General features: G+C 59.7%; 54 protein-coding genes and 3 pseudogenes (1 of these 57 only partly in view). 29 read left to right on the top strand and 28 right to left on the bottom strand.

Features of this window, described 5'->3' with window-relative positions; genetic code table 11:
* Together GR702_RS18450 and GR702_RS18445 are read right to left on the bottom strand one after the other, a co-directional pair.
* Positions 1 to 395 carry the start of a cytochrome P450 gene (locus GR702_RS18450; protein ID WP_237449798.1) on the bottom strand. The gene continues 799 nt to the left of window position 1, outside the view, so only the first 395 of its 1,194 coding nucleotides appear in the window; its start codon is at positions 393 to 395; its stop codon lies beyond the left edge, outside the window.
* Complete coding sequence (locus GR702_RS18445; RefSeq protein WP_160987179.1) at positions 392 to 1,075, bottom strand: TetR/AcrR family transcriptional regulator; 684 nt, start codon at positions 1,073 to 1,075, stop codon at positions 392 to 394. Before GR702_RS18445 ends, GR702_RS18450 begins: the two co-directional genes overlap by 4 nt.
* A 107-nt stretch (positions 1,076 to 1,182) precedes the next feature.
* On the opposite strand from GR702_RS18445, the gene GR702_RS18440 reads away from it, so the two are divergent.
* The 8 genes from GR702_RS18440 (at position 1,183) to GR702_RS18405 (ending at position 7,846) form a co-directional block, all read left to right on the top strand.
* Positions 1,183 to 1,941, top strand: coding sequence for an SDR family NAD(P)-dependent oxidoreductase (locus GR702_RS18440; RefSeq protein ID WP_160987178.1), 759 nt, complete (start codon positions 1,183 to 1,185; stop codon positions 1,939 to 1,941).
* Between the two features lie 140 nt (positions 1,942 to 2,081).
* A complete protein-coding gene (locus GR702_RS18435) occupies positions 2,082 to 2,855 on the top strand; it encodes an SDR family NAD(P)-dependent oxidoreductase (RefSeq protein ID WP_160987177.1) in 774 nt (257 codons plus the stop codon).
* A 29-nt stretch (positions 2,856 to 2,884) separates the two neighbouring features.
* The gene (locus GR702_RS18430) at positions 2,885 to 3,646 is read left to right on the top strand and encodes an SDR family NAD(P)-dependent oxidoreductase (protein ID WP_160987176.1); all 762 of its coding nucleotides are present in this window, start codon (positions 2,885 to 2,887) and stop codon (positions 3,644 to 3,646) included.
* On the top strand, positions 3,643 to 4,818 hold the full coding sequence (locus GR702_RS18425) for an acyl-CoA dehydrogenase family protein (protein WP_160987175.1): 1,176 nt from the start codon (positions 3,643 to 3,645) through the stop codon (positions 4,816 to 4,818). Before GR702_RS18430 ends, GR702_RS18425 begins: the two co-directional genes overlap by 4 nt.
* Positions 4,815 to 5,888 carry a phosphotransferase gene (locus GR702_RS18420; protein ID WP_160987174.1) on the top strand — a complete coding sequence of 358 codons (1,074 nt, stop codon included), beginning with the start codon at positions 4,815 to 4,817 and terminating at the stop codon, positions 5,886 to 5,888. Before GR702_RS18425 ends, GR702_RS18420 begins: the two co-directional genes overlap by 4 nt.
* Positions 5,889 to 5,890: 2 nt before the next feature.
* The gene (locus GR702_RS18415; RefSeq protein WP_160987173.1) at positions 5,891 to 7,045 is read left to right on the top strand and encodes an acetyl-CoA C-acetyltransferase; all 1,155 of its coding nucleotides are present in this window, start codon (positions 5,891 to 5,893) and stop codon (positions 7,043 to 7,045) included.
* Positions 7,046 to 7,067: 22 nt separating this feature from the next.
* Complete coding sequence (locus tag GR702_RS18410) at positions 7,068 to 7,382, top strand: 2Fe-2S iron-sulfur cluster-binding protein (protein ID WP_160987172.1); 315 nt, start codon at positions 7,068 to 7,070, stop codon at positions 7,380 to 7,382.
* 38 nt (positions 7,383 to 7,420) lie between these two features.
* Positions 7,421 to 7,846 carry a GFA family protein gene (locus GR702_RS18405; protein ID WP_202408368.1) on the top strand — a complete coding sequence of 142 codons (426 nt, stop codon included), beginning with the start codon at positions 7,421 to 7,423 and terminating at the stop codon, positions 7,844 to 7,846.
* Positions 7,847 to 7,908: 62 nt separating this feature from the next.
* Here GR702_RS18405 and GR702_RS18400 read toward each other — a convergent pair whose 3' ends face one another.
* Positions 7,909 to 9,018: an NAD(P)-dependent alcohol dehydrogenase gene (locus tag GR702_RS18400; protein WP_160987170.1), complete on the bottom strand. Its 1,110-nt coding sequence runs from the start codon at positions 9,016 to 9,018 to the stop codon at positions 7,909 to 7,911.
* A 135-nt stretch (positions 9,019 to 9,153) separates the two neighbouring features.
* On the opposite strand from GR702_RS18400, the gene GR702_RS18395 reads away from it, so the two are divergent.
* Both GR702_RS18395 and GR702_RS18390 read left to right on the top strand, forming a co-directional pair.
* Positions 9,154 to 9,801: a TetR family transcriptional regulator gene (locus GR702_RS18395; protein ID WP_160987169.1), complete on the top strand. Its 648-nt coding sequence runs from the start codon at positions 9,154 to 9,156 to the stop codon at positions 9,799 to 9,801.
* 22 nt (positions 9,802 to 9,823) lie between these two features.
* Positions 9,824 to 12,385 (top strand): LuxR C-terminal-related transcriptional regulator, encoded by a 2,562-nt coding sequence (locus GR702_RS18390; RefSeq protein WP_160987168.1) that lies wholly within the window; start codon positions 9,824 to 9,826, stop codon positions 12,383 to 12,385.
* 4 nt (positions 12,386 to 12,389) lie between these two features.
* On the opposite strand, the gene GR702_RS18385 is transcribed toward GR702_RS18390, so the two are convergent.
* The 5 genes from GR702_RS18385 to GR702_RS18365 are packed head-to-tail and all read right to left on the bottom strand — an operon-like array spanning position 12,390 to position 19,740.
* Positions 12,390 to 13,811 (bottom strand): aldehyde dehydrogenase family protein, encoded by a 1,422-nt coding sequence (locus GR702_RS18385; RefSeq protein ID WP_160987167.1) that lies wholly within the window; start codon positions 13,809 to 13,811, stop codon positions 12,390 to 12,392.
* 20 nt (positions 13,812 to 13,831) lie between these two features.
* Positions 13,832 to 14,605 (bottom strand): enoyl-CoA hydratase-related protein, encoded by a 774-nt coding sequence (locus GR702_RS18380; protein ID WP_160987166.1) that lies wholly within the window; start codon positions 14,603 to 14,605, stop codon positions 13,832 to 13,834.
* Positions 14,602 to 16,089: an acetyl-CoA acetyltransferase gene (locus GR702_RS18375; RefSeq protein WP_160987165.1), complete on the bottom strand. Its 1,488-nt coding sequence runs from the start codon at positions 16,087 to 16,089 to the stop codon at positions 14,602 to 14,604. The genes GR702_RS18380 and GR702_RS18375 overlap by 4 nt, the downstream gene beginning before the upstream one ends.
* Positions 16,086 to 17,303, bottom strand: a complete 1,218-nt coding sequence (locus tag GR702_RS18370) for a CoA transferase (RefSeq protein ID WP_160987164.1) — start codon at positions 17,301 to 17,303, stop codon at positions 16,086 to 16,088. Before GR702_RS18370 ends, GR702_RS18375 begins: the two co-directional genes overlap by 4 nt.
* 16 nt (positions 17,304 to 17,319) lie before the next feature.
* Complete coding sequence (locus tag GR702_RS18365) at positions 17,320 to 19,740, bottom strand: TonB-dependent receptor (RefSeq protein WP_237449800.1); 2,421 nt, start codon at positions 19,738 to 19,740, stop codon at positions 17,320 to 17,322.
* 216 nt (positions 19,741 to 19,956) lie between these two features.
* On the opposite strand from GR702_RS18365, the gene GR702_RS18360 reads away from it, so the two are divergent.
* From GR702_RS18360 to GR702_RS18335, 6 genes are all read left to right on the top strand, one after another.
* Positions 19,957 to 21,804, top strand: coding sequence for an AMP-binding protein (locus tag GR702_RS18360; protein ID WP_160987162.1), 1,848 nt, complete (start codon positions 19,957 to 19,959; stop codon positions 21,802 to 21,804).
* A complete protein-coding gene (locus tag GR702_RS18355) occupies positions 21,804 to 23,063 on the top strand; it encodes a cytochrome P450 (RefSeq protein WP_160987161.1) in 1,260 nt (419 codons plus the stop codon). The genes GR702_RS18360 and GR702_RS18355 overlap by 1 nt, the downstream gene beginning before the upstream one ends.
* Positions 23,063 to 23,692, top strand: coding sequence for a glutathione S-transferase family protein (locus GR702_RS18350; RefSeq protein WP_160987160.1), 630 nt, complete (start codon positions 23,063 to 23,065; stop codon positions 23,690 to 23,692). Before GR702_RS18355 ends, GR702_RS18350 begins: the two co-directional genes overlap by 1 nt.
* A gap of 49 nt (positions 23,693 to 23,741) precedes the next feature.
* Positions 23,742 to 24,164 carry a PaaI family thioesterase gene (locus tag GR702_RS18345; RefSeq protein ID WP_160987159.1) on the top strand — a complete coding sequence of 141 codons (423 nt, stop codon included), beginning with the start codon at positions 23,742 to 23,744 and terminating at the stop codon, positions 24,162 to 24,164.
* Between the two features lie 68 nt (positions 24,165 to 24,232).
* Positions 24,233 to 24,568, top strand: a complete 336-nt coding sequence (locus tag GR702_RS18340; protein ID WP_160987158.1) for a PaaI family thioesterase — start codon at positions 24,233 to 24,235, stop codon at positions 24,566 to 24,568.
* Between the two features lie 46 nt (positions 24,569 to 24,614).
* Positions 24,615 to 25,838: an NAD(P)/FAD-dependent oxidoreductase gene (locus tag GR702_RS18335; protein ID WP_160987157.1), complete on the top strand. Its 1,224-nt coding sequence runs from the start codon at positions 24,615 to 24,617 to the stop codon at positions 25,836 to 25,838.
* A gap of 257 nt (positions 25,839 to 26,095) precedes the next feature.
* Here GR702_RS18335 and mobF read toward each other — a convergent pair whose 3' ends face one another.
* Positions 26,096 to 29,527: a MobF family relaxase gene (mobF, locus tag GR702_RS18330; protein ID WP_160987156.1), complete on the bottom strand. Its 3,432-nt coding sequence runs from the start codon at positions 29,525 to 29,527 to the stop codon at positions 26,096 to 26,098.
* Between the two features lie 2 nt (positions 29,528 to 29,529).
* Positions 29,530 to 31,968: a type IV secretion system DNA-binding domain-containing protein gene (locus GR702_RS18325; protein ID WP_160987155.1), complete on the bottom strand. Its 2,439-nt coding sequence runs from the start codon at positions 31,966 to 31,968 to the stop codon at positions 29,530 to 29,532.
* Between the two features lie 121 nt (positions 31,969 to 32,089).
* On the opposite strand from GR702_RS18325, the gene GR702_RS18320 reads away from it, so the two are divergent.
* On the top strand, positions 32,090 to 32,323 hold the full coding sequence (locus tag GR702_RS18320) for a hypothetical protein (RefSeq protein ID WP_160987154.1): 234 nt from the start codon (positions 32,090 to 32,092) through the stop codon (positions 32,321 to 32,323).
* Positions 32,324 to 32,800: 477 nt separating this feature from the next.
* Positions 32,801 to 33,025 carry a hypothetical protein gene (locus tag GR702_RS18315; RefSeq protein WP_160987153.1) on the top strand — a complete coding sequence of 75 codons (225 nt, stop codon included), beginning with the start codon at positions 32,801 to 32,803 and terminating at the stop codon, positions 33,023 to 33,025.
* 219 nt (positions 33,026 to 33,244) lie between these two features.
* Here the strand turns inward: GR702_RS18315 and GR702_RS18310 are convergent, their stop codons facing one another.
* From GR702_RS18310 to GR702_RS18290, 5 genes are all read right to left on the bottom strand, one after another.
* Positions 33,245 to 33,550, bottom strand: coding sequence for a hypothetical protein (locus GR702_RS18310; RefSeq protein ID WP_160987152.1), 306 nt, complete (start codon positions 33,548 to 33,550; stop codon positions 33,245 to 33,247).
* 342 nt (positions 33,551 to 33,892) lie between these two features.
* A complete protein-coding gene (locus GR702_RS18305; RefSeq protein WP_160987151.1) occupies positions 33,893 to 34,474 on the bottom strand; it encodes a hypothetical protein in 582 nt (193 codons plus the stop codon).
* Positions 34,475 to 35,005: 531 nt separating this feature from the next.
* Positions 35,006 to 36,154: a DUF2493 domain-containing protein gene (locus tag GR702_RS18300; protein WP_160987150.1), complete on the bottom strand. Its 1,149-nt coding sequence runs from the start codon at positions 36,152 to 36,154 to the stop codon at positions 35,006 to 35,008.
* 74 nt (positions 36,155 to 36,228) lie between these two features.
* The gene (locus GR702_RS18295) at positions 36,229 to 36,678 is read right to left on the bottom strand and encodes a DUF736 domain-containing protein (RefSeq protein WP_160987149.1); all 450 of its coding nucleotides are present in this window, start codon (positions 36,676 to 36,678) and stop codon (positions 36,229 to 36,231) included.
* Positions 36,679 to 37,479: 801 nt separating this feature from the next.
* Entirely contained in the window at positions 37,480 to 37,773 is a 294-nt protein-coding gene (locus GR702_RS18290; RefSeq protein WP_160987148.1) for a hypothetical protein, read from the bottom strand.
* 62 nt (positions 37,774 to 37,835) lie between these two features.
* Here GR702_RS18290 and GR702_RS18285 point away from each other — a divergent pair, with 62 nt between their 5' ends.
* Both GR702_RS18285 and GR702_RS18280 read left to right on the top strand, forming a co-directional pair.
* Positions 37,836 to 38,783 (top strand): hypothetical protein, encoded by a 948-nt coding sequence (locus GR702_RS18285; protein ID WP_160987147.1) that lies wholly within the window; start codon positions 37,836 to 37,838, stop codon positions 38,781 to 38,783.
* Positions 38,784 to 38,869: 86 nt separating this feature from the next.
* Complete coding sequence (locus tag GR702_RS18280; protein ID WP_202408367.1) at positions 38,870 to 39,181, top strand: integration host factor subunit alpha; 312 nt, start codon at positions 38,870 to 38,872, stop codon at positions 39,179 to 39,181.
* Here the strand turns inward: GR702_RS18280 and GR702_RS18275 are convergent.
* Entirely contained in the window at positions 39,154 to 39,354 is a 201-nt protein-coding gene (locus GR702_RS18275) for a hypothetical protein (RefSeq protein ID WP_160987146.1), read from the bottom strand. The two genes, GR702_RS18280 and GR702_RS18275, sit on opposite strands and share 28 nt — an antisense overlap.
* A 379-nt stretch (positions 39,355 to 39,733) precedes the next feature.
* Between GR702_RS18275 and GR702_RS18270 the strand changes: the two genes are divergently transcribed.
* On the top strand, positions 39,734 to 40,198 hold the full coding sequence (locus GR702_RS18270; RefSeq protein WP_160987145.1) for a hypothetical protein: 465 nt from the start codon (positions 39,734 to 39,736) through the stop codon (positions 40,196 to 40,198).
* A 4-nt stretch (positions 40,199 to 40,202) separates the two neighbouring features.
* On the opposite strand, the gene GR702_RS18265 is transcribed toward GR702_RS18270, so the two are convergent.
* From GR702_RS18265 to GR702_RS18235, 7 genes and pseudogenes are all read right to left on the bottom strand, one after another.
* Complete coding sequence (locus GR702_RS18265; RefSeq protein WP_062069132.1) at positions 40,203 to 40,397, bottom strand: hypothetical protein; 195 nt, start codon at positions 40,395 to 40,397, stop codon at positions 40,203 to 40,205.
* Between the two features lie 238 nt (positions 40,398 to 40,635).
* Positions 40,636 to 41,004, bottom strand: coding sequence for a hypothetical protein (locus tag GR702_RS18260; protein WP_160987144.1), 369 nt, complete (start codon positions 41,002 to 41,004; stop codon positions 40,636 to 40,638).
* A gap of 476 nt (positions 41,005 to 41,480) precedes the next feature.
* Positions 41,481 to 41,753 (bottom strand): type II toxin-antitoxin system Phd/YefM family antitoxin, encoded by a 273-nt coding sequence (locus GR702_RS18255; RefSeq protein ID WP_202408366.1) that lies wholly within the window; start codon positions 41,751 to 41,753, stop codon positions 41,481 to 41,483.
* A gap of 45 nt (positions 41,754 to 41,798) precedes the next feature.
* Positions 41,799 to 42,107 carry an addiction module antidote protein gene (locus GR702_RS18250; RefSeq protein WP_103095394.1) on the bottom strand — a complete coding sequence of 103 codons (309 nt, stop codon included), beginning with the start codon at positions 42,105 to 42,107 and terminating at the stop codon, positions 41,799 to 41,801.
* Positions 42,108 to 42,111: 4 nt separating this feature from the next.
* Positions 42,112 to 42,408 (bottom strand): type II toxin-antitoxin system RelE/ParE family toxin, encoded by a 297-nt coding sequence (locus tag GR702_RS18245; RefSeq protein ID WP_103095437.1) that lies wholly within the window; start codon positions 42,406 to 42,408, stop codon positions 42,112 to 42,114.
* 68 nt (positions 42,409 to 42,476) lie between these two features.
* Positions 42,477 to 42,845: a DUF3768 domain-containing protein gene (locus tag GR702_RS18240; RefSeq protein ID WP_103095393.1), complete on the bottom strand. Its 369-nt coding sequence runs from the start codon at positions 42,843 to 42,845 to the stop codon at positions 42,477 to 42,479.
* Between the two features lie 17 nt (positions 42,846 to 42,862).
* Positions 42,863 to 43,213: pseudogene (locus tag GR702_RS18235) on the bottom strand (hypothetical protein); the annotation flags it as partial.
* Between the two features lie 112 nt (positions 43,214 to 43,325).
* On the opposite strand from GR702_RS18235, the gene GR702_RS18230 reads away from it, so the two are divergent.
* From GR702_RS18230 to GR702_RS18215, 4 genes are all read left to right on the top strand, one after another.
* Positions 43,326 to 44,738: a tyrosine-type recombinase/integrase gene (locus tag GR702_RS18230; RefSeq protein ID WP_062069127.1), complete on the top strand. Its 1,413-nt coding sequence runs from the start codon at positions 43,326 to 43,328 to the stop codon at positions 44,736 to 44,738.
* A gap of 107 nt (positions 44,739 to 44,845) precedes the next feature.
* Positions 44,846 to 46,510 carry a hypothetical protein gene (locus GR702_RS18225; protein ID WP_160987143.1) on the top strand — a complete coding sequence of 555 codons (1,665 nt, stop codon included), beginning with the start codon at positions 44,846 to 44,848 and terminating at the stop codon, positions 46,508 to 46,510.
* A gap of 2 nt (positions 46,511 to 46,512) precedes the next feature.
* Complete coding sequence (locus tag GR702_RS18220) at positions 46,513 to 48,621, top strand: site-specific integrase (protein WP_155282051.1); 2,109 nt, start codon at positions 46,513 to 46,515, stop codon at positions 48,619 to 48,621.
* Entirely contained in the window at positions 48,618 to 48,986 is a 369-nt protein-coding gene (locus GR702_RS18215; RefSeq protein WP_052076616.1) for a TetR/AcrR family transcriptional regulator, read from the top strand. Before GR702_RS18220 ends, GR702_RS18215 begins: the two co-directional genes overlap by 4 nt.
* Before the next feature lie 422 nt (positions 48,987 to 49,408).
* On the opposite strand, the gene arsB is transcribed toward GR702_RS18215, so the two are convergent.
* From arsB to GR702_RS18200, 4 genes and pseudogenes are all read right to left on the bottom strand, one after another.
* Positions 49,409 to 50,488 carry an ACR3 family arsenite efflux transporter gene (gene arsB / locus GR702_RS18210; protein WP_037509304.1) on the bottom strand — a complete coding sequence of 360 codons (1,080 nt, stop codon included), beginning with the start codon at positions 50,486 to 50,488 and terminating at the stop codon, positions 49,409 to 49,411.
* 13 nt (positions 50,489 to 50,501) lie between these two features.
* Positions 50,502 to 50,933 carry an arsenate reductase (glutaredoxin) gene (gene arsC, locus GR702_RS22145; protein ID WP_037509366.1) on the bottom strand — a complete coding sequence of 144 codons (432 nt, stop codon included), beginning with the start codon at positions 50,931 to 50,933 and terminating at the stop codon, positions 50,502 to 50,504.
* A 21-nt stretch (positions 50,934 to 50,954) separates the two neighbouring features.
* Positions 50,955 to 51,452: pseudogene (locus tag GR702_RS22140) on the bottom strand (arsenate reductase ArsC); the annotation flags it as partial.
* A gap of 9 nt (positions 51,453 to 51,461) precedes the next feature.
* The gene (locus GR702_RS18200) at positions 51,462 to 51,812 is read right to left on the bottom strand and encodes an ArsR/SmtB family transcription factor (RefSeq protein ID WP_037509303.1); all 351 of its coding nucleotides are present in this window, start codon (positions 51,810 to 51,812) and stop codon (positions 51,462 to 51,464) included.
* Positions 51,813 to 52,022: 210 nt separating this feature from the next.
* On the opposite strand from GR702_RS18200, the gene GR702_RS18195 reads away from it, so the two are divergent.
* The 4 genes from GR702_RS18195 to arsH all read left to right on the top strand — a co-directional run bounded on the left by GR702_RS18195 (position 52,023) and on the right by arsH (position 55,039).
* Positions 52,023 to 53,078, top strand: a complete 1,056-nt coding sequence (locus tag GR702_RS18195; RefSeq protein ID WP_037509361.1) for an ArsO family NAD(P)H-dependent flavin-containing monooxygenase — start codon at positions 52,023 to 52,025, stop codon at positions 53,076 to 53,078.
* A 75-nt stretch (positions 53,079 to 53,153) separates the two neighbouring features.
* Positions 53,154 to 53,483, top strand: a complete 330-nt coding sequence (locus GR702_RS18190; protein ID WP_037509301.1) for an ArsR/SmtB family transcription factor — start codon at positions 53,154 to 53,156, stop codon at positions 53,481 to 53,483.
* A gap of 105 nt (positions 53,484 to 53,588) precedes the next feature.
* Positions 53,589 to 54,125, top strand: a complete 537-nt coding sequence (locus GR702_RS18185) for a GNAT family N-acetyltransferase (RefSeq protein WP_037509299.1) — start codon at positions 53,589 to 53,591, stop codon at positions 54,123 to 54,125.
* Between the two features lie 167 nt (positions 54,126 to 54,292).
* Positions 54,293 to 55,039 carry an arsenical resistance protein ArsH gene (gene arsH / locus GR702_RS18180; RefSeq protein WP_062069117.1) on the top strand — a complete coding sequence of 249 codons (747 nt, stop codon included), beginning with the start codon at positions 54,293 to 54,295 and terminating at the stop codon, positions 55,037 to 55,039.
* Between the two features lie 408 nt (positions 55,040 to 55,447).
* Here arsH and GR702_RS18175 read toward each other — a convergent pair.
* A pseudogene (locus GR702_RS18175) lies at positions 55,448 to 55,774 on the bottom strand (hypothetical protein); the annotation flags it as partial.
* Positions 55,775 to 55,911 lie beyond the last annotated feature (137 nt).

The following is a 55,911-nucleotide window of genomic DNA, read 5'->3' as shown; positions in this document are numbered from 1 at the left end:
TTGGGCGTGGCGTCGATGAGGTCGCGCACGATCTCGCGAATGCGCCCTTCTCGCCGTTCGAGGAGAGAGCGTCGGAATGCGCCGACACCGGGCGCGCGCAAGCGTGCATGGAGGGGCTGGTCGGCGTTGTGCACGCTTGGCGCTCCATGACCTTCTGCCCTCTTGTCGCGGATCTGAGTGCCTTTACCGTTGATGAAGCGAAGGTGATCTCTGCCGATCGCGGAGACATGATCGTACCGTGTCAGCGCGTAGAAACCGATGCCGTCGGGACCTTCGTTGAAGTGGACCGGATCGTCGTTTCGCAACCGGCGAAAAAGAGCGTGATCGGCTTTGGAGGTGTAGTGATCGAGGTCGAGGAGATCGACGCTGCGTATATCGGTGAGGGCATTGGTCATTGTTCTACCCCTCCGGCCGCTATGTCGGGTTCGACCGTCGCTCCGCCGAATATGCTGCGGAACCAGATCACGCCGCAGGTCCGTCCCAGTTCGTCCAGCCGTTCGGCCGTGGGGCGCTGCTTTGGCAGGCCTATATGAACGTAGGCCAGCTGCTCGATCATTGAGCCCAGCGATTCCGCCATCAGCGCCACATCCATTGCAGGGTCGATCACACCCTTGGCCTGGAGCTTTTCCATCCAGCGGCGGTTGCGCTCGATGAACGGTACACGCATTTCCAGCCAGGTATCGAGGAACCGACTTGGCCCGGGCTTCGCGGCGGCCTCGCGGGCGACGCGAAGCATGTCGCGGTGTTCGGCATACGTGTGAAAGAAGCTCGAGTTGTAGTCGATCATCTCGCCGAGCATTCCGCCTTCGGCCGAGGGCTGCTGACGGCGGACCGGATGCCGCAGGCCCATGTGCAGCTCGTCGAGAACGGCATGCAGCAGATCGTCCTTGTCCGTGAAGTGCCGGTAGAAGTTGCCGTGGCTGACGCCAGCGAGCCGGACAACGTCGGCGATCCTCGCGGCATCATACCCGTATGCAGAGAACGCTTTGCGCCCTGCATCGATAAGTTTCGTTCTCGTCAAAGCGCCACGGCGCGTGGGCGCCAGCGGTTTTGTGGGGCGATCGGTATCGCTCATCGGTCCAGGTCCCCTCGTCGAATCATGCTGCGTGCGGTTGCACTTGCTTGCGAACGTGATATCAGTGTCATGTTTCGAGTCAAACAAGAAAATGGAGAGAGAAGCCTATGAAAGGCAAGGTTGCGATCGTGACGGGCGGTACCGGCGGCATCGGCGGCGCGGTGGCTCAAATCCTTCTTGACCAAGGCGTCAGCGTTGTTCTGACGGGTCGGAATCAGGAGAGGCTGGAAGCGGCGGCAGCTCGTCTTGGCGGAGGCGAATCGCTTCTGTGCATGCAGGCAGACGTGGGAAGCGAGGAAGACACCAGGGCGGTGGTCTCCGCCGCTGTCGAGACTTTCGGACGTCTCGATGTACTGGTCGCTAACGCTGGCGCGGAAGGCGCGGTCAAGTCCCTGGTGGAGCTGACCTCGGACGAGTTCACGAACGTGCAGCTGACGAACATCACCGGCACCTTCAATTGCATCAAGCATGCGGCACTGGCCATGACGGATGGCGGAGCGATCGTGGCTACCGGATCGGTGGCCAGCACGATTGGTGTCGCTGGCCTTGCAGCCTACACGGCTAGCAAGCACGCGATCGCGGGGCTGGTCAAAGTGGCGGCCATCGAACTGGCTGCGGCTGGCATACGGGTCAACGCGGTGGCGCCCGCGCCGATCGATAACGAAATGATGCGTTCGATAGAACGGCAGGCCATTCCCGGAGCGGACATCGAAGCTGCGAAAGCGTATTTCGCTCGGTTGAATCCGATGCAGCGCTACGGCCGGAACGAGGAAGTCGCGCGCGCAATCGCATTTCTCGCCAGCGACGACGCGAGCTTCATCACTGGGACCGTTCTCGCGGTCGATGGCGGCCTCGTCATCCAGTGATGGATTGTCGTTGATCGCGCAGGTCGTAGCCGGCCCCCGCCAAAGGGATGGGGTGCGGTCGTTGACTGGCCGATACGCCAAGGCACGAGTTTCAGAACACACATGGAGGCTTGGATGCAATTGCGAATGGTCGCCCGGTGATGCCGGGATTTTCTTTCGATCTCACCGGCCGCACGGCTCTTGTTACGGGGGCATCATCCGGCATCGGACGCCGGTTTGCGCGTCTGCTGGCATCGTCGGGCGCCAGGGTGGTGGCGACGGCGCGGCGGGCCTCGCTGCTTGACGAACTCTGCGCCGAGATTCGCAGCGATGGCGGCGAGGCTCTTGGCGTCGTCATGGATGTTGCCGACGAGGCATCGACTGTCGCAGCGTTCGATGCTGCCGAAGCGGCGTTCGGCCTGGTCGATACGGTCGTGGTCAATGCCGGAATAAGCCCCGCCGGGAGCGCTCTCGGGCTTGCGGTAGAGGATTTCGACGCCACGATGGCGATCAATCTGCGCGGTGCGTTTCTGAGCGCCCGCGAGGGCGCGCGGCGGATGGTAGCCGGGGCGCCTGCCGAGGCAGGGCGCGGCAGGGTCGTGCTCATCGGTTCGATCACCGGCAACCACACTTTCCCCGGCATCGTCTCATACGGGGCATCGAAGGCCGCCGTCGCGCAGATGGGGCGCCTGCTAGCGAAGGACTGGGCGGGTAAGGGCATCAACGTCAACACGATCGCGCCCGGCTACATGGCCACCGAAATGACGAGCGGGCTCTGGGACATCGAGAAGGGACAAAAGCTCCTCAAGGGATTTGCGCGCCAGCGCCTCATGGGGATCGACGCTCTGGACCCGATCCTCCTGTACCTTTGCTCGGATGCGAGCGCGCCTGTGACCGGCGGCCTTTTCACAATCGACGACGGGCAGACGCTCTGATCGTTCCATTACATCAAGGATTTTGAAACATGGATTTAGCAGGCGTAGCCGCGATCGTCACCGGCGGTGCTTCGGGTCTTGGGGGGGCAACAGCGGCGCGGTTGGCGCGTGCCGGCGCGAAAGTTACCATCTTCGACCTGAACGAGGAACTGGGCAAGGCGCACGCCGAGGCGATCGGCGGAGCCTTCTCGCGCGTCAACGTGGCGGATGAAGAACAGGTGCGCGCAGCTGTGCAGGGCGCCGAAGAAAACCACGGCACGGCAAGGGTCTTGGTCAACTGTGCAGGCATTGGCACGCCGGCCAAAGTGATTGATCGCGCGGGCAAAGCGTTACCGCTCGCGGATTTTACCCGCACCGTATCAGTCAACCTGATCGGCTCCTTCAACGTCCTTTCGAAGTTTGCCGAACGACTTCATCTGGCCGAGCCTGTCGGCGAAGAGCGCGGCGTCATCATCAATACTGCGAGCGTCGCGGCGTTCGACGGCCAGATTGCGCAGGCGGCGTATGCCGCATCAAAAGGCGGCATCGTCGGCATGACCCTGCCGGTCGCGCGCGAACTTGCGCGCTATGGTATCCGCGTGATGACCATCGCTCCGGGTATATTCTGGACGCCGTTGCTCGCCGCCCTGCCGCAAGAGGCGCTGGATTCTCTGGGTAAGCAGGTGCCATTCCCCAGCCGTCTGGGACAGCCCGACGAGTATGCGCACCTGGTCGAAAGCATCGTCACCAACCCCATGCTCAATGGCGAGACGATCCGCCTCGACGGAGCTATCCGAATGGCGCCGAAATGAGCGGTTCTGGAACTGCCAGAGGGCTCGAGATCGCAGCGAAAGTCGAGGCTTTCGTCCGCGATGTGATCATTCCATACGAAAAAGATGCGCGGCGAGACCATCACGGCGCACCGACCGATGCCATGATGCACGAGATGCGCGCCAAGGCAAAAGCCGCGGGGGTGCTGACCCCGCACATTTTGACGGATGGAACACATCTTTCGCAGCGCGAGACCGCGCTCGTGCTGATCAAATCTGGGCTTTCGCCTCTGGGCCCGCTCGCTGTTAACACGATGGCGCCTGACGAGGGCAACATGTACCTGATCGGTCATGTCGGCACTCCAGAGCAAAAGGAGCGTTTCCTGAGGCCGATGATCGCAGGCGAGGCGCGATCGGCATTCTTCATGACCGAGCCATGGGAAGAAGGCGGTGCGGGGTCCGACCCGTCAATGATGAAGACGACGTGCAAGCTCGACGGCAACCATTGGGTCGTCAACGGACGCAAGCGCTTCATTACCGGTGCTCAGGGAGCGAGCGTCGGCATAGTCATGGCAAACTCTTCCGATGGCGCATGCATGTTCCTGGTTGATCTGCCGGACCCTGCGATCCGCATCGATCGGGTGCCGAACACGATCGACACTTCGATGCCGGGCGGCCACGCCGAAATTGCCATCGACACACTTCGCATCCCCGCGAGTCAAATGCTGGGCCATGCGGGCGAAGGCTTCAAGTACGCTCAGATACGCCTTTCTCCCGCGAGATTATCGCACTGCATGCGGTGGCTGGGATCGTGCATTCGGGCGCACGAGATAGCGACCGATTACGCATGCCGGCGCGAGGCATTCGGCAAGGTGTTGATCGACCATGAGGGCGTGGGGTTCATGCTTGCGGAAAACGTCATCGATCTCAGGCAGGCCGAACTCATGATCGACTGGTGCGCGGGCATCCTTGATGGAGGGTCGCTGGGTACGGTCGAAAGCTCAATGGCGAAAGTGGCGGTTTCGGAAGCCTTGATGCGCGTCGCGGACCGCTGCGTCCAGGTGATGGGCGGCAGTGGGGTCAGCGATGACACCATCGTCGAGCAGGTATTTCGCGAGGTCCGCGCTTTCAGGATCTACGACGGCCCGACCGAAGTGCATAAGTGGTCGCTGGCAAAGAAGATCAAGCGCAACTGGCGCGAGATGCAGTCGTGAGCGCGAGCGGGCAGGAGGCGAACCTGGGCACCACCCCGGTGCGCGCAGGCTATGCGTTCGACGAGTCCGCGCTTGAAGCGTGGCTGCGCGTAAACGTTCCAGGATTTGCCGGGCCGCTTCGCGTCGAGCAGTTCAAGGGAGGGCAGTCCAACCCCACCTACAAGCTGGTCGCCGCGTCCGGCACTTACGTCCTGCGGCGCAAGCCGCCAGGGCAACTGCTGAAGGGGGCTCATGCGATCGAGCGGGAAGCGCGAGTGTTGCAGGCGCTTGGCACCACCGGCTTTCCCGTCGCGCGCATTCATGCTGTCTGTACCGACGACGCGGTCATCGGTACGTGGTTTTACGTCATGGAGATGGTCGAAGGGCGTATTTTCTGGGACGCAACGATCCCGGAGGTCCCGGCCTTCGAACGCCCGCGTTACTTCGATGCGATGAACTCCACGATCGCACGGCTCCATTCGCTCGATCCTGCCGCCATCGGCCTTTCCGACTATGGAAAGCCGGGCAATTACTTCGCACGGCAGATCGCCCGCTGGTCTAGGCAGTACCTCGACGATACCGATGCCGGCCGAGACTGGAACATGGACCTTCTCGTCGAGTGGCTTCCCGACAACATCCCGGCGGACGAGAAAGACGAGGTCCGCATCGTCCATGGCGACTTCCGGATCGACAACATGATCTTCCATCCGACCGAGCCCAGGGTCCTCGCGGTTCTGGACTGGGAGTTATCGACGCTGGGGCATCCACTGGCCGATTTCGCCTATCACTCGATGATGTATCACATGCCGTCGCACATCGTCGCAGGACTGGCCGGCGCGGATCTTGCTGCCCTGCATATTCCTCCCGAGACCGCCTATGTGGCAAGCTACTGTGATCGTACTGGCCGCGATACGATCCCGGGGTACCAGTTCGCGCTTGCCTTCAACTTCTTCCGGCTCGCCGCCATTTTCCACGGCATCAAAGGCCGGGCTATCCGTGGCACTGCCGCATCCGCGCAGGCACATGAACGTGCGGCGGCCTTCCCTGAACTCGCGGCGCTCGGCGTCGCCCAAATTCCGCAAAGGTACTGACCATGGCAGAAGCATATATCGTGGAGGCCGTGCGTACGGCCGGTGGCCGCCGCAATGGCCGCCTTTCCGGGGTCCACCCTGCCGATCTCGCGGGGGACGTTCTCACCGGTCTCGTGTCGCGCGCCGGAATCGATCCTGGCTCAGTCGAGGATGTCGTTCTTGGCTGCGTCACGCAGGTTGGAGAACAGTCGTTTGCCTTTGCCCGCAATGCGGTGCTGGCCTCGTCGCTCCCAATCACGGTTCCTGCGGTAACGGTGGACCGCCAGTGCGGGAGCTCCCAGCAGGCAGTCCAGTTCGCGGCGCAGGCCATCATGTCCGGAACCCAGGATATCGTTATCGCGGCCGGCGCGGAGAGCATGTCCCGCGTGCCGATGCTGTCTAACCAAGGCAGCGGCACCGGACCTATCAGCGACCGAATCCGGCAGCGATTTGGCGTCCGAGGCTTCAGCCAGTTCGAGGGCGCAGAGATGATGGCGAGCAAGTACGGATATTCGCGGGAAACCCTGGATCGCTTCGCACTTCACAGCCACCAGCTCGCCGCCGCAGCGATGGCAGCAGGGGCATTCGATCGGGAAATCGTGCCGATCGCTATTGCAACCGCAGAAGGACCTGACCTCCACACTGTCGATGAAGGTGTGCGTCCTGATTCCACACTTGAAAAGATCGGTACGGTGAAGACGCTGGTGGACGGAGGAGTGGTTACCGCAGCCAATGCCAGCCAGATCTGCGATGGCGCTTCGGCGATCCTCGTGGTTAGCGAGCGGGCTCTGAAGGACCATGGCTTGACCCCGATCGCGCGCGTGCATGCGATGACAGTCAGCGCCGGCGACCCGGTAATCATGCTGGAGGAGCCGATTGCCGCCACGCAGCGATTGCTGCAGCGCGCCGGCATGTCGATCGACGAAATCGATCTTTACGAGGTCAATGAGGCATTCGCGCCCGTGCCGCTGGCCTGGCTCGAGGTCCTGAAGGCGGACCCTGCCCGTCTCAACGTTCATGGGGGATCTATCGCCCTGGGGCATCCGCTCGGATCTTCCGGTACTAAGCTGATGTCAACGCTGGTCCATGCGCTTCGGCGCCGCGGCAAACGGTACGGCCTCCAGACAATGTGCGAGGCGGGCGGCATCGCCAACGCAACGATTATCGAAGCGCTTTGAGGCGCTTCCTACAGGAGTTCGAATGAGCACAATCACTGTAATCCTGCGTGATGGCTCGCGCCGGGAAATTCAGGCTGCGGCAGGCGTATCTGTCATGGAGGCCGTTCGCGACGCTGGTATCGACGAGATGCTGGCTCTTTGCGGAGGATGTTGTTCGTGCGCGACATGTCACGTCATGGTTGAAAGCGAGCAGGCGGCTTTTTCTTCGATGACCGAGGATGAGAATGATCTGCTAGATTCTTCCGATCATCGCACAGAACGTTCCAGGCTTTCCTGTCAGCTCGTCATAACGCAACAGGCCGATGAGATCCTGATCAGGATCGCCCCCGAAGATTGATCAGGCCCTGAAAAATCCCGATAACAAGGATGCGAACCGTGGCTAGAGAATCTACTGATGGGACGAATGGCGGCTGCCTTTGCGGAAAGATCAGCTATGTCCTGACCGCAAACCCGCTGGTGACAGCGATCTGCCACTGCACCCATTGCCAAAAACAAAGCGGAAGTGCTTTCTCGGTCAATCTCGTGGTGCGCCGGGAAGACCTGAAGATTTCCGGGGCGCTGTCTACGTTTGAGGACCAGGCCGACAGCGGCGCTCTTATTCACCGCCGGTTCTGTGGTTCATGCGGATCGCCAATCGTGACCGAGCCTCTAGATAACCTTGAGATCACCTATCTCAAGGCAGGCACTCTCGATCACGGGCATGGCATTGTTCCGACGGTTGAAATCTGGTGTGCCAGCGCGCAGCCGTGGTGGACATCGGATGCGCCGCTGCAGGGGTTCGCCAGGAACATTCCCGTCTAGACGGTGAAAGCGCCGTCTCGCTCGCTTATGGCGGACGGCGCTTTGCCAGCGGTATGGACTGCCTATTTCTGCGGCATCTTCAACACCGCTTTCACGATCTTCCCGTCATGCTGATCCTGCACAGCCCGATTTATATCATCGAAGTCATAGAAAGTGACGAGCTTGTCGAAAGGAAAGCGCCCTTCGAGATAGTGCCTGATCAGTTCGGGGATGAAGATGTCCGGCTGGCTGTCGCCTTCTATGATGCCCTTTATCGTGTATCCGAACATCAGAGTGGTCGACGCCAGTCCTGGCAGGCGTTGCTCCGGGTCAGAGGGCACGCCGAGCAACCCGAGCGTTCCGTGAGGTCGCAGACATCCCAAAGCGCTTTCCATGACCGGACCGGCGCCCGTCGTATCCAAAACGAAATCGGCTCCGGCGCCAGTCAGTTCACGGACGACCTTGGAGGCTTTTTCGTTCGCGGGATCAATGACGTGGGTGGCGCCTAAATCCAGTGCCAAAGCGCGACGTTCGGGTTTCGGGTCGGAAACAACAATCGTGCTGCACTGCGCGATTACGGCGCCCAGAACGGCGCTAAGACCCACAGATCCGCCACCGAAGATGACCAGAGAGGATCCCTTGTAACAGTTCAGGGCCCTCAGGACAGCACCGGCGCCCGTCTGTACCCCGCAACCCAAAGGCCCGAGCAGGTCGAGCGGAATGTCTCTGTCGACCTTCACGACATTCGTTTCGTATGCGAGGGCATGCGTCGCGAACGATGACTGTCCGAAGAAATTGCTCGAGATCGCTTCTCCATGGCTGTGGAGGGATTTCGATCCGTCTGCTCTGCATCCCTTGTAGTTCAATGCCAAGGCTTGCTCGCAGTACGTTGGCTCGCCGGAACGGCAGCGGGCGCACTTGCCGCACGATCGGAAGGTGAGGACTACGTGATCGCCAGGCACGACTTTCGTAACGTTCGCGCCGACGCGAACAACGACTCCCGCCCCTTCATGCCCCAGAACGGCCGGCAACGGAATTGGGAGAACCTGGTCGCGGGCCACGATGTCGGTGTGGCACAGCCCTACGGCTGAGATGCCCACGAGAATCTCGTCGCCCCGCGGTTCGTCAAGATCGAGCTCTGCGAACTTGAAATCGGTCTTGGGGGCCGTGGCTAGAGCGGCAGTTATCTTCATCGAGAGTCTTCCGGATCGGTTTTTTGGTATCTGCAGGGTGCTTGAAGACCGCTGGATTCACCCTAGCCGAAAGGAGGGCGAATACCCTTGTCAGATGTTATCTATACGGATAAATAAAATCCAGGGAGATGGAGCATGGCCAGAGTCGGTACCCGTGTTGTCGAGGGCAACCGTGTCGCAGCGCGAGAACGTCTGCTGGAAGCGACGAGTTCGCTCCTGAGCGAGCGCGACACGCTTGATGTCTCGTTGAACGAGATCGCCGTTCGTGCCGGCCTCAATCACGGCCTCGTGAATTACTATTTTCAAGGCAAAGACGGGTTGCTTCTTGCGCTGCTTGGTCGCGATGCGGCCCAGGCCCTGCGTGCACTCCAACATTTGGTAGAGCAAGATATGCCGCCGCTTCGAAAACTGGAACTTCATGTCAGGGGCGTGATAAACGTCTACTTTCGTTATCCATATATAAACAGACTCATAAATGTTCTTCAGTCGGCTGATGCTGAAAATGCAAAGGACTTGGCCAGAATTTTTATCGCTCCGCTTCAAGGGTTCCAAAAAAAGATAATAGACGAGTGCAGGGATGCGGGTGAAATAGAAGATGTTGACGAGACATTTTTCTATTATTCAGTAATTGGTGCATGTGAGTTCATTTTCCATTCTCGTAGAACGCTTCCCTATCTCGCGGGGCCGCCCGAGATAACAACCGCCCTCAAAGATGCCTACTCCGACCATCTTGTTCGCTTCGTGTTGGACGGGCTTAGAATCAGGGCAGAGCACTCCGCATAGAGAGTGCCGAAGGAGAGGACCGATGTTCAGAACCCGCTCGCGTATCACAAAAGGTGCGCCTTCACTCGACCGCTCCGCGGTAAGCCGTGGCAACGAGTTGTCCGCGGACGACTTCGTTTCGGTGCGGGCCTACGATCGCCTTTGCCGCGGCCGAGCTGGGGTTATCATTCTTTCCGCGCCACCGGGTTATGGCAAGACGACCTTGCTGCGGGCTTTTTCGCGGGAGATTGAAGCTGGCGGGGGTGTCGTGGCCTGGTGCCCGATGGATCGGGTAGTCGCCGGCGTGCAGACTGTGGATCATGTCGATGTCATCTTTATCGACGATGCGCATGATGCCGACCCACGCAAATTTTCCCGCCTGATCCGGACGATCACCTCCAGCGACGCGGGACAGCGGTTCGTCATTGCCACTCGAACTTTGCCTGACATGGATTGGATCGCGCTGGCTTCCAGAGGGCGCGTCGAAATCCTGGACGTGGAAGCACTGACGCTCGATGAGGACGAGGTCGGTACGGTTCTTGCGCATTACGCAGGCTGCAAGCCAAGCCCAGAGCAGACACGGAAAGTGTCTGCATGGATCGAAGGATGGCCGATAGCGGCGCAATGCTATGGGATGTTGGCGCGCCGAAGAGACGGATGGTCGAAGGTGAACATCCTGGAAACTTCTCCTCGGGAGAATCTTGGCCAGTATCTCAACGAAAGCATCTATAATGAGCTCGACGATGCGATGCGGCGCTTTCTCTTCGACCTTTCCGATCTGGGTCGTTTTTCCTCGGCGATGCTGCGCGAGGTCATCGACCCGTCGGCCGAACTCCTTCTGGCGCGCGCACGGCTGGAGAACGTGATGATCGTACCCGCCCTGAATGGCGGCGAATGGTTGCGGCTCCATGGGATATTTCAGCAGTTCCTGGAGGCGAAGAAGCGGCAGGCAGGGACGACGAGGCGTATCGATATCCTCCGTAGTGCCAGCGAATGGTGCGAGCGTCGGGGCGCCTTGTGCGATGCCGTCGATTACGCACTGGACGCGGGCGATTTCGATAGAGCGCACCAACTCCTGACCGATAATGCAGCGCGCATCGCCCATACCTTGGGAGAATTGCCCAGGATGCTGGTGTGGACGGCACGACTGGAGCGTGCTGGCGAACCGATTTCGGTGCCGCTGCGTCTCTGGAAAATTTGGGCGCTGGTACTGGCTCAACAGATCGAACCGGCATGCTCGGAGCTGGACATCCTCGATGGTGAAATGCCGAGCGATGCGCCGCTGTCGTGGCTTGTCCATCGCGACAAGCTTCGGGTAAGCATCGCTGCGCGCCAAGACGACTTGCCTCGGGTTATCGAATTGGCGGATGCCTGGATGGAGCGCTGGGAGTACCTGGATCCATTTCATACAGCTGCGGTGCGCGTGCTGCGTGCATTGGCCCATCTGCAGATGGGAGATCGCCATATGGCCCGCCGCGACTTGCTTGTGGCGCGTCAGCGGGCGAGCGAAGCAGGGGGGATCTACGGAAGAACCTGGGTGGCAAAGGCCGAAGCCTATATAGAACTGCAGTCGGGACGCGCTTCGCAGGCGCGTGAAATCATTCTCTCGGCGCTTGGGAACGTCCACGCCGTAGATGAAATAGCGGGGTCCACGGTCGGAACCGTCCATCTCCTCGCCGCGCGAATACTGGTCGAGACGGGGGAGGGGAGGCTAGCCCGCGAACATCTGGCAGCGGGGCATCTTCATTTAGGCGATAACGGTCTGATCGAGACCCATGTCGCTGCGCTCGAGGCAGCGACACTTTTGGCTGAGGACGCGGACGGTATCGATGCGGCGCTGTGCGAGACGCAGCACCGCGTGGTCCAAGGAGTTCGCTACGCCGTCAAGGCTGATCTACTTGCGATCAACCTACAGCTTCGTCATGGCCGCGTCACGGATGCCGCAGACGGATTTCAGGCGGCTTTTGTCAGTAAGCCAGGTGGATGGCTCCACGTCGCGACAGGACTGGCAGTGCCGCACTGCATGTCACACGATGTCGATCAGACTCGTGCCTGGGTGGCGTTTGGCGAGGATCATGTGTCCGAGGCGTCGGCGCTAGCCGCGCAGCTTCTGCCCATGGCCGAAATGGCAGGCCGTGCGCGCGACCATGTCGCGTTGCTCTTGCTATCGGCAACCTGTTCGCTGCGCGAAGGCAAGTCGGCAAATGCAAAGCGGAGCCTCGAACGAGCGCTGCGTCTCGCCAGCGAACGCGGGTTCAGACGTACGGTGATCGACAATGCATGGGGATTGACGGCGCTGCTGGGCGACACGGAAGTCTTTTCAGCCGGCTCCGGTGCCGCGGCGGAACTGCTCGAAGCGCTGCGACATCGCTATGGAATTAATCTCGAGGCCGGGGACGGGCATGCGCCGGTCGATCGGCTGACCAGCCGTGAGCAGGAAATCTTGTCGTTACTGGACACGGGCCTCACCAGCCAGTCTATCGCTGATCACATCGACGTGGGTCTCTCGACTACCAAGTGGCATATTCAGAACATCTACACCAAACTAGGGGTGCGCAATCGCACGGGCGCACTGGCGCGCGCCCGGCGATTGGCGCTTCTGTAAAGGATCAGGCGACCTTTGCAGCCCTTACAGTCACGGTTTGAGGTATGGTGTATTCGAGAAGCCCGCCCAGCCCGTTTTCTACGCCTAGGCCCGACTGCTTATGGCCGGCGAACGCCTGGAATGGCGAGAGGTGCTGCACTTCGTTGATCCAGACCGTTCCCGTCTCCAAACGAGCAGCGATCGCGAGCGCGGCATCGGTGTCCGCCGACCAGACCGAGCCGGCCAAGCCATATTCCGATGCATTCGCGCGTGCCACTACGTCGTCTACGTCGTTGAATTTCAGCAGGGGCAGAATTGGGCCGAATGCCTCTTCCTGCACGACGCGGGACAGCTCGGGTGGGTTGTCGACGATTGTGACCGGGATAAAGTACCCCGGCTTGTCAACTTCCACCGTGCCGCCGGTAAGGAATTTGAAGCCCTGAGCCTTGCAGTCGTCGAGTATGTTGACGACACGCTCGTACTGTTGCCTGTTCTGAACCGGACCAAGCGCAATGCCCTGTTGTGCACCGTCGCCCATTTGGACCGTCCGGGCGTAATCCGAAATGGCTTGTGCCAGGCGGTCGTAGATTTCTTCGTGCACATACATGCGCTTGGTCGCGATGCAGATTTGCGCCGAATTGCGGAAGGCAGCCCAGAAAAGATCCTTGGCAACTACATCGACGTCAACGTCGGGCAGAACGATCGCGGCGTCGTTGCCTCCCAGTTCAAGGGTCACGCGTTTGAGGTCGGCGGCAGCCGACGCCATCACGCGTTTACCGGTGGCGGTCGAACCGGTGAAGCTCACTTTGTCGATGCCAGGATGGGCAGTGACTTTCGGCCCCAGAGCGTCGCCACCCGTAATGATGTTCAGCACACCGTCCGGAATCACGCCGCGAAGCAGTTCTCCGATCCGGAGCATCGTCAGGGGCGTAAATGGGGAAGGTTTCAGGATCATCGTGTTGCCGGCGCGCAGAGCCGGTGCGATTTTCCAGAAAGACAGGAGGACAGGGAAATTCCACGGCGAGATCCCGGCCACGACACCAAGAGGCAGATGGCGGGTCTCTGAACGTCGCTCCTGAGTATCCTCGTTTATCTCGACCGGGATGACGATGTCCGCCAGGGACGAAAGCCAGTAGGCAGCGCCCATTACCTCGAAACGCGCTTCATCCAGCGGTTTCCCTTGTTCGCTGGTGAGCAGCCGGGCAAGTTCGTCGACGTTCGAGGCCAGCCTCGCAGCCGCGGCTTTCAATACCTCTCCACGTTCGCTGTCGCTCATGGCCCGCCAAGCGGGGAAAGCGGTTCGGGCGGCGGCAACGGCCTCGTCGAGTTGATCGCTAGAGCAATCTGGCGCCTCTGCAAGGGGCACGCCGGTCGCCGGGTTGATCACGGTTATGGTTTCGTTGCTTTCGACCGCCTTGCCGGCGATTGTCATCGAATAGGTGCTCATATGCGACTCCACTGCTTGTTTCACCGACCGGTCCATTCTGGTGAGCGTTTCTCGATGAAGGCGCGAGGGCCTTCCTGATAATCTTCGGTCAAAGCCAGGCGCCGCCCCATGGCGGCTGCGTCGGCTTCAAGTTCAGATTCGGCGCGGTCGAAAGCGGCCCGGGCGATGCAAAGGCTTTCACGCACCGCGATTGGCGCATTCGCGGCGATTGTCTCCGCGAGTGCGAAGGCCGCACTCATGAGATCACTTTTTGGCGCGAGCCGGTTTATCAACCCGAAGGTATGCGCCCGTTCAGCCGAAATCGGCTCTCCCGTAGCGATCAACTCAAGCGCTATCGCGCGCGGTAGCGCACGCGGCAAGCGGTACAATCCCCCCGCAAGAGCGGCGAGGCCGCGCTTGACTTCCGGAAGGCCGAACCTGGCATCGTCAGATGCCACCGTCATGTCGCAGGCCAGGACGATTTCCGTGCCGCCTGCCAAGGCGACACCATTGACTGCGGCGATCCACGGCTTGCGCCGCTCGGCCCGGACGAAACCGGCGAAGCCGCCGGCACGGGTGACGAGATCGCCAATGCGCCCGGCGGAGATTTCCTTGAGGTCTGCCCCGGCACAGAATGCGCGATCACCGGCACCGGTGAGAACAACGCAGCGGATATCGTCATCAGCTTCGGTCTGAAGGACGGCTCGTTCGAGTTCGCGCGCCACCGCGCCGTTGATCGCGTTGCGAGCGTCGGGACGGTTTATGGTGACGAGCGCTACGTGAGGAAGCGCGCGTTCAATAAGTACGTCTGTCAAGATAGTCTCCATTCGAGCAGCCCGTCATCGGCGGTGGTAACGACGCCGGTTTCGCCGATCGGCGAGCGAAGCAAGTCGGTCAGCCGTGCGATCGTCCTGGCATCGGAGGCCGGGACGCGTGCCATGGTTCGGTGTCCCTCTGGCGTGCGCAGGATCACGATACCTCGATCCACTTTACTCTCGCGCCCATAGATGACGGTGAACGTTTCGATCGTCGCCCGGCCTTTATAAAGGTTGATCAATCGCGGCACCGCGCCGCGCGCCGCATCGGCTTTCTCGTCCATGCGATACTCCTGCCAAAGAGCAGGAATGAACGCGGGCTGGCTGCCTAACACGAGCGCGTGATGCTTCGTGACGAAATCGCCTTGGCCGTAGAGCAGGCCGGTTCCAGTGGCTTCCCGCAATCGTCGGACCATCGCACAAGTCGCGTGCAGCATGTAATCGTTAAACGGACCGCCGAAGAATGTCAGTCCGCCTGTGACCGTGAAAGCAGTGTTTTCATCAAGGCCAAGCGATCGGCGCGCCATCTTTGGCACGCATGGGAAGCAACTATAAAGTTCGAGATGATTGAACGGCTTTCCATTCAGCGATTGCGCCGCTTCAAGGACTACCTGCTGTGAAGGAGAAGCATGATAGCAGTCGCGCTTGAGGTAATCCTCTGGTTCCTTGGACGCCGCGCCACCCATAATATGTATCATCTTCGCCGGGGCTATTCCGGCAGCGATCGCTGCGCTCTTCGCCATAACGACGACCGCCGCGCCGAGATTTACGGTGGGGTTGGCGACCATCAGGCGCGGATAGGGCCAGGCCACTAGCGGATTCATCGCGGTGACCGTGCTGATTTCTTCAGGAGAAACTGAGCGTTGCAGCCAAGCATACGGATTGCTCGCCGCAATCGCCGAATACTGCGACCAAAGTTTTGCCGATTCCGACTGCGCTTCAGCGGGGGTGAGCCCGAAGCTGTGCGATGCCGCGTTTTCGAAAAGAGGGTAGATGAATGTGGGCTGCGCCACGCCATGCGCGCGCGCCATCGGACAGAGCATCTCTTCCACTCGCCATGGATGCTCCATGATCCGAGCCTTTTCCGGCCACGGCAGTTCCACGCCGGCCTTGCGCGCCTTTTGCAGGGTGCTTCGCGCCTCGGCCCCGCATACGAGAGCGGTGCGGCTTTCTCCCCGTGCAATACGCAGCGCAGCGTCATGAAGCACTCTAAGCGGACTTTCTCCGCCTCCGGGATGATAGGCAGCCCGGCGTGGTCTGAGCTTCAGCCTTTCACAGAGCCGCCTTGCCGTGTCTTCGTAACGCCAGGTGATCTGATGTATCACTTCGATGGCATCGATGTCGGGCAGGAGGCTTGCTCCACTATCCGCCTCGGCTTTCCGCGCCGCTGCGGCCATAAGGTCGAGCGGGTCGAGGCCGAGCGAAGGATCTGCCGGGCGATCCTTGATTTCGCCGATGCCGACTATAACGATTTCTTCGGTCATGCCGCAGCGTCCGAAGCCCTGTCCAATCCCAGTTCTTCGAGAATTTCATCCGTATGTTCGCCAAGCCGGGGCGGATCACGACGGACAGAAGCCGGAGTTTCACTGAATCGTACCGGATGGCGCAAAGAGACGTAGGTTCCTTCGCTCGGATGCTCGCGTCGCTCGAAGAATCCGACGGCATTCAGATGCTCGTCTTCAAGTACTTCGTCGAGGCGATTGACTTTCATGCACGGCACATTGCGTGCGGTCAGTTCCGTCACCCATTCCTCGGTCGTCTTGGTGCGGGCAACTTCCTCGATCATCGCATAGATTTCGGAGATGTTCTCTGTGCGGAGTGCGTAAGTGGCGTAGCGCGGATTCTTGGTGAACGTACCCGGCGGAAGGCCACCAATCTCGAAAAAGTCGTCCCATTGGGAATCGGAATAGGGAAGAATTGCCAGGAATCCGTCCTTGGTCGGATAGGGCTTGCGATTAGGATTGAATACGCGGCTGTAACCGAAACTTCCCGTAGGGGGATCGAAGGTGTGTCCGTAAAGGTTCTCGCTCATGTTGAAATAACTAAAGCACTCGAACATCGGCACCTCGACAAACTGGCCGACGCCGCTCCGCTGACGGTGAAACAGCGCTGCCATCGCGGCATAGGCGCCGAACAGTCCCGAAGATTTATCGGCGATGAGGGAAGGCTGGTATCTCGGTGCTGGATCGCCATCGACTCTCGACAACAAATCAGTACCGCCCGCTGCCGCCTGAATAAGATCGTCATATGCCTGCTTCTTCGCATAGGGACCATCGGAGCCATATCCCGCGCAATGGACGTAGACGATGTCTTCCTTGAGCGCCTTGACCGCGTCATACCCGAAGCCAAGCTTCTCCAGCCCGCTCATTCGCACATTGGTGATGAAAATGTCCGCCCCGGCAATAAGCCGGCGCAGCGCCTCGCGGCTTTCGTCGCATTTCAAGTCCAGCAATACAGACCGCTTGTTGCGATTGTAGTGCATGAAAATTGGACCCATGGCGGGCGATCGTGCCGATTTTCCGGTGTAACGAAAGATATCGCCCCCATTGTCCGGGCGGGTGCCAGGCGCTTCAACCTTGATGACATCGGCTCCCAGATCGCCCAAGATCTGGGACGTGTAGGCACCGAATAGGACGCTGGTCATATCGACGACGCGGATGCCGTCGAGTGCGCCTGGCAGGGCAATGGGGACGTTCACGTAGGACCTCGGTTCTTTAGTACTTGAAGGAAGCGACCAGTCCGTAAGTGCGGACCATGCCCGGCACTCGAATGGACGTATCGGTCAGGATGTCAGTGGCCGTGTAATAATTCTCATTGAAGAGATTTCGGCCGTACAACCCAATGCTCCACCGATCATCTTGGCGGTGCAGGGCGATGTTTGCATTGACGATCGTATAGGCTTTCACGTCGAATACCGGATCTTCGTCGAGCGATCCGACGGTCTTGCCCTGGTAATTGCCATTCGCGCCAAATCGGATCGCAAGGCTATCGTTGATGGGCATGTCGTATGAAACGAGTGCATTTAGCTGGTATTTTGGGGTGAAGGGAAATGCCGAACCTGCAAAGTCCTGGCTTTGGCCGAAGCGGTTGAAGCCGACGAATTCCGTAACCTTGGTGTGCGTGTAAGAGGCGCCGAACTTGAAAAGCAGGTCGCGTGTCGGCGAGATCGTGATGTCAGTCTCTGCCCCGTACACTTCCGATTTGGGGACGTTGACGATGCGGGTGAGCGAAACGAAGATCGGGTCGAGGATTTCGCCGAAGACCTGCTTGTCACGATAGTCGTAGAAGAAGCCAGCCGCGTTGAATTGCACCAACCGCCCGAGAAGCCCAAGCTTCACGCCCGCTTCATAGGCCGTCACCTTTTCCTGACGAGCAGGGACGAGCTGCGTTTCGACGTTGGCCGCCACGACTGGGAAGGCACCCGACTTGTATCCACGGCTTATCGATGCATATGCAAGTGTGCGACTGTTCGGCGTCCAGGTAACGGCAAGGCGGCCGGAAAGATTGTCCTGCTTGAGCTCACTGGAAACCAAACCGGTAGGGCCGGAGAAATCAGCCTTGTAGGTGAGGCATTCGTTGGGGCCAATTCCCGGGTTGGCGAATGGCCGACCGGTCCGCGCCGCCACGATCGCGGCAACCCCGGTGTTCCAGACAGGAGCGGTATTGTTGTCGTGATCGGCCGAGCAGCCTTTGAAATCCAGCTTGTCATCGGAGTAACGCAGGCCTGCGCTGATCTTGAACTGGTCCGAGATTGCCCAATCCGCGTTGGCGAAGGCGGAGAGAGAGCGGCTCACCTGGCTCGACAAGTTGCGGAACGTGTTGAAGCCATTGGCGATCTGTTCAGGCGTATAATCGGTTTGTGGGACGGTTCCGCCAAGAAATGCCAGAGTGTTGAGAATGGATGAATCGCGGTAGTAACCAATTTGGTTGTCACGAATTTTATCGCGCGAGTAGTATCCGCCCAAGACCCAGTTGACGGGGCCGGTGTCGCCAATGAGGCGCAACTCCTGCGAGAAGGAACGAATACGTCCGTCCGAGAGGTATTCGGATGGCTCGAAGGACGTGCCGTCCACGTCGTTCATATCATGACGCTTAACATCGGAGTACCCGGTAAGCGAAGTCAAGGTGAGCGCATCGTTCAGTTCGTAATCGATGCGTCCGGATGCAGACCAGAACCGGGAATCCGCCTTGTAGGCTGGCTTCCCTGGATAGCTGGGCCCCCAGCCAGCTTCTCCTGCCTTCCAGTTCGTGCGGACCTGATCGGCGAGGCCGGGTGCGGCGAATGGGGGAGAATCGGGATTGAAGGCCACGGCCTGAACCGCGATCGTATCCGAATTGTCTTCCCAATACGAAGCGCCCAGCGTCACTTTCAGTCTATCGGTCGGTTCCCATAGCAGCGAGATGCGGGTTCCGAGGCGGTCCTTTTCGCCGAGACGTTCTCCGGGAACGTCTACGTTGCGCTGCCACCCCTTATTGGAGTTGTCCCAGCGACCTGCGATGCGCACGCTCAACGTATCCGTAAGCGGTCCGCTGACGAATCCCTCGAAGTTGATCGTCTCGTAGTTGCCAACTTCCGCAGTGAGGCCAGCATGAAAATCGCGGGTAGGCTTGGCGGTAATATAGTTCACGAGGCCGCCAGTCGTATTGCGACCATAAAGCGTACCCTGCGGGCCCTTTAGAACTTCGACCCGCTCGATGTCATAGGACGGGCCGTTGCTCATGTACGGGTACGCATAGGCGACTTCGTCGATGTAAATTCCGACGGGCGAGGTCGAGGACAGGTTCGGCGTATTGAAGCCGATGCCGCGGACCGTATAAATTGGTGTGTTTGCACTCGACCGGCTGAAGTTAAAAGCTGGGACGAGCTGCGAGATGCCGGCGGTATCCGTGATACCCGCAGTGGCTAGCGCTTCGCCGCCAAACGCCTGAATCGAGAGAGGCACTTTGTTGATGCTTTCGGAACGACGTTGCGCAGTGACAACAATGTCGCCGAACCCAGTTTCGGCGGTTTGAGCGGAGACGCTTGGCTCCCCGGGAGCCACTGGCGTGCTTTCTTGTGCACGCGCCACTCCGTGAAACATGGCCATGGCGATCGCCGCGCATGAAACGCTAGTCCAGAACTTCCTATCAGGCATTTCCACCCCTTCTCCGTTTTAAACTCTGCAGGCCCGAACGACCTTGTTGTGCCCAGAGTTATAACGGGCGCGCGGTTGACACCCCCGCAAAAAGGACGGGTAATCACGGATGCGGGGAAAGTTTCAAAAACCTCTCCCATCCTTTTGGGTGGGCGGCAGCTATAGAAGTACCGGCAATGATCGGAACCGAAAGAACAGTTCTTCGGAGAGCGATATATGGCGCTGGATTCAGCATCGAGGCAAATTGGCACGACATTCGCGGGCACGGATGGCGGGGATTTGCCTGCGGTCAGCGTTTATGACGCGATTCGTCGACGTGCGATCCAGTTTCGCGAAAAAACAGCGGTCATTGATCTGGAGAGCGCAAGCCTGCATGCAGAGCCAAAGTCAGCGACATATGGAGAACTGCACCAGTCGATTGTGCGTGCAGCAAACCTCCTTCTCGATCTGGGCCTGCGCGAGGGCGACAGAATTCTCTACCTCGCACCCAATGGCTTGGCTGGTCTGACCGGCTTTTGGACTGCCCAGCTGATCGGTGTGGTTGTGCCGGTAAACCCGTTTCTGGATCTGGGGGCAATCGACCAGATCGCGCGGACAACGGGCGCGAAGGCTGTGATGTCGGCAGGCCCTTCGAGCGCTTGCGGCAGCTATAGCTTGGGCCGAGCTTTGGTATCCGGCAATCCTGAACTGGTCGCCCATCTGGTGCTGGGTGAAGACGCGGGCGATGGAACAATCGATCTGCTGGCGGCCTCGCAATCGATGCCCAACGTATTCCGTGGGCGTGAGCCCAACCTTGACGATATTGCCGCGTTTTTTCCTACGGGTGGAACGACCGGCGCACCAAAGGTAGCACGCCTTTCAAACCGTAACCTGCTTGTCGGCGCGTACAGCAGTGCCGTGGCGAGCAGTTTAGACGCTGAGCATGTGGTCCCTCTCGGGTTGCCGATGTTTCACGTTGGCGGCGGCGTCATTGCATCGACCCGAACCATAATGCTGGGCCAGACATTGGCGATTCTCACACCGGCCGGATTCAGAACACCCGAACTGACTGCGAATTTCTGGGGCCTTGCACAGCGCTTCGGCTTTACCCAGTTCATCTCCGTTCCGACCGTGTTTTCTGACCTGCTTGCAACTTATAGCGGTGGCGGGACAACCATCCGGCACTTTACGGCAGGGGCCAGCAAATTGCCGGCCAGCTTATGCAGGAATTACGAAAAGCAGTTCGGTCGAGGTATCCACGAAGGCTATGGGATGACCGAAACCGCTGGCTTTTGCTGCGTTAATCAATCTGACGCTCCCCCGCGGCCCGGAAGTGGCGGCACGGTCGCCCCCTTCTATCGCGTGAAAGTCGTGGAGCTGGACGCGCAGGGACGCTTCATCCGGGAATGCGGCACGGATGAGACCGGCAATATCGCTGTCGCCGGACCTGCGGTATTTCAAGGCTACATCGATCCCGCACAGGATGCTGAAAAGTTCATCACCGGCATGGATGATGGCCCATGGATCGATGCCGGAGATCTCGGGCGCTTCGACGCAGATGGCTATCTGTGGATTACCGGTCGAGAGAAGGACCTGATTATTCGCGGGGGTCATAACATCGATCCCGCTCCAATCGAGGAAGCGCTTCTGGATCATCCTGACATCGTTGATGCCGCAGCGGTCGGCATGCCGGATGCGCGGGTTGGTGAACTGCCGGTGGCGTTCGTACAGATTGCCGAGGGCGCGTCACTGGATGAGGCGGCGCTGCGCGCCTATTGCCTGGAGCGGCTGCCCGAGCGCGCCGGAACGCCGGTGCGTGTGTTCGCATTGGAGGCGCTCCCCCGAACGGCAATGAGAAAGATCTTTAAACCCGAATTGCGTAGGCTAGCCGCTGCGGCGGCTGTTGAGACCAAACTTGGAGAGCTCAGCCTTCCCGATGATGTGGAATGGCTGCTGATCAGCGATAGTCGCGGTTGTCTCACAGTTGAATTCCGGTGTTCATTCGCAGACCCCTTGCTGCATGGCCAGATCGAGGATCACATCGGCGCACTCAATCTTCCCGTTACATTCAGCGAGACACTATAATGACTGATTTGCTCACCCCGGAGTCGTTGGCGCGTCCCTCAACGTTTGCAAATCCGGACGCCGTGTACGACCTTTATTCGCGTTTGCGCCGCGAAAGCCCGCTTGCCAGAGCCGAACCCCGTGGCTACCGGCCGTTCTGGGTGATGACCCGTTACGAGGATATCGTCGCCGTCGAGCGGAACGCGGAGCTCTATGCCGCTGGCGAGCGAACAGTGCTGCTACCCGAGAAGGTAGAGGCTATCTATGAGGCAAAGTACGGGGATCGCAACGGCGTCAAGCCGCTGACTCACATGGACGGTGCGTATCACAGAGCGCATCGCAGCGTTACGATGGACTGGTTCGGAGCTAAAAACTTACGCAAGTTCGAGCCCACGATCGCTACGATTGCCAAGGAATTTGTCGACCGGATGGAGGATCTGGGCGGCGAATGCGACTTCTCGGCCGACGTGGCCTATTGGTTTCCGCTGCGGGTCGTCATGACTCTGATGGGAGTGCCGAAGGAGGACGAGGCTCACGTTCTCCGATTGACCCAGCGCCTGTTCAGCCCGGCAGACAAGGATCTTAAGACCCAGGCCGGCGAAAAGGTCGCTTCGGTGCCGGGGGTAAGCCGGGATGTTTTCGCCGAGTTTGGCGACTACTATCGTGATCTGACCGAGGATCGGCGCAAGAACCCGAGGGATGACATCATCTCCACGATTGCAAACGGGGTGGTGAACGGCTGTCCCATGGCCGAACGCGAAATGACTTCGTACTACGTCATCGCTTCCACCGCCGGCCATGACACTACCGCCGCTTCCATCGGCGGGGGGCTGCTCGGGCTGCTTCAGTCTCCCGACGAGATGGAGAAGCTCCGCGCGGATACCGGCCTGTTGGGGCTGGCTGCCGAAGAGTTCGTACGGTGGACTGCACCGGTTAAGCACTTCATGCGCACGCCAAAGGAAGACGTTGACTGGCATGGAACGACGGTCAAGGCAGGCGAGGCAATAATGCTTTGCTATCCATCAGCCTGCCGTGACGAAACGATCTTCCCGGATGGTGACAAGTTCCTGGTCGATCGCAAGAGCAATCCTGCACACTTGGCATTCGGGAATGGTCCGCATTTCTGTCTGGGCAAATTTCTTGCCACGATGGAAATCAAGGCGTTTTATGCGGAGTTGTTGCCTCGTTTGAAACACATCGAACTGGCCGGCGATCCGACTTACATAGAATCCACCTTCGTGAGCGGGCTCAAGACCCTTCCCGTCAGGGTGCGGTTCTGATGTCCGTGAACCCAAAGCTTTACCATAGCCCAAATTCGCGCTCCTTCCGCGTTCTTTGGGCACTGGAAGAAGTGGGCGTGCCCTATGATCTCGAACTGCTGGTTTTCCCGCCAAGGATTACTAAACCAACGTTCCTAGATGAGAACCCGCTCGGAACGGTGCCGCTTTTCATCGACGGTGATTTGCGGATGACCGAGTCCGCCGCGATCTGTCACTATCTCGGAGCGAAGCATGCTCCTGGTCGATTGGTTCCGGATACTGATGCGGCCACTTTCGGTACTTTTCTGAATTACCTGCACTTTGGTGAAGCCACCCTGACGTTTCCGCAGGCTATCGTGCTTCGGTACGGTCAGTTCGAAGAGGAGGGGCGAAGAAGCCCTCAAGTGGTTGCAGACTATAGCAAGTGGTTTCTGGCTCGTGCTCGCGGGATAGAGGCTTTCCTGAGCCGGGGAGCTTACGCTGCCGGAGCAGTGTTCACTATGGCGGATATCTCAGTCGGCTACGCAATAATGCTTGCCCGGCACACGGGTCTCTTCGATCAGTTGGCCATGCCGACGCAAGATTATTGGCGGCGCCTTGAGGCGCGACCGGCTTTTGCACGAGCTCTGTCTGTTCAAGTGATGCCATGATGTTCAGGTTGGACAGTATGCGTTTCGCAGTACGCTCGTTGTGGCGCCAATGATCGACAGAGAGGCGATAGAGGCCCGGCTTGCGCGGGGCCATAACGCAGCGCTTGGGGTGCGCTATAACGCGCATGGTAAAGATTGGTCGGAAATGGTGCTGGACTACGATCCGGAGCTTGCATCGGACTGGGCTGAAGGGCCGCTGGCGTCCGGCCCCATCATTGCAATGATGGATCTTGCCACGAGCTTTGCAGTATGGATCCGCAAAGGCAGTTTCACCAATCAGGCCACGCTGGACTTGCGTGTGGACTACATGCGTCCCGCCCGCTCTCATCGCCCCGTTTTTGGTAGAGGCGAATGCTATCACGTCACTCGAACCATCGCATTTGTGAGGGGTGTGGCATATCAGGACGATCACCATGACCCGCTCGCACACGTGGCGGGAACATTCATGTTTCTTGAAGGTCCAGCGTTGTGAGGCTGCCGCCATACGCCGATCGCCTCCAAGCGGTTATTGGCACCGAAGGTGGTCAGCAGTGTGTAGTGATGGAAGCTGGTGCGCACGTAACCGGGCGGCCCGGATTTCTTCATGGCGGCGCCATCGCCGGCCTGCTTGAGCTCGCCGCCTTTGTCGCGCTTCACGATGCCATTGGCTTGCCGGAGACCGTACGAGTCAAGCCAATCAACGTGACAGTCGATTTTCGACGAGGCGGGCGGCTGGTGAGCACAACCGCTCGAGGGCAGGTCCTTCGTCTTGGAAGGCGCATCGCCAATGTCGATGCTTCAGCGTTCCAACTTGGTTCGATGAGCCCGATTGCGGTAGCTCGCATGGTCTTCTTGATTGATACATCGACGCCTCAGTCTGGCGTGCGGCTGCCTTAGCAGGAGTTTCACTCTCAAAATGAATGGTTTTGAGGAGCTTTCGCAAATGTTTGCAGACGTCGTCATTGTGGGAGCGGGACATGGGGGAGCGCAATGCGCGCTCGCCTTGCGCCAGAACGGGTTCGCCGGAACCATCACCGTCATCGGCCGCGAGCCGGAGCATCCTTACGAGCGGCCGCCGCTTTCGAAGGAATACTTCGCGCGCGAGAAGACCTTCGATCGTCTCTACATCCGCCCGCCGACGTTCTGGGCCGAGAAGGAGGTGACCTTCAGGCTCTCCACCGAAGTCACCAAGGTGGACGCCGAGGCGAAGGAACTGACGCTCTCGAACGGCGCGACCTTCGGCTACGGCAAGCTGGTCTGGGCGACCGGCGGCGATCCGCGGCGCCTGTCCTGCGGCGGGGCCGATCTGGCAGGCGTCCATGCGGTTCGCACCCGTGAGGACTGCGACACGCTGATGGCCGAAGTCGATGCAGGGACGCGGAACATCGTCGTCATCGGCGGCGGCTACATCGGGCTCGAGGCGGCGGCGGTGCTGTCGAAGATGGGGCTGAACGTGGTCCTGCTCGAAGCCCTGCCGCGCGTGCTGGCGCGCGTCGCGGGCGAGGAACTGTCCGAATTCTACCAGAAGGAACACCGCGATCACGGCGTCGATCTGCGCACCGGCGTTGCGGTCGAATGCCTCGAAGGTGACGGACACCGCGTTACCGGCGTGAAGCTGGTCGACGGCGAGGTGATCCCCGCCGAGGCGGTGATCGTCGGCATCGGCATCGTCCCTGCCGTCGGCCCGCTGATCCTGGCGGGCGCCTCGGGCGCGAACGGCGTGGACGTGGACGAATTCTGCCGTACCTCGCTGCCGGACATCTATGCGATCGGCGACTGTGCCGCGTTCGCCTGCGACTATGCGGGCGGGACGGTGATGCGGGTGGAATCGGTGCAGAACGCCAACGACATGGCGACTTGCGTGGCCAAGGCGATCTGCGGTGACGAGAAGCCCTACAAGGCGTTCCCGTGGTTCTGGTCGAACCAGTATGATCTCAAGCTGCAGACCGCCGGGATCAACATGGGCTTCGACCAGACGGTGACGCGCGGGGACGTCGGCGGGCGCAGTTTCTCTGTGGTGTACCTGAAGGACGGCCGCGTGGTGGCGCTGGACTGTGTGAACATGGTCAAGGACTATGTGCAAGGCCGAAAGTTGGTGGAAGCCTGCTCATCGCCTGATCCAGTGAGATTGGCAGACCCGACGGTGGCATTGAAAGAATTAGTGTAATTTATCCGCTGCGATCCTATCTTCTTCGGCCCTGCTTTCACTCTCATCTGAAAGCCGGGCTGGATCACCAAAAGAGGAATAGAATGCTGATAAACCAGATGGTTACCGGCGAAATTTGGCGGACACCCTCTCCAGCATTGGCAACTGCCGGAAATGGCTGCTCGTAGAGGAGCCCTCGATAGTGGGAATGCTGCGAACATCGGACGCTCCATGATCGGCATTCGGCCATCCTAGATGCATTAAAATGCAATTTCTCATCATAGATCTAGTCCCAGTTTTTTTTCCGGCAGCCCCGGAATTTGGCCATCATCACGGCCAGGCATGGGCGGAATGCCGGTGAGGTCATCAACGGCGGTATCGACGATGCCGAGGCCATCACCCTCGAGGTGATCCAGCAGCGCTGGCCGGAGCGGATCGACATCGTCCTTGTCATGCGTGGGCGCAGGGGGGGCGTTCGCGCCGGAATCGTAGATTTGACCATCGCTGGTATCGACGGCGGAGTAGTCGGTTTCCGATGGTCCCATCGGCGGGAGATCATCCAGATCTATTAAATCGGGACCGGATAGGCCAATCTGGGTGGTCTCGGCTTCGCTTCGCCCTGCAGCTGCGTTCTCATTGCCATTGGCATTAGTCCCAGCGCCGCCGTCCTGTGCATCGGCTGCAGGCATAGGAGGCAGGTCGCTCAAATTCGCCTTGTCATCGCTGCCGGGACTGATCGGCAAGCCACCGCCAACCTTCTCGCCCTCGAACGCATCGAATGCGGCGGTAAGGGCGGCGTCTGCGGCCTCCTGCTTGGCATCGACACCATCAATGTCGAGCTTCCCTGCGCTTTCGAGTGCGGAGGTCTTGTCGCCGGGATTGGAGTTCAGGCGCCATTCCAGCTTCTGGCGATCGTCGACTATCATGGTGAGGGCGTCGCGCACACGAGTTACGAGGACGTTGAAAAGGCGCTGGTTCGAGAGGTTATGCTCATAGGAGAGCATCACGCCGATCCCCCTATCGGCCGTGACGCCTTGAGCCATATGCATATTCAGGGCGTAGGCGAGGCCGATCCTACTGAGCATCGGATCACCGCGCTCCAGTGTCAGGCGCTCGTTACTCGCGGTTTCGACGGTGACGCTTCCCCCCTCGATGAAGACGATCTTTGCCAGTGCGGCATTGTCCAGACCGCGATCCTTGTCGTTGGTGGTCCAGCGGATTGTATCGCCCTCATAAATTCTGAGCGTTTCGAGGTTGGAGAGTTCGAGACGGCTACGGGTGATGCTGGGATCGATTTTCTGGGGATCGAAGCGCAGGTTGCGCCCGTTGGGGCCCGTCAGTTGGACCTTGCCGTTGTCGAAGATGCGGCTGACCTGATACTGCCCGCGCCCCAGCCCGACTTCACGGATTTGCCCCGTCACCGTCAGGGTCTGGCCGACGGTATAATGATGGGCATAGCGCAGCTGCTCGCGCTCTTTGCTGACCCGGTCATGGACAGTGACGTCCAGGCCGTGGCCCTTCAAAGTACCCTCCTGACGCAAACCTTCCTGAATTTCGGTATTGATCTCGGAACGTCCCTCTCGCCCCGAAACGAAGACAGCCGTAATAGCCCGTTCCTCTGCAGAGAGGGCTAACCATGTCTCGGCCGCCTGCTTCGCCGGTTCGGAATGTTCACTGACATTATCGCCCAGCACTTTCAGTGCAGCACCGGCCCGGCCAGTGTTGGCAAGCGCCGCTACGGTTAGGAGTTGCTTGTTGTCTGGATTGATTCGCACGTTCTGATCCATGCGCGCCATGGTGATCCCGCCGGCCTGTACCATGGCAAAGGATTTGCCCGCGTCGATTGAGGATAGCTGTTGGCGGTCGCCGACGAAGGCGACCTTCTCGATGCCGAGAGCTTCGGTGATGCGCATCAGCTTGAGCATATCCTCGCTGGAAACCATGGAAGTTTCGTCGACGACGACAATCGTGCCGGCCAGTTCGTCCCGCCGCTGCTGCGCCCCCGGACTGCTCGGGTCGCTGAGGAATTTCTCATTCTGCCAGACGAATGACGCGATGGTCTGCGCCGACACCCCCGCCTTTTCCATATCCTCGGCCGAAAGGTGCTTGGGCACCATGCCCTCGCGCATGTCGCCGACCATCTTGTTCTGGAAGGCGATGCCGAGGACTTGCTTGCCCTCATCGCGCGCGACCGCCGCGACAGTCTGCAGCATGGTGGATTTACCGGCGCCGGCGACGCCCTGGACGACGACGTAACGATCCTCACTCGAGACGATCATGGTTGCGACCGCGAGTTGCCCTTGATTCAGTTCTCGGGGCGCTGCGGCCTCCTGAAGCCGCGATGGGGCAATGGCGGCATCGACGATCGGTATGCTTTTGCCATTACCGGCTTCGACGTGATCGAGAATGGATTGCTCGACCTTCAAGGACTCAGGTGTGGTGACAGCGTCAACCATCTGACCCTTGTGTTGGATCTGACCTGAAACGAGGTTGCCATTCTTGATGAGCTGATCAATCCGCGCTTCGACATTGTCGATCGTGACGCCCTTGAGGCCAAGATCGAGAGCCGTCTTGGAAACCTGATGGACCTGAAAAGCGGCTTCACGCTGGCTGAGAATGCGAACGGCCGAGGCAACGGCGAGTTGGGCACGGGCATCGCCAGGCGAGCGGGCCAGACGCGCAATGCCGGCATCGACCAGTGGTTCCGGGGACCGCAGAAGGCCGGAGACAAATTCGCGCGCGGTGATCACCACCTCGAGCATGGCCTTGTAGCCACGGACGGCGAGGTTTTCCGGTTGATCGCGGGAGGCGCGCAAAGCGGTGGCAAGGACGTCCTTACCGTCGAAGCCGAGAGTTTCTGCTCGATCGACCCACCCTTTGACCATGCTTTCACGGTCTTCGACGTTCAGCTTGGGGTCGCGCGTATTAACGGTGACGCTGTCGCGGCCCTTGGGGGACACGATCCCGAGCTGCTCGGACTTCAATAGGATCTCTTCGCGGCGGGTGCTGAAGGCGTCGATCACCTCCTTGGGCACATCGACAATCTCGAAAGTTCCGTGCTTGCCGTCGAGGCGAACCTTATAGCCCAATTCCTCCACCCTACCGCGAAGGTAGGAATGCTGGACCGAGCCGATGACGGTGTTGTTAGACCAGATTTTGTCGGCGTGGAGCGCCTGCCATTTGCCGTCTGGCATGCGTGTCATGTTGGCGACGATCGAATGGTAATGGAGCTGGGGATCGAGCGCCCGGCTCGTGTCGTGCTGGAACATGGCATATACCAGGTTTCCAGTCGCAACGGCGGTGGTCTTGCCGTCGACCGTCTTGCGACCTTCGGCGAGGTTCCGTTCGACCCAGGCCATGGTATCCTTGACGGATAATGCGAACGCTTCCACGAGCCGCTTGTCACCGGCAATGTAGGCCATGATCGACACAGATTTTGGCGCCGAGAAGGTCAGGTCGTAGCCCGGTCTACGGTTCTCCTTCGCCTCAATCTGTTCGCCAGTGGGCGTCTCACCCAAAAGAACCTTCTCGAACGCTTCGCGGGTGACAGCGGAGCCATCGGCGATCGCGCTGCCGGCAAGGCCATCACCACCCCATTGACTTACCTCTCCTGCCTGCTCGTTGGTGTAGTAATCCCCGGCAACGAAATCGTCGTTGGTAAAGTATTTGGCGGCACCACCAGCGGAACGAACTGCTGCGATGGAGTGCATCGTCAGTCCCCCATCCCGATGCCGGAATCACCAAGATCGGGATGATCGTGGTGATGGCTCTGGGATGCATCGGTGCTAACGCCTGCGTCCCGAGCTTCGCGCACGCCAAGATCCTCATCCAAGGGGTTGCTCGAAGCGCGAGAAACCTCAACGTCCCTGTGTGATGATCGCGAGGCGACCTCTTGGTCATCGCGACTGGAAACCGCGTAGTTGGTACGAATGCCTGAGCGCTCTGGTGTGTCGAGACCGTTATGGTCGACTGCATCCCCCTTGGCCGCATCGCCTCTGGTGGTTGCGGAATGGCTTGCACCAGGGTCCATGCGATCAAGGGCTTCACGCGCACTGGGATCGCGTCCCTCCTGCGCTTCGCGATCCTGTTCCGAAGGTTGCGAAAGGATGTTGGCGGCAAGCGCGATCGGCGCATCTCGCGCCGCCATTTCCTCGTCGCTAAGCGCGATATTTTCACCACGCCCACCGTCATCACCACCCTTCGGCTTACCCCCACCTCCGCAAACCTTGCTGTCTGGATCGTCCGGCTTGGTCGGAGGTCGCCGAATGAAACCTTCTGCGACCTGCGGGTATTGCTGCCATTGCAGACGGACGCGCGCCGCGGGGAAACCGTCAGGGAATTTCACGAAGCCGTGCATCGAGGGCAGGTTCATGATATCGTCGGGTATGACGAGTGGTTCGATCTGCTTGCGAGGCGTCAGCGTCGATGCGTCGCGAGTGGAATTGTAGCCGTAGGAATAGCCCTCATCCATCTGGCGAATTTCGCGATTGCCGATGTAGCGGGCGCACTGCTCGGCCGTGTCGAGATCGGCCGCGGCGAGCATCAGCTTGGTACGCGCGAGCGAGGACAAGTTGCGGGCGTTTTCTTCGCCGTAGACCTGCACCAGCTTATCGAAGGAGTGAAGGCCAAGGATCATGGCACCGCCGAAGTTTCGCGCAGTCTGGAGGCCGTCTTCGATGGCAGGCAGACGGTGCAAAGCGCCCAGCTCGTCGAACATGAACCATGTCCGCAGTGAGCGGGTCTTTTTCATGGTCATGAGCGAGTGGATGGCAAGGTTCGACCACAAGGTCAGGAGCGCCTTGTTCATCTCGAGGTCGGTATAGGTGCAAGTGATGAAAAGGATCGATCCGGGGGCCTTGTCGGCTGTGATCCACTGCTTGATAGAGTAGGGCTTACCCTCGTCGGGAAGGAAGCGTAACGCCTGTGCATTGGTGTTGAAAACCGCACGGATCGATTCCGCCATGCGGGCCGCTTCCGGTGCGGTCAGAGGGTCGGCAATCGTCTTCTGCAGGTGCCTGTGGACCTGCTTGAGGTCGGCGGTCATCAAGTTGTCTGCGAGCGCCTGGTTGGAGGTCTCTCCCCTTTCGATCAGCTTCATGCACATTTCGATGAAGAGGGTACGCGCTGCGAGGGCCCAGAACGGTTCCGACGAGCCGCCATCGGAGGGTATTAGCGCGGCGGCGGCGGCCGTGAACTCACTGTAGGTTTGGCAATCATTGAAGATCGACCACGCCGGGCAGCGCACGTCCATGGGATTGAGGATCGTATCTCTCTCGGGGTCGTAGAACGCCTCGACGTAAGCGCCGGTAAGATCGAACACGACGGCATTGTCTTCGCGCTCACGCATTTGTTCCAGATGCTTGCGAAGGACAGTAGTCTTGCCGGTGCCGGTGGTGCCCAGCAGCATGGTGTGGGATTGCTCGAGCCGGTGCGGGTAGGGTATGCTGGCGATGTGGTAGGGGTGGTGTATTCCAGCTGCCTTGCGAGCCGCGAAGGGCAGGGCGAGAACTTCCTTCGGTGACAGGTCCGGGAAGAGGTCTTTGGCTTCGTCGACGAACTTGGTTTGGTTATGCTGGCTGATCTCCTTGTAGAGCAGATCCCGGTCCACCAGCATGGCACCGCGTTCGTGGCGTTCTTCCATGATCGAGCCGCCCCGGCGACGGGAGAAATCAACGTACCAGATGGACGCCGGGATGGTCGCGAAGGAGGCGATGAGAGCCGAGCCGATAATGCCACGCATCGCCTTGTGCCAGGCGAGAGCGACTTCGGGCACATAGGGGACGTATCCCATGAATGTGTGCCGCACGGTATGGTCGGGAAGCTGCAGGTTAGCCTGCTTCATGGGATCAAGGGCACACCAGTCCCAAAGCCACGACAGAACGCGCATGCAGATGAGCTGGAAGTTGTTCTCGTCGAGCGTGAACGAGAGGATCGTGAAGTAGGAGAGGGCAAACATTCCGAGCCACATGAGGAAGGGCATTTTCGCGCCCTGCAGCCACATGATGACCTGGGTGTTGAGCAACTGGCTTCCACGCACGAAATTGCCGTTGTTACGGGGAGTGTCACCGCGCGCGGAATGATGTTTGAGAGGGACGGGCCGACCGTCGTCGCGAATGTCTTCGCGGTCTTTTTTTCCGTCTTTACGCGCCATGATAGCGCTCCATGCGACGGGTCGTTTCCTCTAGGACGAGTTTCCGATGATCGGGGTGATCTTCGCGCAGGATCGTGTCGACGGCAGCCTGTGTGTACTCGCACACTCGCGCTAGTCGAAGGTGGCTGGCATCATTGAGTACACCGCCATCCAGGTGGCGTTTGACTATGAACCTTACGAGATCGGCAAAGGATCTGTCTTGGTCGGCAGCGATCGCGTCGAGCCGGTCAAGATCGTGTTTGTCGAACCTTACGGATCGCTGGGTACTTCTCATTTTGAAACCATCCTCTCGAATGAGGGGATGGTGGGCTTTTGCGGAAAGCGGTCCTTTGCTATTCGCAATCCCTACGGATAGCAAGTTTATTTAGTCGCTAAAAGACCATGTAATCCCATGTAATCCCAACTAAGTTATTGAGATAACAGTTAAATGGCGGTGGGAGTGAATGAGATTACATATGGGAGTGATTGGGACTACATTAAGTAATGCCGTAAACAATTGTTTTAGCGCCATAATCCTGCAACCACGTTGCGTAGGGTGTGCTACTGTAGCTGACATATCGTTGTTGGAGCCTCGGTCTGTTCCATCGTTCGTCTGGTGCGGATATGATTCCGGTTTCCGGGGGGCACCGGGCCGCCGTGAGGCGGAAACGCCGGAGGGAATAGAGCGCTTCGCGCGGGTGAAATGGGCCAGATGGCGCATGTTTTCTCCGTGGGTGAGGGGGCGATTTAGAAGGGCTGTCGCAGGGGAGTACGTCGCGGGTTTTCGCATGGCGTGAGAGCGGTTATGGTGGCCGGGTTCAGAGCCGATCAGCCTGACCGAAAGGTACGAGTAATGGCGAAGTCACTGGACGCGGAAATGGCCGCGATCGAAGCCGAGGAACGCAAGCTGGTGGAGCGTCGCAAGGCGCATCAGCAGAAGGTGCGGGAAGCGGCGATCGGGACGGTCGAGAAGGCGGGGCTTTTCAAGCTCCCGCATGATCGACTGGAGCGGATCATGAAGGCGGTGAAGACGCTGGGCTTGGATGAAGTGGAGAAGCGGCTTCAGGCTTCAGCCTGAGCCGTTTCGCCACCGAACAAACGACCGATGGCCGCACGGAAGGGCTTGCCCATTCGGGCGGCCATTCCTTTTCAGGCGGCCCCCGGCGATGCGTAGCCCTGGCCGTCAGGCCAAGGCGAGCGAGCCGGGTGGGGTCGCGCAGCGGTCGGGACGGCATCAGACAAAAAAAGGGAAGCGCGGCCCTGTGGGGCTGCGCCTCCCTTGCGTGGCGATTCCGGCTCACCAGTTGAGCGGGTTTTCCATATACGCGGCATAGAGTGCTTCGGATGCCATGTGCATCTCGTGATCGATCTCGATCATGGTGTCGTTGAGGCGGTCTGCGTGGTTGTGGACCGTCTCGCGATCGTCGATCGTCATGGCGTTCCAGTCGATCATTTCGAGGAAGTCGTCGCGGCGGTCATGGATGCGGCAGGCGCTGTGCATTTCGGCTTCGAGCGAGGCGATGCGACGCTTGATGCGGATCTCCTTATCCGACTTGGGGATGAACTCGATCTTGTCTTCGGGGAGGGTAACTGACGTGCTCATAACGCTCACTCCTTAGTCAAAACGACAGTTACGGTCGGACCTTCGGGGCGCGGTCGGGTCAGGGACGCGAAAGGCGAGCCTTTCGCGCCGCGAAGCGGCGGTGGGGGTCACGATTTTCTTTGGTGGCCGCTACGGTGTGATTGGGGCGGGAATGCCGATCCACCGAAGAAAATGGTGGGGCCCCGCCGTCCTTGACGCGGCCGCGCACCGGAGGTCACAATGGGAAGACTGTGTGGTTGTTTTACCTATCGGCGTGGCGCGGTCGGCGATGCGTAGCCCTGGCCGTCAGGCCAAGGCGAGCGAGGCGAGGCCGCGCGGGCAGGCGAGGGGCTTTGCCGGGCGCTATGACCAGACCATGCGAAGGGCGCAGTTGGGCGAGGTAATCGCCGCCATCTGGTTGAGCGCCGGCAGGTATCGCGCAAGCCCCGGCTCGACATCGAGCCGGCGTGTCATGATTGGATCGGCAAGGCTGCCGCGCAGCTGCTCGATGCTGATCGTGCCGCAGCTATCCGTGTCGAGGCCGAGCATCGCAAGGATGGCGTAGGCGTTCGAGTTGGAGACCTCCATTTCGGGTGCGGCGTCGGGGTTTGTCGAGAGTGACACCATGATGTCGGGTTCGTCATCGCGGCGGGCAATGCGGATGCGACGGCCAAAAAATTGAGCGGTCTCGATCAGGGCGATCGCGTCGACGTCGAACGTGAAGTGACGGGCGATCATGGCGATCGGCATCATGGCAGCGCGGGCCTCCCACGCAAAGACGTGTTCGTCCAGCGAGCCGTAGTCGTGGATGATGAGGTCGAGGCCGTAGCGCTCGCCGTATTCGGCGAGGGTTTCGCGCAGGGCGCCCATCTGTAGGGCGTCGATCATGACGGGGCGCAGGTTGTCGGTTTCGGCGTCATCTTCGATGCGGAACGTGATGCTCATCGGGAACCTCCTTCGTTAAACTCGCCTCGTCTTTCCCTCTCCTCTCCAGTGCCGATCCGGTGACGGATCGGGGCCGCAAAAAGGCGCAATGGGTGAAAGGGCGAAATGACACCCGAAGGGGCACGGCAGGGCGGCCCGATGGTCCCGGAATGGGAGCCGCGGCGCTGGCAGACCGGCGCGGTTCTGTGTCCATGTTCGCGGCAGCAGCGCGCGCCGGGTTCGAGGCCCGGCGCGCGCTCCCCGCCCTCGATTTCTCGTGGCTGGTTCGAGCGGCGCGGGGCCGATCGTCTGGCCTGCGGCAGCTCCTTACCGGAGGGGGGAAGGTCGCCGCGTGCGCCGTCGCCAACGAGCCCCGACGGGGGCGATGTTGGCGGCGGCGCGCGCGGCGACCTGGCGTGGGGGGAACCGTAGGGTTTCCCCCACCTGGCACAAGGGCACGACAAAGGGCCCGCGCCGGGGAAGTCCCCCGATGCTGGCCCGATGCTCCTGCCAAGGAAAGTGAAGGGGCGGCGCTGGTCCGCCCCTGTTATATCATCCCCATTGCTGCCGCTTGGCTTCGGCGGGCATGGGTGCCTGTGCATCGTAGCGGAAGGCGTGGGTGGGAACGCCTGCGTCCTTCAGTTCGTCCAGCAAGTGCGACTGAATGCCGGTGCCTTGGCAAATGATCGCTTCGACGGGCCGGAGGCTGACAAGCTGGTCATTGCGCTTGAATCCTGCGCTCTTGCCAAAGCGCTGCGCGTTGGGGGCAAAAGTGACAATCGGGACGCCAGCTTGTGCGGCCCAAGCTGCGGCGATGGCGTCGCATCCCTTGCGCTGGCCGGTGGTGCAAAGCGTCATGCTCGGAATGCGAGCCTTGATCTGGTCAAGGCGGGCGTAAAGCTGCTGATAGTCGTGCCATTCCTGACCGCCGGAAAAGACGACAAGCGGGCCGGTGGGGTTGCGCTTTTCACGCAAGGCGGTGGCGCGGGCTTTGAGGAAATCGGCCGATGCGATCTGGCTTGCGGTGGTGGCGCTGGAAACCCTCGATCCGCGCGCGGTGCTCCATGGGCGGCCGGTCTGCGAACGGTAGCAGTTGGCGGCATAGTCGCGCATGCATTCGATCGCGGCGCGCTGCTCCATCTTGGTTTGCGCGCGGACCTGCAAATCTTCCATCTCGGTTGCATAGATTTCGCTGCGGTCGTCCTGCTCGATCCGGTCTTTCAGGTCACGGCAAAGCGTGTCCTCTTCGCGGGCCAGCTTCTCCGCTTCGTAGTGAAACGAATTGACGATGCCCCATGCAATCGCCTGCGAGCTCGGTTCAAGGCGGGTATCGCGGAAAAGGTCAAAGATCGTGTTCACGATGGCGTGACATTCTGCCTGCGCCTCGGCGGCTTCGGGCATGTCCAGTTCCTGCCGGTCGGCTCCCATTTCGAGAATGGAAAGCGCGCTCACGTCACCGAATGCCAGCGCGAAACTATCGGACACGCCATCTTGCGCGATCATGTCGGCGATCTCTGCCTGTCGTGCCAGTTCGTCCAGCTCGTCGGCGGCGGCTGCGGTTCCGGCTTCGTCCTCGTCGCGCATAGTGTCGGCAATCGCCTTGTCGAGGTACTGCCTGCGCAGTTCGGCGGGTGTGGTGCCGATAGCCTTGGCCAGTTCGGCAAAGCTGCTATAGCTGCGGTTATTCGTTTCCTTGGTCATGATAACTCATCCTTGGCAGGGGATAGCGAAAGGGTCGGGAGAGGGGGGCAACCCTCTCCCTTCCCGTCGGGGGATTAGAACGCGGGGACGTTGTCCTCTTCGTTCTCGGCGGCGATGCGGCCATCTTCGGTTGCGTTGCCTTCACCGAAATTGTCGTCACGCTGGCGGCGGCGGGTCTGGCGGGTACCGTCCATGTTCTGGCGCATGGGGGTCGGACGGTTCCAGACAACGCGATAGCCGTCCTCGTCGTCACCAAAGACCATGATTGCCATCTTTTCGGGCAGGCTGGGATCGTCGAGGCTGCCCTGATAGAAAACCTCGCCGGTGGAATTGCTGGTCGCCTCCCAAAGCGCGCCGACCTGAACCCACTTGCGGGCGACGTTAAGCGCCATGATCTCGAACGCGGGGGCCTTCTCGTTCGTGCTTTCGACGGGGCGAAGTCCAAGGCGGGCAAGGTCGACAGTCAGGGTTGCGATCGAACCGATGAGCTGGCCGTTCTTAAGGGCGAAAGAACCGATGTTCATAGCTATTACTCCTATAGTGCGGGGCCTGCCCCCTTGTCTTTGGTCCGGGGCGTCTCCCCTTCCCTTCCGACACACTAATTCTACTACCTAAACTCTAAATACTGAACTGCATTGATTTCTTGACAGCTATTTACCGTACATGGTGAACCTGAGCCTGAATAGCTGGCGCGGTAGCGACATTACAAAGAAACGTCGGCCCGACAGGGCCGTCATTACTGACCAACAGAACGTAAAGGGGTCGGTTGTCATTCACCGCACACGGAGCCACCTTCGCCTGTGTCCCAAGTGGCACGCCGGGGATCGCTCGATCAAAAGACGTCGCGCTGCGACCTAGCGGAGCTTGCCGGTCCGCGCTGGCTGTCTGCGACAAGCAGACAAAAGCCAGCCAGCGCGGACCGGCTAGCGCAGCTTGGTTGGAGGCAGCTTTTGATTGAGCAACCCGGTGTGCGACGCCGGGACACTGGCGGGGGTGGCGCAGTTTGTGGTGAATGACCTGGCGCGAGGTTGGTGCTGGGGATCGGCGTCCTCGCCGGTCCCCAGCATAGACAAGGGAACCGGCCCCGAAGGGGACGACAACAGCCGCAGGCTACTGGCATTGTGCGTGGCCAGGAGCGCGGTGGAGGGCTGCTGAGAGGGTAGGGGGCCTCATCGCGGCGCAGGGCCCTGAGGCCCGTTGCAGGCCCGCTGACGGCGGGGGCAGGGCGCCCGGGCAAGGGATCGTTACCCGCAGGGCGGAGACCCGAAGGGGCTCCGGGAGCCGCAGGCGACTAGAGCCCGGTCTCGCCGCAGGCGAGATGACCCCTAATCCCTTGGCCTGATCCAATGAATGACATGAAACCCGAGGCGAGTGATCTGATGCCTCGTGACTCTCCACTGCCCGTTGCTCAACCGATATGCGCGAAAGCATTCTGGATGAACGCATTGAAGAACCGGGCATTCGTCAACACGGATTAGCTTTTCAAAATTGCCATCATCTTTGGGATCGTTGACGATCCGCAGAGCCAGATGCTTGCCGATTGTTACGAGTTGGATTGTAATTCCACGACATTTGATCTGGTATGGAATACGGTAGGACTTGAGGGTGTCGATGCGCATGTTAGGCTCCATTCGGTGGAGCCGCCCAAGGGGCGCATGCGAGGGGCGAAGTCTAAAGGACTATGAAGACCTTTGAAGAAGCGAAGCTATCTCCAGAACAAATCGCTATTATTCATACCTCTATCGAACGTCGTGTCGATGGACGCGACATTCAGGATTTTCTGAAAGGCTTGGTGATCCTGTGTGCGCGGGGCGGGTCCGAGGAGTTCACACGCACGCAGATTGTCGCTGTGGTTGATCCTGGGAGGTCAGATTTCACATCGAACGTGTGGGCCAACGAGAAGAAGTTGCGGCGCCAGTTCGATGCCCACCGGGCCCATTTGTCGGAAGGACTGGATGGGTTGCTGGAGTTGCGGTGCGATCAGGATCGCAGACCCTATCGCTATCGCTTGGGCGTGATCGGAGAATCTGCGCAGGACATTGCATTCCAGCTGGACGGGTCGGTGTTGCGTTATCGAGTCAGCGAGAATGCGCCGAGGTTGTCACTGGTCGGGCGTTTGACTCATCCCGGAGTGGGGTTGCACGCCAAGGATTACCGAAGGTGGCTGTTCCTGACGCCGCTTCTCGTACTGTGTGGGACTTTCATGGTTTTCATGGCCGCGTTGTCAGGGGCCTTATTTTTCGCGGCAAAGGGCGTGTTTGTGGCGCCGATGACGTATTTGGCGCTTCTGACCGTGCCGGTCGGCATTTTTTGGTCCTTGTCGCGCCGATGGGATCGGTTGTTCACCGATCGCATTCTATTGCTTGGAATGGGCGAGGTTTCGGACAGTGATGGCGGTGTGGTTCTCGATTGCGAGCAAGGACGAGAGGGCCGAAGGGCGATCGTCATCAGGAGGTATGTCACAGATTGCCCGATTTGTGATGCTGAGACAGTGATGCTGGCGCGGGGTGGCGTGGAGTTTCCGGGGCGCATTGTCGGTCGGTGCCGAAATAGCCCGCATGAGCACGTCTTCAGCTTCGACAGGGTGACGCTTGAGGGCGCGCCCCTGCGGCAGCGGTGCAGGGGCTAAGGAGGCGAAGGCTTTCTAAGCACGCGAAAGAGCGCCACTCGGCCCGCAGGGCCCATAGATCATCAGAGAATGGGGATAGATCGTAAATGCCGGTAGAAGATGGATCGACGTTGACGCGCGCGGATCTTGCGGAGGCGCTGCATCGCACGGTTGGGCTTTCGCGGAATGAGGCGCTGCACATGGTGGAGCAGATCCTCGCGCGCATGTCGGATGCGCTGGCCGCGGGCGAGAACGTCAAGATCACGAATTTCGGGACGTTCCTGCTGAATGATAAGGCCGAGCGGATTGGGCGGAATCCGAAGACTGGTGTGGAAGTGCCGGTGTCCGCGCGCCGCGTTGTGACGTTCAGGCCGAGCCAGGGGCTACGTGATCAGGTAGCAGGATCTCTTGCACCGTAGGTCGCAAGGCCAAGCCACGAACCATTACCACCGCGAAACTGGCGCACCACGTCGCCGCGGTCCCAATGGCCGGTGAAGATGCCGCACCGGTTGATTCCGCCGACAGGGCGGGTGCGTGCGGCGAGAAGGCGCGCGCGGCGCGTGTCTCGATCAAGGTGCCGCAGTGGTTCCATGATGGTGATCCTATCCGCAGGAGCGATCGCGCAGCGATCGGTCAGATTTCCATGAGGATGTTCGCATATCCTCCGCGTCCCTCTTTTCTCAAGGTGCATGGGGTTAGGGACCGCACCGCTTGCGCTGCGGGTTGCCGGTCTGGCAAATATTATGGGACAGGGGGGTGTCGGGGATTACCAGACCGGCAGGGAACAAGACTGCTTCTCGCTCACCGGGGCGAGTTTTGAGTTTCAATTCCTAACGAACGGTTAATTTCAAGAGAGACCAAAGTTCTCGAAAATGAAATCTCAGGTCATTTGAATGACCGCATGAGCCTTGACTAGGGTGTTCTCTTAATGTTCTAACCTGCCCATAGGTCTCACCGAAGGAGGACAACCTATGAAGATGAAGGACGTACTGGAGGGGTACAATTACGATCTGCCCCTGATGGACGCGGTGAACGACGTCGAACTTCGACCTGTTCGCCGGCTGCTGGCGGGAGCCCTTGTGGGTGAGAGTCTGGATGCCGGATATTTCGCAACCCGCGAAATGGCTGATGCCTATTTCGACCTGTGGAACGACGACCGAAAGGGCGTGCGCTATGGCGAGGGGTACTTGGCCTTTGAGGAGATCCTCAAGGACAAGAACCCGCTGCAGATGAAGTTGTGGTATCTGACCTGCGAGCGGGATCTGAAAGAGACTGTGAAGGATATGCGCTGGCTTGCGATCCTGGCGAACCGTCGCGCCTATATGGCTCGGGCCGTTCGGGAATCGGGGGCGCAAGTGCTGCATGTTTCGGCGCGCAATCTGGTGGCGGGTAAGACGCCCGCCGAAATGGTGGCGGATCAGAAGGTCTGGAATTGAGCGCTCAGGCTACGAGCGCAAGAATGGTTTCCGGCTCGGTCGGCTGATGGCGCGAGACGCGGAAGGGTTGCAAAGGGTTGTCGGTACGCACGACGAACTGGTCGGCGCCGGTGGTGTCGCGAAGCTGACAGGCGACGGCATAGCACTTCTCGAACGAGGTGAGATGACGGCGGCGGGCTGAGAGAGACGAGATAGTCATAGGTTTGTCCTTCGGGTGATGTCCTTCGGGTGATGTGCGCAAATGCGCGGGAACGAGCCATGCAGGTTCGTTCATGTTAAATTGACCCATTGCGATCTATTATGGATGGAGCCGGAGTCGACGTTCAGGCGTTGCTCTGGTTGATCCACGGTAATGCATGGGTCTCATTCAATCGACGGGGTCGAAGCCGCTGCTACGGTTTCGATCCCGTTAGATTCTCGGCTGCATCAACCGTGAATTAGCTGAGCAGAACACCCGATAGCGCCAAGGCGCTTCCGCACAGTCCGGATACCAACAGAAAAAGGGACATTCTTCGGCTGCCGCTGAATGCAAAGACGAGTGCAGCGGCACCCACGGAGATTACCTCGATCATAACCGCGCGCTCCCTATTGGGATGCCCCTCGATCAGGTCCTGAAAACCCACGCCGTTAAGAATGGCGGTAAATGCGATGACCGCGATCCAACCAACTGCAAACAGTCGAAATGTGAAAGCGTGGTCCATGTATGGCTTGACGTCGGCGGGGAGCAGCCTGACTGCAAACCAATATGGGAGCACGAAAGCCAGCGGCGTTAATAGCCCGATCCAGACTAGAGTGGTCCACGTCATTGCCATCTCCTTCACCGCAGTTGTACTCAACGTCATGATCGTACGAACTTAGGCGATTGCAACATTAAATGCCTCTCGCCAAGCGTAGGCTGAGGAATGATCGGAAGCCATATAACTATCTAATAATTAACATAATAGTTGTTATCGCGCCAAAGCTATGCCCATGTTGCAGGGGACGCGCGCGCGTGTGATGATCGCCCTGTCGATGCAGGAGCAACGCGGATGATGGACCCGAAACAGATGACCGACGAACAGTTGGTCGATGCATGGGATAAAGTCGAAGACGGTGAAAACCTTACTGATTTCGAAAAGGCCGTGCTCGACGAAATTGAGCGGCGCAACATCGACTTGTAGAACGTCGTTAGAGTTATGACGATTTGTGCATGTGCATCGCAGGCATCTTGAACGTGGACACGAGAATGCTAATGGCCGCGCCAGGTGCCGGGTAAACGCGACCGCCCGGCACCGCCTTCATTTTATTCGGCCTTGGACACGGCGCTCTCGATTGGATTGGCCAGGTCCGGATCGACGACAGGCTCGGCATTAGCAATGGCGCTGAATGCCGCTTCGCTCAGTTCCTCAGGAGCAAGGGCGATGTGATCGAGCCGTGCCAGGCGTTCGTATTCCTCAGCCGACAGCATGACGACACGCACGGCACCATCGCGCTCGACCGCGATCGGGTGGATCATGGCTTTATCGCAGTAGAAACCGAAGCGCCTCGAAACTTCGCTCGAGCGGAAGGTTTCCATAGACAACCTCACGGTCTGATCTCCTGCAATTGAGGCCAGCGGCTGTTATGGCGCCGGTGTGATCGCCTGTTGATTTGGCTGAAAGCTGATACGCAATCCAAGGGCATCGGCAATTTTGCCGATCGTCGCGAAGCTCGGATTCCCTTCACCGGACAGGGCTTTGTAAATGCCTTCACGGCTAAGGCCGGTATCGCGTGAGAGCTTGCTGAGATTGCGAGCGCGCACCACGTCGCCCAGAGCGGCGGCGATTACGGCGGTATCACCATCCTCAGCAGCGGCGTCCAGATAGGCCGCAATGTCCGCTTCGCTCTTGAGGAAGTCGGCGGGATCGTAACGGCTAAAAGTCACGTCCATGATTTCATTCCTTCCATGCGTTCGCGATTGACTTTGCCTGCGCGATGTCTCGTGCCTGGGTGCTCTTGTCACCGCCGCAAAGCAGGACAATCACGATGGGGCCGCGCTTCATGTAGTAAACGCGGTATCCCGGCCCATAATCAATGCGAAGCTCGGATATTCCATCCCCTACGGGCTTTACGTCGCCCGGATTTCCGAGGCTCAAGCGACGCAGGCGGATCTGTATCCGGGCTTTCGCATTTGAATCGCGCAAACCAGCCAACCATTGATTGAAGGCGTTAGACTGGATCATCTCGATCATGTGATAACCATAGTTGACACACCCCTTACTGTCAACCGTGGTTGGCAATCGGAGCATCGGCCCGCACCTTAGAGATCCTCGCGAACCATGATCGTCATGACCCTGCGCGTGACGCTGGCGTCGGTGGGATCGGGCGAACCCCATTTCAGGTTGGCGTCATAGGCGTCGATCTGGAAATAGACGGTCGTGCCCCGGTATTCGATCTGGCCCCGATCGCGCTCGGTTCTGTCGTCGTCAGGATAGGTGAACTTGCGCACCTCTGCGAGGATCTGGGCCTGGGCCACAACCTCGGCCACCGGATTGTTGGCAAAGGTGCCGAGGCAGGTGCGGGTGATAACGGTTCGCCCGGTACGGTCGAGGCCGTGTCGGCAACGATCGTTGAGACGGGCGATGATTTCGCGTTCGGACATACCGGCTGCGACGGTTGCGAGGGACATGGCAATTCTCCTGTGGGTCAGGCGGCGAGACGGGGGCGCTGCGATACGGGCACGGCAGCGTTGAAGCGTTCGATCCAGCTGCGCATGGTCGGGCGCTCGTCGACGGGGATCGAGGCCGCGACGTCCTGAAACTGGATCAGGTCGAGCGGGGCATCACTGATGATCCGGTCGATGTCGTCGGCGGGCAGCAGCCGTTCATGGCGGATGAAGTCCGTCATGCGTCCCGGTCTCGCGCGCGTGGATTTGCGCCAGAGACCTTCGACCGTATGGAGGCGCGGTGCGGCGCGCGCTTCGACAAGGACGATCAGGCGAAGGCACCATACGGGCAGATTGCGGACTTCTGGCGGGGTCATCCCGATGCAGAACCATTATGTCGCCATTGAGACGATTCATTCTCTTTGACGGGCTATGGATATTGCCCCATCATCGATCGGGTCGGGGCAATAAAGCGGAAGCGCCCAGTGACATATCGAGGATTCAGTGCATCTTTTTCCGTTCGATCCTTGGCTCGGCGTCGAGCCTATATTTGTTGATGGGATGATGATCCGGCCTGCGCTTGATGACGCCATAAAGCAGGACGCAATCAAATACTTACCCGAAACAACTCTCCCTTCTCTCCTTCATTCCGACGGAAGCCCCGTTGTCGAAGTCAATTCGTTCATCACGTTCCTGCGATCCGATGGCGTGTCCCTTGCCAGCGCGGGCCACTATGCTCGGGATCTTCAGGTCTTTGCCCGCTATCTGCGGGATGTGCGTTCAAAGTCGTTACTCGACGCATCCAGTGTCGATGTAGGGAAATATCGCAGCCTTCGGCTCGAGGGGCCGGGCGAGCTCCGACTATCGGGATCGTCTTGGAAGCGCACGTCTGCGGCGTTGACGCGGTTCTTTCAATGGGCCGCCAGCGAGGAAGTGAGACTGATTTCAGTGGCGCCGAAAACCAGATTCCGCCGTGATGGCGCGGTTGCCGAAGATACGATCCGCATGATCCCGCTCGAGGATTACATTCTGTTCCGAGACCAAGGCCTGTTGGACCAGGGTCAAGCGAGCGGTATCACTCAACGCCGGAATCCGATGCGCGATGCCGCGTTCGCCGAGCTACTCGTGACCACGGGTGTCAGACTTGAGGAAGGCGCCAGCCTTCTGATCGGAGAACTGCCGACAACGAATGCCTGCGTCTTCCAGGGCAGTCGCACCGCCATGATCGACCTTCCCGCCACAATCACCAAAGGGCGCAAACCTCGATCGGTGCCGTTCCCGAGGCGGGTCGCCGGTAACTTTATCGACGCCTATGTTCGCGAGGAGCGAAGCCAGTTGGTCGATCGCTGGCGACGCGCGGGTGGGGTCCGGACCATGCGGCAGCCGCTCATCGGCACACTTGCGGGCGGGCAGCGCGTTTTGATCCAGGGCGAGCAACGCCCGCGGTCGCTGGCGACTCTGCGAATCGACGAACGACGGAATCTCCTATTGCTGCCCGGGTCGGGCGCGCCATTGGAAAGTGCGCAGCCGGCAGCATTATGGCTGGCGCAGGACGGCCAAGCCCTCACCCCCGCGGCATGGCAGTCGATCTTCCGGCGTACCAGCAAGAAGTTATCGGAGAACATGGGCTGGGACCTACAGGTATCGCCTCATACCCTCCGGCATACCTTTGCCGTCTACTGGCTTACGCACCTCATCAAAGCGGAAGTGAAGAGGCTCGACGGTCGATCTGTCCCAGATCGAACCGAGGAAATCTACATGAAGGTCGTCAGCGACCCCTTGCGCCGGGTCCAGCGATGGCTGGGTCACGCCAGCATCCTGACCACTGAAAAATACCTCACCTACCTCGATGAAGCCTTCGAACTCGTAGATCAGGCGGCCGAGGCGCTGGACTCTCGTCTGATGGGCTTCTTCTAGCAGTGGGACGGCCTCGCCTATCGTTCAGCGATTTACCTCCGCAGCAGGAGGAGCCGCAAGCTGACGCAATCCTAGCCTATCATCATCGTGACGGTGTCGGGCGCGAAATGACCTGGTTGCTGCACGAGGTAGGGAACGAAGGTCTGGGCCGCGATCTTGCCTTGTACCTTGGGCCGATGATGAACGAGCTGTTCGCCGGCCTGGCCGTCCCGAGTGTCGAACAGTATCGACAGAGCTGGATCCCGCTCGGCAAACATCTGTCCTCCAGCGGGCGCCTCGACGGGGGGCTTCGCGTGATTACGGCCGCTGACATCGATGCTTGCGACGTTCGGGGCCAATACTCCCGGTTCCGTTGCCTTGTTCACGGCCTTCGCGCGATAGACGAACGCAACCCTGATCTGCTACGTCCGGATCTGAAGGCGCGGATCAACTTCACGAGCCGTCACAATGGAACGGCATTACGGCCCCGCGAACCGTTGACACCGTTCGTCGCTCGCGTCCTGAAAGAGGCCGCTGATCGCAGCGTGATAGCTACACGCGAAAGGATCGTGGCGGGACGCGAGCAGATCGAAGCTTTGCGAAACAAGCTGGAGAGGAGCCGCTTTGAGAATGTGTTCCTGAAAGTCGCCGACGGCACGCGTGCCGCTCGAAGCGAGTTCGACATGTTCAAATATCGCAAGGTTGCCATCGCCGCCGCCAGCGATCTTCTCGTTCTCACACTGCCTGATGCGATCTGCTTCATCATCGCCATCGCGCTCCGGGTCGAAATGCCGATAGAATGCCTGCGGACCCTGCGGCGCGACTGCCTGAAGAACCCCGCGAGAGGATATGTCTCCATTGAATACACGAAGGGGCGAGGCGGTCTGCGCGCCAAGATCAAGCGCGAACGCGTGCGTGACGGTGGCATCAATACGCCAGGCGGACTCGTTCGCCTTGCCCTTGAACTATCCCGGCCCGCCGCCGAGCGAATGGCCGATCGAGGCGACCCGAATGCGGATTACCTGTGGGTCGGCTTCGTTGCAGCCGGACTGCCGAGCTGGCGGCGGTTCAGCCTTTCTACCCATAACTTCTACGCCGCTATCAGAAGCCTCGGCCTCGTCGATGAAGCGGGTAAGCCGATAACCAAGATCGTTCCCGCCCAGCTAAGAAAAACGGTGAAGCGGGACAATTACGTGCGCCACGCAGGCCACCTTCGCCGCTTCGCGAGCGATCACTCGAAGCCAGTTGCCGCTCGGCATTATGCCGCGGTGGACGGGCTTCGAGAAGAGCATGCGCGCTCGGTAGAGGTCGCCGAAGGTCAATTGTTCGACATGGCGATGATACCGTTGGTCCTGCCACCGAAGGAGGAAACCAGCGCGCTCGTAGCCGGCCTCTCGATCGGAAACCAAAAGCTCGACGCAGGCGCTGTCGCGTCGTTGATCTCAGGCAATGCCGATACGTTCCTCGGCATGTGTTCCGGATTCTGGTCGAGCCCACTTGGGCGGAATGACGACGGCTCCTGCGCCACCGCGTTCACTGGCTGCCTCCATTGCCCGAATGCTGTGTTCACCGCACGGAAGCTGCCAGCGTTGCTGACCTATCTGACATGGCTAGCTGATCGGCGCGCCGTCATGACGGAAGCGGAGTGGCACGAGCGCTACAGCGCCGACCATGATCGAATTATGGTACAGATACTCCCCGTGTTCGACGCTGGCGATATCGAACAGGCTCGGTCCACAGTGGAAAATACCGCTGTGGCGCCAGCTCTGCCGCCACATCTTCAGCGGGGCTGAGCATGCGTCCGGTTCTGGAACGTGCCGAAGCATCTTGGCGGATTGACCGTTCGGCATTGGTGATTCCGCCCCACATGGTCGTGAGTGGCCGTGAGCAGCAGAATATCTCTCTGGTCGGGGACGATAAGTGGCTGCTCGAATGTGCCATCGCGCGGCCGAAAAAGGCCCATGAAGCCTGTATCTGCTTCGGTCGGATCGCCGATGCTGATGAGCGGGAACTCGTACGAGAATATCTGTTCCTGTCTTTGAACTACGACTCCCGAGACAAGGTGCGCGGCCGCCTCGGCGTCCTGAAACCTGGTTCGCTGATGCAGGTCGGCAATATCATCCGGTATTTTTTGCAAGAAGTGCGGGAAGCCGGATTTCAACTACACGAGATCGATCAGCCTTGGCTGGATCACTGGCTGTCCGCGAAGCGGCACCTCGCACCGGCAACTCTTGTCTACAAGATCCTCTGCGTACGGCGACTTGCGCTCTATACGCCCTACCTGTCGTTCCGGGGGATCGGGATAGCTCCTTGGGGTAACCGTTCAGCGACTCGGATCGCGGGATACCGGGGTGGCCGAGAAAATGTCACACCGCGAATACCGGAAGCCATTAGCGCGCCGGCGTTGCGGTGGGCCATGTTCTACGTCGATCATGGGATCGACGATCTCATCGCCCGACATCGAATAGCTGGCGTCAACATCGCCGCGCGTCGGCAAAGAGTGTCACCGAAACTAAGCGACCAGCGCTTGCGCGCTTATTTGGATGCACTTGAAGCATCAGGCTCTGGAGTACCGGCGACCCAAGATGGTCGACCCGCGTGGCCAGAAATCTGCAAGGCCAGCGGTCTCGGCGTGGAAGTGCTGAAAGCACGCTCGGCTATGCTCGAGAAGGCAATCTCGCAACTCGGAACCGAGCGCCCAGGCGCAAGCAGTGTTTGGGCCAACATGCCAGGAACAAACACTGCGTGGCGGTCGCATCTTCCTAGCTTCAGCAGTCGTTATACCTTCATACCGGCGATGGCCGCGTGCTATCTCGTAATCGGCCTATTATCCGGAATGCGAGGCGAGGAAGCGGCCGCGCTCAAGCGTGGTTGCCTAAGACTCGTGCGAGACGAACATGGGAAGGTTAAGGGCTACGAACTCGTCGGAAGAATCTTCAAAACCCGCAAAAACGTCGACGGCGCTGAACATCGCTGGACTGTAATAGAGCCTGTTGCCAGGGCCGTATTGGCAGCAATACGGTTGCAGGACTATCTACACAACAGCGCCGATCGAACGGAAGCGCCGCGAGATGATGAGCCCCTGTTCAAACCGGCCTTGATTCGGGGGGTAGGCAATGTCCAGCTTACGGCACATCAATCGACCGTATACCTAAACTACTTCGCCAAGGAGTGTCGCCGGCTCGCCGAAGAAATGGCAGCGGCGGCGCCCGCCGAAGCCGACCGCATACTGGCACTATATCATATCCCGGACGAGGGTGATAAACCCTGGCGGTGGCGTACGCGTCAGCTCCGCCGCACCCTTGCATGGTACATCGCCAGCCAGCCCTTCGGCGTGATCGCGGGCATGATACAATATGGGCACGCGAGCGCCATGATGTTCGAAGGCTATGCGGGCACTTCCCAATCCGGCTTCCGTTCGGAGATCGAAGAGGAACGTCGCCTCGCTCAGCTCAGCGATATCGTCGAGATGTACGAGGACTGGAAGGCAGGGATCAATCCAGGCGGCCCCATGCGCTCGAAACTCGTCGCCGAATTTACAAGCATCAGGAGCAAGATTGGTGATCTGCCCGGCACGGTCGTTGATGATCGGCGCCGCGCAAAAATGCTTTCAAACACTGCCGTCACGCTTCATCCGGGTTATATCAACGACTGCTTCTTCTATGCCGACCACGCCCTCTGCTTGAAGGTGAAAGGAGCTGAGGTGCAGCCGGCATTTACGAGGTGCCAGCCTGCTCGTTGTCCGAACAGCGTGGTGGCGAGGCGGCATGTGCTGGCTCTGCAATCATGCATCGCAGATGCCGAGACCATGAAAAATAGCAAGAACATCAGCCCGATCCAGAAACACGCCATTGAGGCACAGATCGTTATTTACAGACAGTTGCTGGAACAGGTCGAACGATGACGAGGAAAGCGAACCCTCCCCGAAAATCGCAAACCACCGTCGCGCTGCTTGACGCCTATAACCGCTTGCGCGACGGCAAAGGCACCGCGACGAATGGCAAGCTGAGCATAACCAATGTTGCCCGCGAGGCGGGGGTCAGTCGAGCGACGGCCTATCGATGCTCCAAACTTCTCGCTTTGTTAGATGAAGCTCCGAAGCCGCCGAAGGCCAAACCACAAATCACGAGCGGTAAGGCCGAGCTGCGCAACGTGATCAACCAGTTGCTCAATCGTATCATCATGCTGGAGGCTGCGTTGGAAGCCAAAGAGGCGGAAATCCGGCAATTGCGTTCAATGCTGCCAAAACCAGGGGCGGCCAGCTCATGATGCGAGCGAGCCCTGAGGACATTACAATCGACGCCACGTTGCACGCTCAATTCGCTCTACGCTACATGGCGACGCGAGCCCGTCACGGGCGGGATACCCATTGAACGCAGATTCAGTTTAGAACCCTCCCCGCTTGCGCAGCACTGATCCTGCCCTGCACAACGCTTGATGGATTTTGGTTGGGCCCATCGCTCGACGAAAAATTCTCTCAATCAACAGCCTGCCTGCGACCAGCAGCTTGAACGGGTATCTCGCATGTAAATGACCGCGATGGGCCGCTTGCTGTCCGACCGGTTCTGGTTTGAAAAACGAAGAAAGCTGCCGTTGGCGAAGTGATGTCGAGCAGGCGCAACTGCTGTGTCTGTGCCGAGAGGGCTATCGTTGAGAGATCTCGGCGCAGACAACAGTTCGCGAACTCAGGCTCAGGTGGACGCGCGCGCCCGCTGTGGCACAGTGTCAGGGAACCAGCGCCGTCCAAACCAGAAGGCAACATTGACCAGCAGGATCAGGACCGGCACCTCGACCAGCGGCCCAATCACTGCAGCGAACGCAACCGGCGACGAAAGCCCGAAAGCCGCAATGGCAACCGCGATGGCGAGTTCGAAGTTGTTGCCTGCCGCTGTGAAGGCAACGGCCGTCGTGCGCGGGTAATCGCTCTCGACGAGCTTCCCCATGAAGAACGCGATCGTGAACTGGACGACGAAATAGATCGTCAACGGGACCGCCACGCGCAGGGCATCACCGGGCAGCGCGAGAATTTCGCTTCCCTTGAGGCTGAACATAGCAACGATCGTGAAGAGCAGCGCGACCAGCGTCACGGGCCCAATCTTCGGCAGGAACGTGTGCTCATACCACTCGTTGCCCTTGGCCTTCGTCAGCACCTTTCGGGTCACGAAGCCGGCGAGGAACGGAATGCCAAGGTAGATCAAGACAGCTTGGGCAATCGTCCAGAAACTCACGTCGATCACGCTACCTTCGAGCCCGAACAACGGCGGCAGGAAAGCCAGGAAGAACCAAGCGTAGACGCTGAAGAACAAGATCTGGAAGATCGAGTTGAACGCGACCAGCGCTGCAACGTACTGGTTGTTGCCCTTCGCAAGTTGGTTCCAGACGATAACCATGGCGATGCAACGCGCCAGACCGATCAGGATCAGGCCGGTCATGTATTCCGGCTTGTCGCGCAGGAACAGGACCGCGAGGGCGAACATCAGGACTGGTCCGATAAGCCAGTTCTGGATGAGCGAGATCACAAGGATGCGCTTGTCGTCGAGGATATGAGGCAGTTCCTCATACCGTACCCGCGCAAGCGGCGGATACATCATGAGGATCAGGCCGATTGCGATGGGGATGTTTGTCGACCCCCAAGACAGGCTGTCGATTGTCTTTGGTAGGCCGGGGAACACGGAGCCTAAGCCTACGCCCAGCGCCATGGCCAGGAATATCCAGAGGGTCAGATAGCGATCAAGGAACGAGAGACGTTCCGGCTTGGGCTCGATGGTCATGGGTCCTGCTCGCTCAGCCAGCTACGCGATTGCCGGCCGCATCGACCACCTGTTCGCCGTCTTCCTTCGCGAAAGCGCCTTGCTGCGCAGCGGGAATGAGGTCGAGCACTTCTTCGGACGGACGGCATAGCTTAACGCCGAGCGGTGAGACGACCAGCGGCCGGTTGATAAGGATCGGATGCTCCATCATCGCATCGATCAATTCGGCATCGGTGAGGTCGGCATTACCCAGGCCCAGTTCGGCATAAGGCGTGCCTTTCTCGCGAAGCAGCGCGCGAGGGGTCATAGCCGCACGCGAGATCAGGCTTTCCAGCAATGCGCGCGAGGGCGGCGTCTTCAGATACTCAATGACGTGCGGCTCGATGCCGGCATTGCGGATCATCGCGAGGGCATTGCGCGACGTGCCGCACTCCGGGTTGTGGTAGATGATGATGTCGGTGGTCATACTGTTTACTCCAGCTTTGAGGCTCGCACCTTCGCTTTGGCCGATTTCGAGAAGTTTTTGCTGCATCGCCATCTTGTCGATGCTGTCGTGCGGGAGGGTGAGGAACAGCGAGATGCGGTTGTGAAGATAGCGCAGCGCCTTCAGGAACGCCTCGCGCTGGCCTTCGCCTTCAACTGCGGCCGGGTCCTCAATACCCCAATGCGCCGTGATCGGATGTCCGATCCACACCGGGCATGTCTCACCGGCGGCGTTGTCACAGACGGTGAAGATAAAATCGAACTTAGGAGCGCCGGGCTTCGCGAACTCGTCCCAGCTCTTGGAATACATGCCCCGCTTGTCGATCCCCATTTCATCGAGAACCGCAAGAGCCATCGGGTGAACCTTGCCCTTGGGCTGGCTGCCGGCGCTGTACGCCACGAAGCGATCGCCACCGAGCTGGTTCATGAGCGCTTCGCCCAGGATGGAGCGCGCGCTGTTACCGGTGCATAGGAACAGGACGTTGTAGGTTCTGTCGGACATGGAGCACCCTCAAGCTGATGTATCGCAGCGAATCTTGGCGATCAGGTCCGAGCACATCTCCGGCGCCCCCTGGCAGCAATCCTGCATGAGGAACGTGAGCAGCCGCTGCATTCCGGCATAGTTGGCGCGGTAGCGGATGAGGCGGCTTTCCCGTTCGGATTGAACGAGGCCTGCGCGCTCAAGCGTGCTCAAGTGGTGGGACATCGTCGACTGCGGCACGCCCGCGCGCTCGGCAATGGCGCCCGCGACATGGCCTTCCGGCCCTGCCTGGATCAGCATGCGGAACACGGACAAGCGCGTTTCATGCGCCAAAGCGCTCAATGCATCGACTGCCCACACCTGGGAGTTGAGGTCATTCATGATTCGTCGATCCTTCTAGGATTATCGAAATATGGGCGCGCCGAAGGCTCGTCAATCGATATTTCCAAAACCGTGGAAATATGGATTCACCGTGCTATTGCGGTCCTTAGAGGAATGCACGTCGTTCAAAGTTATGCGAGCTCAAGCAAGCTGCTGCGGCGCCAATGCTTTCTCCAGCACTGCCTCGATCCTCGGAATGGGAGCGACCGAATGAAAACGCACGACATCGTCATAGTTGGCGGCGGGCAAATGGGGCTGTCGTTGGGCTATTATCTACGCCGTTCCGGGGCAGATTTCGTGATCGTCGATTCAGAAACCGGTCCTGGCGGCGCGTGGCGGCATGGCTGGGATTCGCTGCGGCTGTTTTCTCCAGCGGGATACAGTTCATTGCCCGGTTGGCTGATGCCCCCGCCCTCACACAAGGGGTATCCGACCCGCGATGATGTGCTCGATTACCTGAGCCGCTACGAGGAACGCTACAAGCTGCCCATCCAAAGGCCCGTACGCGTAGAGACCATCCGCCGGTCCGGCGCTCATCTGGAGGTTGTGACGGAGGATGGGCCCTATTTTGCTCGCTTCGTTGTCAGCGCGACCGGTACTTGGTCGCACTCCTATGTGCCTGAGTATCCCGGTCACGATCTGTTTGAGGGGACGCAAGTCCACTCCGCGCTGTACAACCGCCCGGAGGCCTATGCCGGGCAATCGGTGCTGGTTGTCGGGGGTGGCAACAGCGGCGCGCAAATCATGGCGGAGATTGCTCCGATTGCCAGCGCGACCTGGGTTACAACACATGACCCACTGTTTCTTCCCGATGATGTCGACGGGCGGGTACTCTTCGAAAGGGCCGTGGCTCGGATGAAAGGGCCGCCAGATGGAGAGCCTGTCGGCGGTGTCGGCGACATCGTGATGGTTCCTCCTGTCAAAGCGGCGCGCGATCGCGGCGACCTCTCCTCGGTGCGGCCATTCACCCGAATGACGGCAACAGGCGTAGTTTGGCCCGATGGATCGGAAACAGCCGTGGATGCGGTGATCTGGTGCACCGGATTCAAGCCGGCGCTCGACCACCTGCAATCGCTGAACGTGGTGGAGGCCGATGGCAGGGTCCACGTTGAGGACTATCGCTCGATCAAAGAGGAACGCCTCTGGATGGCCGGATACGGCGATTGGACGGGGCCTGGCTCCGCGACCCTGATGGGCGCTGCACGAACCGCACGCGATGTGTCCGCGCTGCTCACTTCGGCGCTGGCGGAGGCTGCCGACAGCTGAGGCACCGGCCGGCTTTTTATCGGGAATTTCCGATTCAATATTGACGATCGCAATCCAATCGGTAAATTACGATGAATGAACACCGAAGAAGCCCTCGCTCTGCTTTCAGCGCTCGCGCACCCTACGCGACTGGAGGCCTTCAGGCTGTTGATCCGGCATGAGCCCGGTGGGCTTTCCACGGGTGAATTGGTCGAGGCATCTGGGCTGAGCCAGAGCACATTTTCGACGCACCTCGCCGTCATGGTGAAGGCGGGTCTCGTCATCGCCGAAAAGCGCGGGCGACAGCAAATTCAGCGCGCCAACCTGGATTCCTTGCGCGGCGTGATGGTCTTTCTCGCCAAGGATTGCTGCCAGGGTCGAACCGAACTCTACGAGCCGCTGCTGGCTGAGCTGACCTGCATCTGACGGGACGCGAGTGAATCCCGTTCCTGTAAGTGCGCCCGCAGTGCAGCGAACCGGCCAGCGTTTGCCTGCCATGTTGAACCTTAAAAGACCACTTGGAGTACGCCAGTGACGATCTCTGTTCGAAGCGTGACCGTCGATGACGCGGAAGCCATCGCTGCCATCTACGCCCATCACGTACTGCACGGCACGGCGACCTATGAGATCGTTCCGCCCACGGTTGCCGAGACCACCGTCAAGATTGAGACCATCACCGACCGGAATTGGCCTTTCCTCGTCGCCTGCGAGGGAACGGAAGTTGTCGGCTATGCATACGCGACGCAGTTCCGAGATCGTCCTGCCTACGCTTTTGCTTGCGAGAACAGCATCTACATCGCGCATGATCGACGGGGCTCCGGGATCGGCAAGCGACTTCTCACGGCTTTGCTTGATGCTGCGGAAACTTACGGCTTCCGGCAAATGGTCGCTGTGATCGGAGGCGGCGAACCTGCTTCCGTTGCGCTGCACGGATCCTGCGCCTTCGAACACGTCGGCCGACTGACAGGCATGGGCTGGAAGGCGGGCCGATGGCTCGACACCGTCTACATGCAGATCGCGCTTGGCGGCGGCACGGCTTCTGCGCCGACAGCGGATCGACCGGCCTAGAGCCCAAATACCTGTGCGGTCGGTCAGTGCCGCCCGGTTCTTCGACCGCGATGCCCTGCGATCGTCCCGCGAAAAAGTGGACCGCAGTCGTGCCGGGCGAGGTTCGAACAGACATTTTGCCGCCGAAATGAAGCGGCGTGCAGCCGACTTGAGAAAGGTATTCGAGAATGAGATTGCGTGAACTCGCAGCCCCCGACCATTTGCCGGCGTTGGACAAGGCGTTCGCATTCGAGCGTCCAGCCACCGGCCTCGGCTCAGACCAGCCTCCGCCCCGCATTCTGTTGCTTTATGGTTCGCTCAGGGAACGCTCGTTCTCGCGCCTCGCCGTGGAGGAGGCTGCTCGCCTGTTGCAGTTCTTCGGCGCCGAGACGCGGATCTTCGATCCCAGCGACCTGCCGCTGCCCGATCAGGTGGCCGGAGACGACCACCCGGCCGTGCATGAGCTGCGCGAGCACGCGCTCTGGTCCGAAGGCATGGTCTGGTGCAGCCCGGAGCGACACGGCCAGATCAGCGGCATCATGAAGATGCAGATCGACCACCTCCCGCTTCAGATGCGCGGGATGCGGCCGACGCAAGGACGGACACTTGCCGTCATGCAGGTGTCCGGCGGCTCGCAATCCTTCAATGCCGTCAATTCACTGCGCCTGTTGGGTCGGTGGATGCGGATGTTCACGATCCCCAACCAGTCGTCGGTAGCAATGGCGTACAAAGAGTTCGACGAAGACGGCCGGATGCGGGCGTCGAGCTATTACGATCGGATCATCGACGTCATGGAGGAGCTGGTCCGCTTCACCGTGCTGATGCGTCCGCATGCGGTGCAACTTGTCGACCGCTATTCCGAACGCAAGGAGGCGGGTGTTCCAGTCGATGCCTCCACAGACCATTCTGCGATCGCCATCGCGCCTCAAAGCTGAATCGAAGGTCCTCTTGGCCTGACTGTCAAATGGGAGTGTCGATGAAGCGGTACTCCCAACGCACCAAGTATCCGGAGGAATGGCAGGTTTCGGGGGCGGCACGGCTTGGCCCAAACGGCCGATTTGGGCGCGTACCAGACATTTCCCAATCTGTCGGCGCAATGATCAAGGCCGCATCAGCAACCCGACAGGCAATGGCAAGTTAGTTTCTTCCGCTCAGCAAAGTCATTCCGGATGCCCCCGCGACGAGTCGCGCCGCCTTCGGCGGTTGCGCTCGGGACAGTTGCAAAGTGCAGTAGCGCTTTGCAACTGTCCCGAGCGCTTCAATGGTCTCGAATCGTCTCAAACGGCGGTTAATTTTATAGCGCATAAATAAAGGGTTGTGATGAGACGAGACACCATCTGCAAACATAAGAACCAGCAGCTCGATTTGGGCGGAACGGGCAGACCAGCAGCGGCAATGCGGCGTTCGCACGCTTCGCGGTCCATGCCCCATCCGCGCAGCGGATAGCGATAGTCGTAGAGTGGATCTTCGATCTTGGCGGCATGGGTGTAGCGGATCGTATCGCGCTTTCCGGCATCGAAACCGATCAGGCGCGTCACCTTCTGGCCCCTTGCCCATGCGTCGATCGCGGGCTGCCATGTTTTCAGGAAGGCGTCCTGTGGCGCTTTCTTATATTTCAAGCTGCAGCTCGAACCGCCGAGCGATTTGCTGGGCAGGGTCGCGTTGGTGAGCGCCATCTCGAAAATATGAAGTCAAGTTGTCTATGATGGCGTTTGCTGCCGTGGATATCAGGGGCTTATTCTCAATTTACCTGCCCGCGGTGTTCATGAACAATCTGAACGATCGGTAGAGTTGCAAAGCGCTACTG

The organism is Novosphingobium silvae, from assembly GCF_009856825.1.
GTDB classification, from domain to species: Bacteria; Pseudomonadota; Alphaproteobacteria; order Sphingomonadales; family Sphingomonadaceae; genus Novosphingobium; species Novosphingobium silvae.
Note: the sequence above shows the minus strand (reverse complement) of the source record. Positions and strands in the feature narration are given on the sequence as shown.

What these genes read in the sequence shown, in the direction of transcription:
- GR702_RS18445 (WP_160987179.1), bottom strand. Translation starts at nt 1,075, where the DNA reads ATGAGCGATACCGATCGCCCCACAAAACCGCTGGCGCCCACGCGCCGT.
- GR702_RS18440 (WP_160987178.1), top strand. Translation starts at nt 1,183, where the DNA reads ATGAAAGGCAAGGTTGCGATCGTGACGGGCGGTACCGGCGGCATCGGC.
- GR702_RS18435 (WP_160987177.1), top strand. Translation starts at nt 2,082, where the DNA reads ATGCCGGGATTTTCTTTCGATCTCACCGGCCGCACGGCTCTTGTTACG.
- GR702_RS18430 (WP_160987176.1), top strand. Translation starts at nt 2,885, where the DNA reads ATGGATTTAGCAGGCGTAGCCGCGATCGTCACCGGCGGTGCTTCGGGT.
- GR702_RS18425 (WP_160987175.1), top strand. Translation starts at nt 3,643, where the DNA reads ATGAGCGGTTCTGGAACTGCCAGAGGGCTCGAGATCGCAGCGAAAGTC.
- GR702_RS18415 (WP_160987173.1), top strand. Translation starts at nt 5,891, where the DNA reads ATGGCAGAAGCATATATCGTGGAGGCCGTGCGTACGGCCGGTGGCCGC.
- GR702_RS18410 (WP_160987172.1), top strand. Translation starts at nt 7,068, where the DNA reads ATGAGCACAATCACTGTAATCCTGCGTGATGGCTCGCGCCGGGAAATT.
- GR702_RS18400 (WP_160987170.1), bottom strand. Translation starts at nt 9,018, where the DNA reads ATGAAGATAACTGCCGCTCTAGCCACGGCCCCCAAGACCGATTTCAAG.
- GR702_RS18395 (WP_160987169.1), top strand. Translation starts at nt 9,154, where the DNA reads ATGGCCAGAGTCGGTACCCGTGTTGTCGAGGGCAACCGTGTCGCAGCG.
- GR702_RS18390 (WP_160987168.1), top strand. Translation starts at nt 9,824, where the DNA reads ATGTTCAGAACCCGCTCGCGTATCACAAAAGGTGCGCCTTCACTCGAC.
- GR702_RS18385 (WP_160987167.1), bottom strand. Translation starts at nt 13,811, where the DNA reads ATGAGCACCTATTCGATGACAATCGCCGGCAAGGCGGTCGAAAGCAAC.
- GR702_RS18375 (WP_160987165.1), bottom strand. Translation starts at nt 16,089, where the DNA reads ATGACCGAAGAAATCGTTATAGTCGGCATCGGCGAAATCAAGGATCGC.
- GR702_RS18365 (WP_237449800.1), bottom strand. Translation starts at nt 19,740, where the DNA reads ATGCCTGATAGGAAGTTCTGGACTAGCGTTTCATGCGCGGCGATCGCC.
- GR702_RS18360 (WP_160987162.1), top strand. Translation starts at nt 19,957, where the DNA reads ATGGCGCTGGATTCAGCATCGAGGCAAATTGGCACGACATTCGCGGGC.
- GR702_RS18355 (WP_160987161.1), top strand. Translation starts at nt 21,804, where the DNA reads ATGACTGATTTGCTCACCCCGGAGTCGTTGGCGCGTCCCTCAACGTTT.
- GR702_RS18350 (WP_160987160.1), top strand. Translation starts at nt 23,063, where the DNA reads ATGTCCGTGAACCCAAAGCTTTACCATAGCCCAAATTCGCGCTCCTTC.
- GR702_RS18345 (WP_160987159.1), top strand. Translation starts at nt 23,742, where the DNA reads ATGATCGACAGAGAGGCGATAGAGGCCCGGCTTGCGCGGGGCCATAAC.
- GR702_RS18340 (WP_160987158.1), top strand. Translation starts at nt 24,233, where the DNA reads ATGGAAGCTGGTGCGCACGTAACCGGGCGGCCCGGATTTCTTCATGGC.
- GR702_RS18335 (WP_160987157.1), top strand. Translation starts at nt 24,615, where the DNA reads ATGTTTGCAGACGTCGTCATTGTGGGAGCGGGACATGGGGGAGCGCAA.
- mobF (WP_160987156.1), bottom strand. Translation starts at nt 29,527, where the DNA reads ATGCACTCCATCGCAGCAGTTCGTTCCGCTGGTGGTGCCGCCAAATAC.
- GR702_RS18325 (WP_160987155.1), bottom strand. Translation starts at nt 31,968, where the DNA reads ATGGCGCGTAAAGACGGAAAAAAAGACCGCGAAGACATTCGCGACGAC.
- GR702_RS18315 (WP_160987153.1), top strand. Translation starts at nt 32,801, where the DNA reads ATGGCGAAGTCACTGGACGCGGAAATGGCCGCGATCGAAGCCGAGGAA.
- GR702_RS18310 (WP_160987152.1), bottom strand. Translation starts at nt 33,550, where the DNA reads ATGAGCACGTCAGTTACCCTCCCCGAAGACAAGATCGAGTTCATCCCC.
- GR702_RS18305 (WP_160987151.1), bottom strand. Translation starts at nt 34,474, where the DNA reads ATGAGCATCACGTTCCGCATCGAAGATGACGCCGAAACCGACAACCTG.
- GR702_RS18300 (WP_160987150.1), bottom strand. Translation starts at nt 36,154, where the DNA reads ATGACCAAGGAAACGAATAACCGCAGCTATAGCAGCTTTGCCGAACTG.
- GR702_RS18295 (WP_160987149.1), bottom strand. Translation starts at nt 36,678, where the DNA reads ATGAACATCGGTTCTTTCGCCCTTAAGAACGGCCAGCTCATCGGTTCG.
- GR702_RS18290 (WP_160987148.1), bottom strand. Translation starts at nt 37,773, where the DNA reads ATGCGCATCGACACCCTCAAGTCCTACCGTATTCCATACCAGATCAAA.
- GR702_RS18285 (WP_160987147.1), top strand. Translation starts at nt 37,836, where the DNA reads ATGAAGACCTTTGAAGAAGCGAAGCTATCTCCAGAACAAATCGCTATT.
- GR702_RS18280 (WP_202408367.1), top strand. Translation starts at nt 38,870, where the DNA reads ATGCCGGTAGAAGATGGATCGACGTTGACGCGCGCGGATCTTGCGGAG.
- GR702_RS18275 (WP_160987146.1), bottom strand. Translation starts at nt 39,354, where the DNA reads ATGGAACCACTGCGGCACCTTGATCGAGACACGCGCCGCGCGCGCCTT.
- GR702_RS18270 (WP_160987145.1), top strand. Translation starts at nt 39,734, where the DNA reads ATGAAGATGAAGGACGTACTGGAGGGGTACAATTACGATCTGCCCCTG.
- GR702_RS18265 (WP_062069132.1), bottom strand. Translation starts at nt 40,397, where the DNA reads ATGACTATCTCGTCTCTCTCAGCCCGCCGCCGTCATCTCACCTCGTTC.
- GR702_RS18260 (WP_160987144.1), bottom strand. Translation starts at nt 41,004, where the DNA reads ATGACGTGGACCACTCTAGTCTGGATCGGGCTATTAACGCCGCTGGCT.
- GR702_RS18255 (WP_202408366.1), bottom strand. Translation starts at nt 41,753, where the DNA reads ATGGAAACCTTCCGCTCGAGCGAAGTTTCGAGGCGCTTCGGTTTCTAC.
- GR702_RS18250 (WP_103095394.1), bottom strand. Translation starts at nt 42,107, where the DNA reads ATGGACGTGACTTTTAGCCGTTACGATCCCGCCGACTTCCTCAAGAGC.
- GR702_RS18245 (WP_103095437.1), bottom strand. Translation starts at nt 42,408, where the DNA reads ATGATCGAGATGATCCAGTCTAACGCCTTCAATCAATGGTTGGCTGGT.
- GR702_RS18240 (WP_103095393.1), bottom strand. Translation starts at nt 42,845, where the DNA reads ATGTCCCTCGCAACCGTCGCAGCCGGTATGTCCGAACGCGAAATCATC.
- GR702_RS18225 (WP_160987143.1), top strand. Translation starts at nt 44,846, where the DNA reads ATGACCTGGTTGCTGCACGAGGTAGGGAACGAAGGTCTGGGCCGCGAT.
- GR702_RS18220 (WP_155282051.1), top strand. Translation starts at nt 46,513, where the DNA reads ATGCGTCCGGTTCTGGAACGTGCCGAAGCATCTTGGCGGATTGACCGT.
- GR702_RS18215 (WP_052076616.1), top strand. Translation starts at nt 48,618, where the DNA reads ATGACGAGGAAAGCGAACCCTCCCCGAAAATCGCAAACCACCGTCGCG.
- arsB (WP_037509304.1), bottom strand. Translation starts at nt 50,488, where the DNA reads ATGACCATCGAGCCCAAGCCGGAACGTCTCTCGTTCCTTGATCGCTAT.
- arsC (WP_037509366.1), bottom strand. Translation starts at nt 50,933, where the DNA reads ATGACCACCGACATCATCATCTACCACAACCCGGAGTGCGGCACGTCG.
- GR702_RS18200 (WP_037509303.1), bottom strand. Translation starts at nt 51,812, where the DNA reads ATGAATGACCTCAACTCCCAGGTGTGGGCAGTCGATGCATTGAGCGCT.
- GR702_RS18195 (WP_037509361.1), top strand. Translation starts at nt 52,023, where the DNA reads ATGAAAACGCACGACATCGTCATAGTTGGCGGCGGGCAAATGGGGCTG.
- GR702_RS18190 (WP_037509301.1), top strand. Translation starts at nt 53,154, where the DNA reads ATGAACACCGAAGAAGCCCTCGCTCTGCTTTCAGCGCTCGCGCACCCT.
- arsH (WP_062069117.1), top strand. Translation starts at nt 54,293, where the DNA reads ATGAGATTGCGTGAACTCGCAGCCCCCGACCATTTGCCGGCGTTGGAC.